This window comes from Comamonas sp. SY3, from assembly GCF_041730275.1.
Taxonomy (GTDB): Bacteria; Pseudomonadota; Gammaproteobacteria; order Burkholderiales; family Burkholderiaceae_C; genus Comamonas; species Comamonas sediminis.
On the sequence record NZ_JBGTYN010000030.1, the window covers coordinates 1 to 50766 of the forward strand.

The 50766-nt window shown below is 64.1% G+C and carries 43 protein-coding genes; 28 read left to right on the forward strand and 15 right to left on the reverse strand.

The features are described 5' to 3' along the window. From ACCQ08_RS23820 to ACCQ08_RS23905, 18 genes are all read left to right on the forward strand, one after another. The coding region (locus ACCQ08_RS23820) for an RHS repeat-associated core domain-containing protein (RefSeq protein ID WP_373451182.1) at positions 1–2999 on the forward strand (2999 nt) is incomplete at its 5' end. Between the two features lie 2 nt (positions 3000–3001). Continuing rightward, positions 3002–3409 carry a hypothetical protein gene (locus tag ACCQ08_RS23825; protein WP_373451183.1) on the forward strand — a complete coding sequence of 136 codons (408 nt, stop codon included), beginning with the start codon at positions 3002–3004 and terminating at the stop codon, positions 3407–3409. Positions 3410–4502: 1093 nt separating this feature from the next. Then, positions 4503–5315 carry a MetQ/NlpA family ABC transporter substrate-binding protein gene (locus tag ACCQ08_RS23830; protein WP_021026289.1) on the forward strand — a complete coding sequence of 271 codons (813 nt, stop codon included), beginning with the start codon at positions 4503–4505 and terminating at the stop codon, positions 5313–5315. A gap of 40 nt (positions 5316–5355) precedes the next feature. Further along, positions 5356–6174 (forward strand): MetQ/NlpA family ABC transporter substrate-binding protein, encoded by an 819-nt coding sequence (locus tag ACCQ08_RS23835; RefSeq protein ID WP_312835216.1) that lies wholly within the window; start codon positions 5356–5358, stop codon positions 6172–6174. A gap of 24 nt (positions 6175–6198) precedes the next feature. Further along, positions 6199–7389 carry an ATP-binding cassette domain-containing protein gene (locus ACCQ08_RS23840; protein ID WP_312411698.1) on the forward strand — a complete coding sequence of 397 codons (1191 nt, stop codon included), beginning with the start codon at positions 6199–6201 and terminating at the stop codon, positions 7387–7389. Next, a complete protein-coding gene (locus ACCQ08_RS23845) occupies positions 7379–8041 on the forward strand; it encodes a methionine ABC transporter permease (protein WP_239809753.1) in 663 nt (220 codons plus the stop codon). The genes ACCQ08_RS23840 and ACCQ08_RS23845 overlap by 11 nt, the downstream gene beginning before the upstream one ends. Positions 8042–8146: 105 nt before the next feature. Then, positions 8147–9409 (forward strand): SfnB family sulfur acquisition oxidoreductase, encoded by a 1263-nt coding sequence (locus ACCQ08_RS23850; protein ID WP_373451184.1) that lies wholly within the window; start codon positions 8147–8149, stop codon positions 9407–9409. A 72-nt stretch (positions 9410–9481) separates the two neighbouring features. Further along, the gene (locus tag ACCQ08_RS23855; protein WP_373451185.1) at positions 9482–10738 is read left to right on the forward strand and encodes an SfnB family sulfur acquisition oxidoreductase; all 1257 of its coding nucleotides are present in this window, start codon (positions 9482–9484) and stop codon (positions 10736–10738) included. Then, complete coding sequence (locus ACCQ08_RS23860; protein ID WP_373451186.1) at positions 10738–12186, forward strand: LLM class flavin-dependent oxidoreductase; 1449 nt, start codon at positions 10738–10740, stop codon at positions 12184–12186. The genes ACCQ08_RS23855 and ACCQ08_RS23860 overlap by 1 nt, the downstream gene beginning before the upstream one ends. A 21-nt stretch (positions 12187–12207) precedes the next feature. Further along, positions 12208–13071 (forward strand): MetQ/NlpA family ABC transporter substrate-binding protein, encoded by an 864-nt coding sequence (locus ACCQ08_RS23865; protein ID WP_373451187.1) that lies wholly within the window; start codon positions 12208–12210, stop codon positions 13069–13071. Positions 13072–13121: 50 nt separating this feature from the next. Continuing rightward, positions 13122–14480 (forward strand): LLM class flavin-dependent oxidoreductase, encoded by a 1359-nt coding sequence (locus ACCQ08_RS23870; protein WP_239809748.1) that lies wholly within the window; start codon positions 13122–13124, stop codon positions 14478–14480. Positions 14481–14504: 24 nt separating this feature from the next. Beyond that, positions 14505–15311, forward strand: a complete 807-nt coding sequence (locus ACCQ08_RS23875) for a MetQ/NlpA family ABC transporter substrate-binding protein (RefSeq protein ID WP_312411682.1) — start codon at positions 14505–14507, stop codon at positions 15309–15311. A 26-nt stretch (positions 15312–15337) separates the two neighbouring features. Continuing rightward, the gene (locus ACCQ08_RS23880) at positions 15338–16171 is read left to right on the forward strand and encodes a MetQ/NlpA family ABC transporter substrate-binding protein (protein ID WP_373451188.1); all 834 of its coding nucleotides are present in this window, start codon (positions 15338–15340) and stop codon (positions 16169–16171) included. After that, positions 16168–17442 (forward strand): acyl-CoA dehydrogenase family protein, encoded by a 1275-nt coding sequence (locus ACCQ08_RS23885; protein WP_373451189.1) that lies wholly within the window; start codon positions 16168–16170, stop codon positions 17440–17442. The genes ACCQ08_RS23880 and ACCQ08_RS23885 overlap by 4 nt, the downstream gene beginning before the upstream one ends. 184 nt (positions 17443–17626) lie before the next feature. After that, a complete protein-coding gene (locus ACCQ08_RS23890; protein WP_373451190.1) occupies positions 17627–18244 on the forward strand; it encodes an NAD(P)H-dependent oxidoreductase in 618 nt (205 codons plus the stop codon). 249 nt (positions 18245–18493) lie between these two features. Then, complete coding sequence (ssuD, locus tag ACCQ08_RS23895; protein WP_312411676.1) at positions 18494–19645, forward strand: FMNH2-dependent alkanesulfonate monooxygenase; 1152 nt, start codon at positions 18494–18496, stop codon at positions 19643–19645. After that, on the forward strand, positions 19642–20493 hold the full coding sequence (locus ACCQ08_RS23900; protein ID WP_373451191.1) for an amidohydrolase family protein: 852 nt from the start codon (positions 19642–19644) through the stop codon (positions 20491–20493). Before ssuD ends, ACCQ08_RS23900 begins: the two co-directional genes overlap by 4 nt. A 372-nt stretch (positions 20494–20865) precedes the next feature. Then, positions 20866–23931, forward strand: a complete 3066-nt coding sequence (locus ACCQ08_RS23905) for a DUF5979 domain-containing protein (protein ID WP_373451192.1) — start codon at positions 20866–20868, stop codon at positions 23929–23931. A gap of 60 nt (positions 23932–23991) precedes the next feature. Here ACCQ08_RS23905 and ACCQ08_RS23910 read toward each other — a convergent pair whose 3' ends face one another. Beyond that, complete coding sequence (locus ACCQ08_RS23910) at positions 23992–24903, reverse strand: LysR family transcriptional regulator (RefSeq protein ID WP_239809740.1); 912 nt, start codon at positions 24901–24903, stop codon at positions 23992–23994. A gap of 143 nt (positions 24904–25046) precedes the next feature. Here ACCQ08_RS23910 and ACCQ08_RS23915 point away from each other — a divergent pair, with 143 nt between their 5' ends. Beyond that, complete coding sequence (locus ACCQ08_RS23915; protein WP_312450734.1) at positions 25047–25910, forward strand: pirin family protein; 864 nt, start codon at positions 25047–25049, stop codon at positions 25908–25910. Between the two features lie 228 nt (positions 25911–26138). On the opposite strand, the gene ACCQ08_RS23920 is transcribed toward ACCQ08_RS23915, so the two are convergent. The 4 genes from ACCQ08_RS23920 to purE all read right to left on the reverse strand — a co-directional run bounded on the left by ACCQ08_RS23920 (position 26139) and on the right by purE (position 29914). Continuing rightward, the gene (locus ACCQ08_RS23920; protein ID WP_312411661.1) at positions 26139–27131 is read right to left on the reverse strand and encodes an SGNH/GDSL hydrolase family protein; all 993 of its coding nucleotides are present in this window, start codon (positions 27129–27131) and stop codon (positions 26139–26141) included. Between the two features lie 85 nt (positions 27132–27216). After that, positions 27217–28215: an L-threonylcarbamoyladenylate synthase gene (locus tag ACCQ08_RS23925; protein WP_373451193.1), complete on the reverse strand. Its 999-nt coding sequence runs from the start codon at positions 28213–28215 to the stop codon at positions 27217–27219. An 11-nt stretch (positions 28216–28226) separates the two neighbouring features. Next, positions 28227–29423: a 5-(carboxyamino)imidazole ribonucleotide synthase gene (locus ACCQ08_RS23930; protein ID WP_373451194.1), complete on the reverse strand. Its 1197-nt coding sequence runs from the start codon at positions 29421–29423 to the stop codon at positions 28227–28229. Further along, complete coding sequence (gene purE / locus ACCQ08_RS23935) at positions 29420–29914, reverse strand: 5-(carboxyamino)imidazole ribonucleotide mutase (RefSeq protein WP_021027607.1); 495 nt, start codon at positions 29912–29914, stop codon at positions 29420–29422. Before purE ends, ACCQ08_RS23930 begins: the two co-directional genes overlap by 4 nt. A gap of 112 nt (positions 29915–30026) precedes the next feature. Here purE and trxA point away from each other — a divergent pair, with 112 nt between their 5' ends. Both trxA and ACCQ08_RS23945 read left to right on the forward strand, forming a co-directional pair. Beyond that, on the forward strand, positions 30027–30983 hold the full coding sequence (gene trxA, locus ACCQ08_RS23940) for a thioredoxin (RefSeq protein ID WP_312411648.1): 957 nt from the start codon (positions 30027–30029) through the stop codon (positions 30981–30983). 217 nt (positions 30984–31200) lie between these two features. Further along, complete coding sequence (locus ACCQ08_RS23945) at positions 31201–32175, forward strand: DUF6882 domain-containing protein (protein WP_373451195.1); 975 nt, start codon at positions 31201–31203, stop codon at positions 32173–32175. On the opposite strand, the gene ACCQ08_RS23950 is transcribed toward ACCQ08_RS23945, so the two are convergent. The 3 genes from ACCQ08_RS23950 to purU all read right to left on the reverse strand — a co-directional run bounded on the left by ACCQ08_RS23950 (position 32176) and on the right by purU (position 35143). Then, positions 32176–32592: a carboxypeptidase regulatory-like domain-containing protein gene (locus ACCQ08_RS23950; RefSeq protein WP_230770833.1), complete on the reverse strand. Its 417-nt coding sequence runs from the start codon at positions 32590–32592 to the stop codon at positions 32176–32178. Between the two features lie 124 nt (positions 32593–32716). Continuing rightward, complete coding sequence (locus ACCQ08_RS23955) at positions 32717–34222, reverse strand: FAD-linked oxidase C-terminal domain-containing protein (protein WP_312411640.1); 1506 nt, start codon at positions 34220–34222, stop codon at positions 32717–32719. 75 nt (positions 34223–34297) lie between these two features. Beyond that, complete coding sequence (gene purU / locus ACCQ08_RS23960) at positions 34298–35143, reverse strand: formyltetrahydrofolate deformylase (protein ID WP_373451196.1); 846 nt, start codon at positions 35141–35143, stop codon at positions 34298–34300. A gap of 542 nt (positions 35144–35685) precedes the next feature. Between purU and ACCQ08_RS23965 the strand changes: the two genes are divergently transcribed. Next, on the forward strand, positions 35686–38151 hold the full coding sequence (locus ACCQ08_RS23965) for an adenosylcobalamin-dependent ribonucleoside-diphosphate reductase (RefSeq protein WP_373451197.1): 2466 nt from the start codon (positions 35686–35688) through the stop codon (positions 38149–38151). A gap of 101 nt (positions 38152–38252) precedes the next feature. Here ACCQ08_RS23965 and ACCQ08_RS23970 read toward each other — a convergent pair whose 3' ends face one another. Beyond that, the gene (locus tag ACCQ08_RS23970) at positions 38253–39458 is read right to left on the reverse strand and encodes an MFS transporter (RefSeq protein ID WP_373451198.1); all 1206 of its coding nucleotides are present in this window, start codon (positions 39456–39458) and stop codon (positions 38253–38255) included. Positions 39459–39563: 105 nt separating this feature from the next. Between ACCQ08_RS23970 and ACCQ08_RS23975 the strand changes: the two genes are divergently transcribed. Further along, a complete protein-coding gene (locus ACCQ08_RS23975) occupies positions 39564–40337 on the forward strand; it encodes a helix-turn-helix domain-containing protein (RefSeq protein WP_373451199.1) in 774 nt (257 codons plus the stop codon). Here ACCQ08_RS23975 and ACCQ08_RS23980 read toward each other — a convergent pair whose 3' ends face one another. The 5 genes from ACCQ08_RS23980 to ACCQ08_RS24000 all read right to left on the reverse strand — a co-directional run bounded on the left by ACCQ08_RS23980 (position 40338) and on the right by ACCQ08_RS24000 (position 43900). Continuing rightward, complete coding sequence (locus ACCQ08_RS23980) at positions 40338–40727, reverse strand: carboxymuconolactone decarboxylase family protein (protein ID WP_373451200.1); 390 nt, start codon at positions 40725–40727, stop codon at positions 40338–40340. Further along, positions 40720–41142, reverse strand: a complete 423-nt coding sequence (locus ACCQ08_RS23985; RefSeq protein WP_373451201.1) for a MerR family transcriptional regulator — start codon at positions 41140–41142, stop codon at positions 40720–40722. The genes ACCQ08_RS23980 and ACCQ08_RS23985 overlap by 8 nt, the downstream gene beginning before the upstream one ends. Positions 41143–41268: 126 nt before the next feature. Next, positions 41269–41574: a DUF3567 domain-containing protein gene (locus ACCQ08_RS23990; protein ID WP_239809727.1), complete on the reverse strand. Its 306-nt coding sequence runs from the start codon at positions 41572–41574 to the stop codon at positions 41269–41271. Between the two features lie 181 nt (positions 41575–41755). Next, complete coding sequence (locus ACCQ08_RS23995; protein ID WP_373451202.1) at positions 41756–43051, reverse strand: DUF3108 domain-containing protein; 1296 nt, start codon at positions 43049–43051, stop codon at positions 41756–41758. A gap of 48 nt (positions 43052–43099) precedes the next feature. After that, a complete protein-coding gene (locus ACCQ08_RS24000) occupies positions 43100–43900 on the reverse strand; it encodes an IclR family transcriptional regulator (protein WP_312450707.1) in 801 nt (266 codons plus the stop codon). A gap of 158 nt (positions 43901–44058) precedes the next feature. On the opposite strand from ACCQ08_RS24000, the gene ACCQ08_RS24005 reads away from it, so the two are divergent. Continuing rightward, entirely contained in the window at positions 44059–45108 is a 1050-nt protein-coding gene (locus ACCQ08_RS24005) for a fumarylacetoacetate hydrolase family protein (RefSeq protein ID WP_373451203.1), read from the forward strand. Positions 45109–45191: 83 nt separating this feature from the next. Here the strand turns inward: ACCQ08_RS24005 and ACCQ08_RS24010 are convergent, their stop codons facing one another. Then, positions 45192–45638 (reverse strand): MarR family winged helix-turn-helix transcriptional regulator, encoded by a 447-nt coding sequence (locus tag ACCQ08_RS24010; RefSeq protein ID WP_239809723.1) that lies wholly within the window; start codon positions 45636–45638, stop codon positions 45192–45194. Between the two features lie 213 nt (positions 45639–45851). Here ACCQ08_RS24010 and hmgA point away from each other — a divergent pair, with 213 nt between their 5' ends. The 4 genes from hmgA to ACCQ08_RS24030 all read left to right on the forward strand — a co-directional run bounded on the left by hmgA (position 45852) and on the right by ACCQ08_RS24030 (position 50555). Then, positions 45852–47162: a homogentisate 1,2-dioxygenase gene (gene hmgA / locus ACCQ08_RS24015; protein ID WP_373451204.1), complete on the forward strand. Its 1311-nt coding sequence runs from the start codon at positions 45852–45854 to the stop codon at positions 47160–47162. 102 nt (positions 47163–47264) lie between these two features. Then, complete coding sequence (fahA, locus tag ACCQ08_RS24020) at positions 47265–48584, forward strand: fumarylacetoacetase (RefSeq protein WP_373451205.1); 1320 nt, start codon at positions 47265–47267, stop codon at positions 48582–48584. An 89-nt stretch (positions 48585–48673) separates the two neighbouring features. Next, entirely contained in the window at positions 48674–49645 is a 972-nt protein-coding gene (locus tag ACCQ08_RS24025; protein ID WP_312450698.1) for a tripartite tricarboxylate transporter substrate binding protein, read from the forward strand. 208 nt (positions 49646–49853) lie between these two features. Then, positions 49854–50555, forward strand: coding sequence for a haloacid dehalogenase type II (locus ACCQ08_RS24030; RefSeq protein ID WP_373451206.1), 702 nt, complete (start codon positions 49854–49856; stop codon positions 50553–50555). The last annotated feature ends 211 nt before the right edge of the window (positions 50556–50766 follow it).

The window sequence follows — 50766 nt, forward strand, 5'->3', positions numbered from 1 at the left end:
GCTACAGTACCACCACGACCTACGACAGCAACTACCAGCCGCTGCAAATCACCCACCCCGATGGCAGCGTGGAGAAATACACGTATGAGCCCGTGTTTGGACGGCAGAGCAGCTACACCAACCAGCTGGGGGTTGTGAGTACCTGGCGCTATGACAGCAAAGGCAATGTCATCGAGTGGGTGGAAGCAAAAGGCCTGCCCGAGCAGCGCACCACCCTCTACACCTATGACCCATACAGCCAGCTCACCAGCAGCACCAAGGGCGCGGGCGATGCGACCCAGGCGGATGCGATTACCCAGAGCTGGCAGTACGACAGTGCGGGCAATGTCACCGCACAAACGGATGGCGAGGGGCATACCAGAAAGACGGCGTATGACCTGCGGGGAGCCTCAACCAGCCAGACAGATGCATTGAACCGCAAAACCAATTTGGAAGTTGATGCTGCTGGCAATGTGACCAAGGCCACCAATCCATTGGGCCACGCCACCCAAATCCGCTATGACGCGAGAGGCAGGCGCACCCATGTCATCAGTCCCATGGGAAACACTCAGGTGACCCTGTATGACGAAAGAGACCAAGTCAGAGAAGTCCTTGAGCCAGGCGAAGCCGAGGGAGCAGGTCGTAGGACCGTGTATGACGGCAACGGCTGGGCGATTCAGTCCATAAGTCCAAGCGGGCTGGTCACAGAAACTACCTATGACGAGAGGGGCCGCATCCAGGCTACCAAGGACCCTGCAGGCAATATCACTAGCTACGAATATGGAGCAGATGATACCGAGCAGGCAGGCCTGCTGTTAGCAACCCAGTACCCCACCTATAAAGAGACCTACCAGTATGACCAGCAAGGCAGGCAAACGGCGACCACCCAGCACCTAGGTGGCGGAGAAATGCTCACACAAAGCGAAACTTATGATGTGCTCGGCCAGTCTGTTGCCACCACCGATCCAGTGGGAAGAACCAGCATCATTAAGTACGACGCGCTAGGCAGAAATGTTCAGAGCAAAGACCCGGCGGGACATGTCACCGAACAGAGCTGGGATGCCTTTGATCTTCTTGTAAGCCTCACTGATGGGAATGACAACACTCATAAGTTCGAGTACGACAAGTCTGGGCTACAGATCAAGGAAACGCGTCCTATGGGCGGAGCCATTGCCTACACCTACGATGCTTCTCAACAACTGGTCTTGCGCACCGATGCGGGGGGAAACACCCGCCGCTACAGCTACGATGCAGCCGGCCGCATGACGCAAGCGCAACACCAGCTTGGAGGCACCACGCTCGATGAAAAAACCAGCTACCACTACGACAATGACGGGAGGCTTACTGCCTATGAACAGCAGGATGGTAACGGCCAACTTATCAGCAGCGCCAGTTACAGCCACGATGCGCAAGGGCGCACAGCACAAAGCCAAACAACGTATGGCAAGGTAGAAGGATCAGGGAGCTTGAGCTTCACCACCGGCCAAAGCTTTAACAGCGACGGCCAACTGGCAAGCCACACCTACCCCGACGGGAGCACGCAAACCTATGGCTACACCCAGGGGCAGCTCGCTCAAATCACGCTACCGAACAGCAGCGAGATTCGCTACCAAAACTACCAGTGGAACGTTCCTACCAGCATCCGAACCCCAGGCGCTGCCAAATCCTTGGAACTGGATGCCCTGCAACGCCCCACCCGCATCCAGGTCAAGAACGGCAGCAACCAGGTTCTGGCCAGCAAAGCCTACCAATACGACAAGGCTGGCAATATCACCCAGATCGACAGCGACCTGGGCACCACCCAATATGGCTATGACAACTTGGACCGCCTCACCCAGGCTGTCCCCGACCAAAGCCTGCAGGCCCTGGGCCTGCCCAGCGAACACTATGGCTACGACGCCATTGGCAACCGCACCAGCAGCGCGCACCAGCCGGGCGCCTGGAGCTATAACGCCGACAACCAAATGGTCCGCTACCCTAGCAAAACACCCTTTAGCCCAAGCCCTGCGGTAGACACCCAGGTAAGCTACACCCCGCAGGGACATACCCAGCAGGAAACGAGTGGGCAGGACAACAAGACCTACCGCTACAACGCCGCCGAGCGACTGATCACCTACGAGAGCAGTGACGGCACGCAAGCGCAGTACCGCTATGACCCGTTCGGCCGCAGAATCAGCAAGAGTGTGACCAGAGATGCGGAAACGCAAGTAACCTACTTCGTAAATAGCGAAAAGGCGTTATTAGAAGAGCTGGATAAGGATGGTAAGCGGAAGATTTTTTATGGGTTTAACCCCCATTCAAGTCATCAAAGTCTATGGAGTACCGATCCGATTTGGCAGGCTAATATCACGGATAATAATTTGACTGGTGCACGTAGCGACTATCAATACATACACACGGATCATCTTGGTGCACCTATCTTAGCCACGATTGGAGATAGTTCAGTAAGCTGGATGTCCATTGCAGAGTCGTTTGGTGCCAGAAGTGAAATTGTGTCTAATATTGCGAATGTGAATCTTGGATTCCCTGGGCAGTACTTTGACTTAGAGACTGGTACATATTACAACTTTCACCGTGATTATAATCCTGCAGCAGGAAGGTATAGTCAGCGTGATCCCATTGGCTTGCTGGGTGGCTTGAATACTTTTAATTATGCTGATGCCAATCCAATATCTAAATTTGATGCGGATGCCAAAAATCCATGGGTATTATTGTGGATATATTTGAGGCTTGTGGCTAGATGCGAGATTATCTACAATGGTTACAAAGCTCTCGAACCAAATTGTAGGCGCTGCAGCGGTGAATGCAATCCCACTGATGCATCAGCGAACTGCGCTTGTTGGTCTGGAGTGGCACAGGGTCGAAAAAGTTATCTTAGATCAAAGTGTGACTATATTCTTCCTGGATCTATTCGATATGGTTCTAGAAAAAAGGAAATGGGTCACAAAATTGAGTTGGTCAAGGCAATTCAGGCTCGCAATAAATGTTGCGGGAAAGCAATGTCAGATTTTATTAATTAGTTATGAAAGAAATTCCCACGTTGCTTGACATTAGTCCTACAAATCTTTTGGATTTGGATGAGAGAGATGCATATCGACATTTTTTTGGAAAATCGTTGTTAGAGGCTCAAGAGCTTTTTGATCAATCTGATTTTTATGTCAATGATTTAGGATGGATGGGTGAGAGTGCTTTTGAATTTTATATTGAAGCATATATTAAACATTTGGATGGGTGTGATGCAGGTGATCTCGATATTGCAGTGCCCATGTCTTTAGTGATAATGCGGTATTCGATGTTTGGGCAAGGTTTAAGTTTGATTGAATTGATAGAAAAAATCTCTGGCTTTCGTAATTCATCCATTCAGGGTGATAAAAGTCTTGAGAAAAAATATGATGACATAGTAAGGCAGCTGCTGATGGGGTCTGAGTGATTTGAGATTTTCTGGGCAAATGAATTTATTAATATATTCATGCCTTGCGGGTATAGTATTAAATTGTGAAAATGACACATTTTATTAAGGCAAGATAACATTATATAATAATGTCTTCAGTCTTTTTAAAGCGTCTCTTGTGAAGGTTTGAATATATTCCGTGTATTAAGTGTGCAAGATGTGTTTTGTGAGATTAAATTTAACCCAAAATATATTATCATTCTATTTTTATGAGGGGTAAAAGCGAAAGGCTTCTGCGCGAAAGGCTCGCTTAATGATTGGTATTGGGATTTGCTATTTTCAAAGTATGGGGTGTAAAAATTAATGTCTTGAGAGGCTGGATGGTATTGATTGAGAGTTGCGATTTTTTAAAAATTTTCACGCATTAGATGTATTGCGTGCGTGTTAATTTTTGCCAATTATTTAATACTCCAGGGATTTTGAATTGTGAGTTGATAGTTAGATGAATTGATTTCGATGGTGAGGGTTGAGTTAATTATTATTTTAGGATTTTGCTTTCAAAATAATTTAAAAGATGAATATGAAGGTGTAATGGGTGTAGGAGCTCTCGCACATGCCCGCGCATCCGCAGACAAGCCCAGCACCAATAATTTGTCTAACGGAAAGGCTGGCACTACCGGAAGGAAGCTCAGCAACCACAAGCTTGTGAGGCCCGTTTAGTGCGATGAATGGGCCAGATGAGACTGGACACCCAAACGCTGCGCTCAGTCAGCGGCCGCTAATGTGTCCTGGCGATTTCCTTTTCGCCCTAGTACGTGATGCACTGCCTCCCAGCTCCAGCCGAAACCTGTAGAGATCCAACACTGAGGGCAGTGAGCCCGCGTTCGAACCACCGCAGGGCGTTCCAAAGATCACCGCCCGAACAAGACCATCCTCGACTTCATCGGCTACCCCACCCATGTTTTCTGACGGAAGGCATCCCCGCCTGAACGCCTGAGCCCCCCAACACAGACTTCTCATATCCATATTTGAAATTCTTCGTGGTGCAAAGCCAGCCCGAAAGCTCCAATGGAGGCTTCGTTGCTGCTGCCGCCATGTGATGGCGCAGTCTTTACCTCCAGAAAGACGTCCCATGTTTCAGAGTTTCAAGCGTGTGCTGATCTCCGCTGCCATTGCTGTGGCCGTGCTGCCGGCTGTGGCGGCAGACAAGCTCAAGATCGCTGTCGTGCCCGGTGCCTATGCCGATTCCATCAATGCGGCGGCCAAGGATGCCAAGGCCCAGGGGATCGATGTGGAGGTGATCGAGTTCACCGACTGGACCACGCCGAATGTCGCGGTCAACAACGGCGATATCGATATCAACTACTTCCAGCACCAGCCGTTTCTGGACAACGCCGTGAAGAAGAATGGCTATGCGCTGGCCAGCGCCGGCACCGGCATTCTGGCGAATGTGGGCCTCTATTCGCTCAAGCACAAGAACGTGGCCGATGTGCCCAACAACGGCAAGGTGGGCATTGCCAGTGACCCGGTCAACCAGGGCCGGGGCCTGTTGCTGCTGCAGAAGGTGGGGCTGATCACGCTCAAGCCGGGTGTCGGTTATCTGGGCTCCATCAACGACATTGCCAGCAACCCCAAATCGCTGCGCTTTGTCGAGGTCGAAGGGCCGCAGCTGGTGCGCATCACCGGCGATGTGGATATCGCCCAGGGCTACCCGCACTTCATCGTGGCGGCCAAGGCCTTTGATCCATCGAGCGGCCTGGCGTACTCGGGCATCGAGGACCAACAGTTCGCCATTCAGTTCGTGGTCAAGAAGGACCGGGTCAACGACCCGGTGGTGCAGAAGTTCATCCGCATCTACCAGAACTCCGAGACCGTGCGCACGGTCAGCAAAAAGTCTTTCAGCAATGACGACCGGCTCTACACGCTGGCCTGGCTGAAGAAGTAAGCCGCGTACCAAGACCTTTCATCAAGCAAGCGAGAAAAACATGACGAACAAGATCAACAGACGCGTGGTGGCTGCAATTGCAGCAGCGGCCATGCTGGGAGGGTGGCAACTGGCGCAGGCAGCGGACAAGATCCGCATCGCCTCCACGCCGGGGGCCACGGCCGATGCCATCAAGGCAGTGGTTGCCGACGCCAAGAGCCAGGGGCTGGATGTGGAGCTGGTCGAGTTCACCGACTGGACGGTGCCCAACGAGGCCGTCAACAACGGCGATGTGGACCTGAACTTCTTCCAGCACCAGGCCTTTTTGAACAACGTCATCAAGGAGCGCGGTTATCAGCTCAAGTTTGTCGGCCTGGGCCTGCTGCAGAACATCGGCATCTATTCCGAGCGCTACCAGTCGCTGGCCGATGTGCCGGCCAAGGCCAAGGTCGCGATTGCCAATGACCCGGTCAACCAGGGCCGGGGCCTGGCGCTGCTGCAAAAGGCCGGCCTGATCCGTCTGCGCACCGGTGATGCGCCTGGCGCCACGGTGGCCGATGTCACCGACAACCCCAAGCAGCTGCGCTTCTACGAAGTCGAGGGCCCGCAACTGATCCGTTCGCTGCCCGATGTGGACCTGGCCGTGCTCTGGCCGAGCTACTTTGTCAGCGCCGGCAAGAAGGAACAGGCCAGCAAGGCCCTGGCCTATTCGGGCATTGCCGACCGCTTCTATGCGATGGGCTTTGTCTCGCAGGCCAGCCGCGCCGACGACCCCAAGCTGCGCAAGTTTGTCCAGGTGTTCCAGAACTCTGCGGCAGTCAAGCAGGCCATCAGCCAGCAGTTCAACAACGACCCCAAGCTGTACACCTTGCCCTGGTAAGGGCAGCGACCGCAGGAGAAGCACATGGCCCTTTCAGCCGTATCCAATGTATTGCGCAGGCAGTTCCGCGCCGAGGCTGAGCCTGCGGCAGACGGCCGCAGTGTGCGGGTGAATGCGCCTGTGTCGGCCGCCGCAGGCAGCCAGGGCCAGGCCCCAGCTGCGCCGCTGGGCACCGTGGTGTTCCGCGATCTGGGCAAGGTCTACCGCTCATCGGCGGGCGAGGTGCCTGCGCTGCAGAACATCACCCTGGATATTGCCGCCGGCAGCATCTTCGGCATCATCGGGCGCAGCGGCGCGGGCAAGTCCAGCCTGCTGCGCACCATCAACCGGCTGGAAGCGCCCAGCAGCGGCCAGGTGCTGGTCGATGGTGTGGACATCGGCACGCTGGATGAAGCCGGCCTGGTGCAGCTGCGCCGCCGTGTCGGCATGATCTTTCAGCACTTCAACCTGCTGTCGGCCAAAACAGTGTTTGAGAACGTGGCCCTGCCGCTCAAGGTGGCCGGTGTGCCTGCCGCGCAGATCCAGCAGCGGGTGACCGAGCTGCTCGACCTGGTGGGCCTGCAGGACAAGCACAAGACCTACCCCAGCCGCCTCTCCGGCGGGCAAAAGCAGCGTGTGGGCATTGCCCGCGCGCTGGCCACCCGGCCCGAGATCCTGCTCTGCGACGAGGCCACCTCGGCGCTGGACCCGGAAACCACGCAGGCCATCCTGGCCTTGCTGCGCGACATCAACCGCCGCCTGGGCATCACGGTGATCCTGATCACCCATGAGATGAGCGTGATCCGCGAGATTGCCGACCAGGTGCTGGTGCTCGAGAAGGGCGAGATTGCCGAGCTGGGCGAGGTCTGGCAGGTGTTTGGCAACCCGCGCCATGCCGCCACCCAGGCCTTGCTGGCACCGCTGCGCCACGGCGTGCCCGATGACCTGCAGCAGCGCCTGCAGCCGCAAGCCCCCAGCACCGGCCGTTTTGAGCAGGTGCTGCAGCTGGGCTACAGCGGGCATGACGGGCTGGAGCCGGACTTTCCCCGCATTGCCGAGGCACTGGGCGCCAAGGTGCGCCTGCTGCACGGCGGTGTGGACCGCATCCAGGGCCATGCCCAGGGCCAGCTCATCATCGCCATCGATGGTGCTGCCGCCCGCAACGACTGGGCCGCGCTGACGCAAGGCCCCGCCACCATTGCACATGAAATCAGGGTACTGGGCTATGTTGTTTGAACTGAGTATTTCCATCGACCGCTACTGGAAAGCGCTGGCCGACACCTTCATCATGGTGTCCACCTCGGCCGGTATCGCGCTGCTGGCGGGCATTCCGCTGGCCGTGCTGCTGATCGTGACGGCCCCGGGCGGTTTCCTGGAGTCGCCGCGCACCAACCGCATCGTCGGCAGCGTTGTCAACGGTTTCCGGGCCACGCCTTTTATCGTGCTGCTGGTCGCGTTGATTCCGTTCACCCGTCTTGTCACCGGCACGACGATTGGCGTCTGGGCGGCGATTGTGCCGCTGGCCATCAGCGCCACGCCGTTCTTCGCGCGCATTGCGGAGGTCAGCCTGCGTGAGGTCGATCCCGGCCTGATCGAGGCGGCGCAGGCGATTGGCTGCAAGAAGTGGGACATCGTGCGCCATGTCTACCTGCCCGAGGCCTTGCCCGGCATCATCGGCGGCTTCACCATCACCCTGGTGGCGCTGATCAGCTCGTCGGCCATGGCCGGCGCGGTGGGGGCCGGCGGCCTGGGCGACCTGGCGATCCGCTACGGCTACCAGCGCTTTGACACCCAGGTCATGCTGATCGTGATTGCGGTGCTGATTGCGCTGGTCACCATCGTGCAGGCCACCGGCGACCGCGTGGCGCACTGGCTGCGCAGCCGCTGAACGCCCACGCGTTCTGACAACGGCCCACCACGGCGCGGTGCCGTGGTCTGCAGGCCAGGGCGCGTCTCTGGCCTTTCTCTCTTCGAACCCTTCAGAAAGCACCGAATGACTTCAGCGGTTGCCCAGGGCGCAGCGTTGCCCGCCGACTCCCCATCCCGCCTGCCTTTGCCGCCCAGCCAGCCCGCGCTGATCCGCAGCGAGGCCGAGGCCTTGCAAGTGGCCGCTGCGCTGGCCGAGAGCTTTCGCGGCGGCGCGGCCCGGCGCGACAGCGAACGCCTGCTGCCCTGGGACGAGATCGAGCGCTACACCGCCAGCGGCCTGGGCGGCATCACCGTGCCGCGCAGCCATGGCGGCCTGCAGGCCAGCTGGCACACCGTCGTGGAGGTGTTTGCCAGCATCAGCGCGGCCGATGCTTCACTGGGCCAGATTCCGCAGAACCACTTTGCGCTGATGCAGAACCTGCGCGATACCGCCAGCCCCGAGCAGCAAAGCCGCTGGTTTGCCGATGTGCTGAGCGGCCACCGCCTGGGCAATGCCGGGCCGGAGCGCAAGGGCCGTGCTGCCCAGCTGAGCGATGCCACCGCCAGCCTGCGCCAGACAGCCGATGGCCGGCTGCTGGTCAACGGCACGCGTTACTACTCCACCGGCTCGCTGTTCGCCCACTGGGTGCCGTTCCGCGCCGAGGACGAGGCGCAGCGCCCGGTACAGGTCTGGGTGCGGCGCACGGCGCCGGGCCTGCAGATCATCGACAACTGGAACGCCTTTGGCCAGAAGACCACCGCCAGCGGCGGTGTGGTGCTCAAGGACGTCGAGGTCGAGCCACGCGATGTGATTGCGCTGCATGACCTGAAGGACCGGCCGACCCTGTCCGGCCCGGTGTCACAGATTCTGCAGGCCGCCATCGACATGGGCATTGCCCAGGGCGCGTTCGACGAGGCGCGCCAGTTCGTGCGCGACAAGACCCGTGCCTGGGTGCACTCGGGTGTCGAGCATGCCTGGCAGGACCCCTACATCATCCAGGAGTTTGGCCAGCTGCAGGTCGAGCTGGATGCCGCACGCGAGGTGCTGCTCGATGCCGCGCAGCAGCTCGATGCATGGGCTGCGCAACCCGTCACCGACGAGAGCAGCGCCCAGGCATCGGTGGCGGTGGCGCGCGCCAAAATATTGACCACCGAGGCCGCGCTGAACGCCAGCGAACGCCTGCTGGAGCTGGGCGGCACCTCGTCGGCCCGCGCCGGCTACAACCTGGACCGCTATTGGCGCAATGCCCGCGTGCATACCTTGCACGACCCGGTGCGCTGGAAATACCACCTGCTGGGCAACTACCTGCTCAATGGCCGCGCACCGCGCCGCCACCAGTGGAACTGAGCCACCGCACCGCCCAACGACTTTGATGCGCGCGCCGGCAGCCCGCTGCCGCCCCGCCGCCGAGCAAGCACCATGACTACCTCTCCCCCTGTGATCGCCGCTGCCAACCCGGTGGCACCCGCCCCCGCACCGCGCCAGCGCCCGCCCGTGTTTGTCAGTGAGCAGGCCGCACTGCAAAAAGCCCAGCAACTGGCCGATGCCTGGGCTGGCGATGCGGTGCTGCGTGACCGTGAGCGCCGCCTGCCCTGGGCGGAAATCGAGGCCTACAGCGACAGCGGCCTCTGGGCCATCACCGTGCCCCGCGCCTATGGCGGCCTGCAGGCCAGCGCCTGGACCGTTGCGCAGCTGATCGCCACCGTGGCGGCGGCCGATGGCTCCTTGGGCCATATTCCGCAGAACCATTTCTATGCGCTGGAGGTGCTGCGCGTGGGCGGCAGCGAGGCCCAGCAGCGCTTTTTCTACGAGCGGGTGCAGGCCGGCGAGCGCTTTGGCAACGCGCTGTCCGAGATCGGCCACCGCGACTACCGCCGCCGCTCGCGGCTGGAGCGGGGCGCATCGGGCTGGGTGCTCAATGGCCGCAAGTTCTACTGCACCGGTGCCATCTTTGCGCACTGGATTCCGGTACAGACCATGCAGGTCATCGATGCGGCCCAGGACCCCGTCAGCGTGATGGTGTTTGTGCCGCGCAGCGCGCCGGGCGTGACGGTGATCGACGACTGGGACGGCATGGGCCAGCGGGTCACCGGCAGTGGCTCGGTGCTGCTGGAGAACGTCGCCATCGATGAGGCCTGGATCGTGCCTTTCCAATCGAGCTTCGACAGCCCCAGCACCATCGGGCCGTTTGCGCAGATCATCCATGCCGCCATCGACTTGGGCATTGGCGAGGGCTCACTGCGTGCCACCTTGCCCTTTGTGCGCAACCAGTCGCGCGCCTGGGTGGATGCCGGCGTGGCGCAGGCCAGTGATGACCCCTTGACCCTGCAGGCGCTGGGCAATGTGGAGCTGCGCCTGCATGCCGCACGTGCGCTGCTGCGGCGCTCGGGCAGCCTGGTCGATGCCGCGCAGCATGAGCCCACGGCGCATACGGTGGCTGCCGCCTCGGTGGCCGTGGCGCAGGCGCGTGCGCTGGCGCATACGGCCGGCCTGCTGGCGGCCAACAAGCTGCTGGAGCTGGGTGGCACCTCGGCCACCTTTGCCGAGCATGGTTTTGACAGCTACTGGCGCAATGTGCGCACCCATACCCTGCATGACCCGGTGCGCTGGAAATACCATGCCATCGGCAACTATGCGCTGAGCGGCGTGCTGCCCCCACGCCACGGAGCACTGTGATGGCCAGCACCGCCGCCAGCGCGCGGGCGCCCATCATCCTCAATGCCTTCAACATGGCCAGTGTCGGCCATATCAACCATGGGCTGTGGGCGCATCCGCGCGACCAATCGAGCCACTACCACCGCCTGGACTACTGGACCGGCCTGGCCAAGGAGCTGGAGCGCGGCCTGTTCGACAGCCTCTTCATCGCCGACATCATCGGCGTCTATGACACCTACCAGCAGTCGGTCGATGTGACCCTGCGCGAGTCGGTGCAGCTGCCCATCAACGATCCCACCCTGGTGGTGCCCGCAATGGCGGCGGTGACCGAGCACCTGGGCTTTGGTGTCACCGTCAACCTCAGCTACGAGCAGCCCTATCTGCTGGCGCGGCGCTTTTCTACGTTGGACCACCTGACGCAAGGCCGCATTGGCTGGAACATCGTCACCGGCTACCTCGACTCGGCCGCGCGCGCGATGGGCCAGCGGCAACAGCTGGCGCACGATGCGCGCTATGACCGTGCCGATGAGTTCATGGACGTGCTCTACCAGCTCTGGGAAGGCAGCTGGAGCGACAGCGCCGTGCTGCGGGACCGCGCAGGCCGCATCTATGCCGACCCGCATCAGGTGCGGCGCGTGCAGCACAGCGGCCCGCATTTTCAGGTGGATGGTTATCACCTGAGCGAGCCATCGCCGCAGCGCACGCCTGTGCTGCTGCAGGCGGGCAGCTCCGGCCGCGGCCTGCAGTTTGCCGCACGCCATGCCGAATGCGTGTTCATGGCCATCCAGGACAAGGCCGCCACCGGCGCGCTGGTGCGCCAGCTGCGCGCCGAAGCCGTGCGTGCCGGCCGCCAGCCGGGCGACATCAAGGTGCTGGTGGGCATGACCCCCGTGGTGGGCGCCACCGCGCGCCAGGCCCAGGAAAAGTACCAGGAGTACTGCCGCTATGCCAGCCCCGAGGCTGCGCTGGCGCATTTGTCTGCCACGGCCGGTATTGATTTCTCGACCTACCAGCGCGACACGCCGCTGCTGCAGCAGCACCGCAGCAATGGCATCGAAAACTCCATCAAGCGCCTGGCCAATGGCCGCGAGGACTACCGCCTGGGCGATCTGGTCGATGAGCTGGCGCTGGGCGGGCGCTATGCCACCGTGGTGGGTGATGCCCAGCAGATCGCCGACGAGATGCAATCGTGGGTGGAGGAGGCCGGCGTCGATGGCTTCAACCTGGCCCGCACCGTGGTGCCCGAATGCTTTGGCGACTTTATCGACCTGGTCGTCCCCGAGCTGCAGTCGAGGGGCCTGCACAAGAGCGCCTATGCGCCCGGCAGCATGCGCCACAAGCTGTTTGGCCACGGCGACCGCCTGCCGGCCCACCACCATGCGCAGCAGTTTCGCCAGCAGCCTGTAGCCGTCGCCCATGCTGATGATTCCCCCGCTGCTTTCACTCCCAGCGCCCGGGCCTTGGCCTGAGTGCTACCCAGGAGCCTCCCCATGTCTCAAAACCCCTCTTCTCCGCTGCCGGGCCAACGCCGGCGTTTTCTGTCCTCGTCGCTGGCAGCGGGTGCCGCGCTCGCCACCGGCGCCTGGCGCAGCAGCGCCCAGGCAGCGGTACCGGCAACGACCAAGGTGCTGAAAGTGGGGGTCACCTCGGGCCCGCATGAGCAGGTGTTCGAGGCCGTCAAAAAAGTGGCCGAGCGTGACTACGGCCTCAAGATCGACATCGTCTCGTTCAGCGACTATGTGATGCCCAATGCGGCGCTGGATGCGGGTGACCTGGATGCCAACAGCTTTCAGCACGGACCGTTCCTGCAGGCGGCGATCCGTGCGCGCGGCTACAAGCTGGCCGGCTTTGGCCGCACCTGGGTGGGCCCGATTGCGCTGTTCTCCAAGCGCTACAAGCGGCTGGACGATGTGCCCGAGGGCGCGCAGATTGCACTGCCCAACGACCCGGCCAATGGCGGGCGTGTGCTGCTGCTGTTGGAGAAGGGCGGCCTCATCAAGCTCAAGCCCGGCATCGACCCGATCAAGGGCGTGTTTGCGTCCGCCCAGGACATCACCGACAACCCGCGCAAGCTGCGCTTTGTCGAGCTCGAATCGCCGATGCTGGTGCGCGCGATGGACGATGTGGAGCTGGCCGCCATCAATGCCGACTATGCCTACAAGGCGGGGCTCAATCCCACGAAGGACTCGCTGCTGGTCGAGGGCGGTGACAGCCCCTATGTCTGCCTGATCGCCGTGCAGGAGAAAAACCGCAATGCGCCCTGGGTGCCGCAGCTGGTCGCGGCCTACCGCACCGACGAGGTGCGCAGCTACATCCAGCAGGCCTTCAACGGCGTGGTCATCCCCTCGTGGTGATGGTGCGCCTGACCTTCCGCGTTCCCTGAGCTTTTTCACCGACACCGGCCATGACTGACAAGAAATACATGCATGTCAACGCGTTCAACATGAACTGCGTGGGACATATCCACCACGGGCTGTGGACGCATCCGCGCGACCAGTCCACCCAGTACCACACGCTCAAGTACTGGACCGACATCGCCCGGCTGCTGGAGAAAGGCCTGTTCGACGGCATCTTCATCGCCGACGTGGTGGGCTACTACGACGTCTACCAGCGTGGGGTGGACCTGACCTTGCGCGAGGCGATCCAGCTGCCGGTGAACAACCCCTGGCTGCTGGTGTCGGCGATGGCGGCGGTGACCGAGCACCTGGGCTTTGGCCTGACCGCCACCGTCAATGCGCACCAGCCCTACACCTTTGCCCGCGATGTGAGCACCCTGGACCAGCTGAGCAACGGCCGCATCGGTTGGAACATCGTCACCGGCTATGTGGACAGCGGCGCGCGCGGCCTGGGCCAGGACGGCCTGGCCGACCATGACAGCCGCTACGACCGTGCCGATGACTTTCTGGCACTGGCCTACAAGTTCTGGGAAGGCAGCTGGGAGGACGGCGCCGTGATCGCCGACAAGGCGCGCCGCATCCACACCCTGCCGGACAAGGTGCACCCCGTTGTGCATGACGGCCCGTTCTACCGCGCCAATGCCATCCACATGAGCGCCCCATCGCCGCAGCGCACGCCGGTGCTGTTCCAGGCCGGCACCTCGCAGCGCGGGCTGCAGTTTGCCGGCCAGCATGGCGAGGGCATCTTTATCGGCGCGCGCACGCCAGAGGCGGCAAGGGATGCCTCGCGCAAGCTGCGTGCCGCTGCCGTGGCCGCCGGGCGCAGGCCCGATGACATCAAGATCTATGTGGGCGCGGCCGTGGTGGTGGCACCCACCCAGGCCGAGGCCGAGGAGAAATATGCCGACTACCTGGCCTATGCCAGCGCCGAAGGGGGCCTGGCGCATTTTGCCGCCAGCACCGGCGTGGATTTTGCGCAGTACGACCTGGACGAGCCCATCGTCTACGGCCAGGGCAATGCCATTCAGTCCGCGGTGCAGGCTGCCCAGCAGCAGGGCCTGACCACGCGGCGCAAGCTGCTCGAACAGTTCAGCCTGGGCAGCCGCTACAACACCATCGTGGGCGACCCGCAGCAGGTGGCCGATGCGCTGGAGCGCTGGATCGATGTCGGCGAGATCGACGGCTTCAACCTGACCCGCATCGTCGTGCCCGAGACCTGGGAGGACTTTGTCAGCCTGGCCGTGCCCGAGTTGCAAAACCGGGGCCGCTACCGCACGCGCTACGAAGAAGGCAGCCTGCGCCACAAGCTGTTTGGCCGTGGCGATGGCCTACCCGCCAACCACCCCGGCGCGCAGCAGCGCCGATGAACACCGAGATTTTTGAAAGTCACCATGAAGTTGTTCCCCGCTTTGACAGCCCTGCTGCTGTCGCTCGCCACCTTGGGTGCCGCCCAGGCCCAGCCACTGCGCATCGGCGTCACGCCCGGCTCGCTCGCCGATTCGGCCCAGATTGCAGCGCGCGAGGCCAAGGCCCAGGGCCTGGATGTGCAGATCGTCGAGTTTACCGACTGGACCCTGCCCAATACCGCGCTGGTCAACCGCGATCTGGACCTGAACTACTACCAGCACCAGGCATTTCTGGACACCTTCAACCGCGAAAACCGCCAGGACCTGCGCGCCGTGGCCGTAGGCTCGCGGGGCAATATCGGCATTTTCTCCAAGCGCTACAAAAGCCTGGACAGCCTGCCCACGGGCGCCAGCGTGGCGCTGGCCAACGACACCTCCAACCAGGCGCGTGCCATCGCGACCTTGCGCGATGCGGGCCTGGTGACCCTGCGCGCCAATGCGCCGCAGCTGGCCCAGATCGACGACATCGCCAGCAACCCCAAGAAGCTCAAGTTCATCGAGGTGGCCGGGCCCCAGCTGGCGCGGGCGCTCGATGATGCCGACATCACCGTCGTCAGCCTGGGTGGCCTGCTGCAGGCCGGCCAGCTGGAGACCGCGCGCCAGGGTCTGTACTACAGCGTGGGGTCCGACGCGTTCTGGGCCATCCACTTTGTGACCCGGGCCGACAACGTCAAGGACGCACGGGTGCGCAAGTTCATCGACATCTACCAGCAATCCCCGGCGGTGCGCCAGCAGATCCATGCCTCGTATGCCAACGAAAGCCGCTTCTACAGCCTGCCCTGGCTGAAGTGATTCCGCTACCTACAGGAAGAAAGACGATGATGACGTTTGCGCTGAAAAAATACCTGCTGGCGCTGGGCGCCGGCGCCGTGGCGGTAGCCAGTGCCGTGGCTGCCCCGCTGAAGATCGGGGTCACGCCCGGCTCGCTGGCCGACTCGGTCCAGGTCGCCGCCAAGGAGGCCCGCCAGGCCGGGCTCGATGTGCAGGTGATCGAGTTCACCGACTGGACCACGCCCAACACCGCGCTGGATGCAGGCGATATCGATATCAACTACTTCCAGCACCAGGCCTTTTTGGACAACGCGATCCGCGACCGGGGCTACAAGATCGAAAGCGTGGGTGTGGGCCTGCTGCCCAATATCGGCCTCTATTCGAAGAAGCATGCGGCGCTGGCCGATATCCCGGCCGGCTCCTCGGTCGGTGTGGCCAACGACCCGGTCAACCAGGCACGGGGCCTGCTGCTGCTGCAAACGGCCGGGCTCATCAGCTTGCGCCCCGGTGTGGGCGCCAAGGCCAGCGTCAATGACATCGTCAGCAACCCACGCAAGCTCAAGCTGCTGGAGGTGGAGGGCCCGCAACTGGTGCGTGCGCTCGATGATGTGGCACTCGCCCAGGGCTATCCGGCCCACCTGGTCAATGCCGGCCAGCGTGAGCTGGCCAGCCGCGCGCTGCTGTACTCCACCGTCGACGACCTGTACTACGCGATCCGCTTTGTGGCCCGCAGTGACCGCAAGCAGGACCCGCGCATTGCGCAGTTCGTGCAGCTCTACCAGGCATCGCCTGCGGTCGCCAAGCAGATCAGCGCCTCGTTTGCCGATGACGCCAAGCTCTATTCGCTGCCCTGGAAGAACACCGCCAAGGCCGCGCCATGACTGCCGCCACATTGACACGCCAGGCGCCCGAGGCGAGCGATGCGAGCCCACCGAGCCTGGCTGAACTGCAGCAGCGCTTTGCGCCGGTGTTTGCACGCATTGCCGAAGGGGCGGCCGAGCGCGAGCACAGCCGCAGCCTGGCCCATGCACCGCTGCAATGGCTGCGGGACAGTGGCTTTACCGCCTTGCGCCTGCCCAGGGCCTGGGGGGGCGGCGGCGCGTCGCTGGAGCAGCTCGTGGCCTTGCTGGTGGACCTGGCTGAGGCTGACCCCAACCTGACCCAGATCCTGCGGCCGCACTTTTTGTTTGTGGACCGCGTGCTCTACCAAGGCACACCCGAGGCGCAGCGCCACTGGCTGCCCTTGGTGGCCCAGGGCGCCACCTTTGGCAATGCAACCACCGAGGTGGGGGAGGGAGCGGTAGGCAGCCTGCAGACCACCTTGCAACCCGACGCGGCGGCGCCCGGCCATTGGCGGCTCGATGGCCAGAAGTTCTACAGCACCGGCAGTCTCTATGCCGACTGGATCAGCGTACTGGCCCGCGCCGTGGTGCCCGGCCAGCCCGACCAGACGGTGCATGCGCTGGTGGCCGGCGATGCGCCTGGTGTGGAGCGGCTCGATGACTGGCGCGGCTTTGGCCAGCGGTTGACCGGATCGGGCACCACGGTGCTGCGCGATGTGCAAGTGCCCGCGCACGCGGTGCTGCAGTTCCGCGCCGGTGAGCCTTCGCCCATCGTGGCCTTTGCGCAGCTGTTCCACCTGGCGAGCCTGGCGGGCATTGCGCGTGCGCTTAGCCGCGACACCGTGGCCTATGTGCAGGCGCGCCGCCGCGTGTTCAGCCATGGCGCAGCGTCACTGCCCAAGGACGATCCGCTGGTGCAGCAGATTGTGGGCCAGCTGGCCAGTACCGCCTACATGAGCGAGCTGGTGGTGCGCGATGTGGCCCAGGCACTGGGCCCGATCCTGCGCAGTGCCGAGGCCGGCCAGCAGCGCGCTGACAAGGCCCGGCTCGATGCGCTGGAGCTGCGTGCCGCGCAGGCCCAGGTGGCCGTGGTGGATGCGGTGCTGCAGGCGGCCACCCGCATGTTCGATGTGGGCGGATCGAGCGCGCTGGCCGAGGGCCTGCGGCTGGACCGCCACTGGCGCAATGCGCGCACCCTGGCCTCGCACAACCCGGTCATCTACAAGGCCAAGTCGGTGGGCGACATGCTGCTCAACGGGGCCGAGCCGGTTTACTTCTGGCAGGTGGGCCTCGCAGCAAAAAACGCATAAGAACATGAGATTTCATTCCTTGGCGTGGCGCAGCGCACTGGTTGTAATGGTGGCCTTGGGACCCTTTGCCACGGCATGCCTTCTGAGGCGCCATCGCCAGCGCACAGGTGTCCTCGACGCTGGAGACAGCGACCCGGATAGGCCGGGCCCTGGCCTCTTGCGCGCCTGAACGACTGGAATGTACATGAGCCGCATCTTGAAAACCGTCATCGTCAATGGCAGCCTGGGCAAGCCTTCGCGCACCCGCAGCCTGCTCGACAGCCTGCATCTGCAACTGGGCCAGACCCTGGGCCAAACGGCCGAGCCAGTGCGTCTGGATGTACGCCATATCGATCTGGTCGATCTGGTGGCCGACATCGGCCCCGTGCTGTACAAGGATGCGCTGTCCGCCCCCGCCCGTGAGGCGCTGGAAGCGATCGAGACGGCGGACTTCCTGATCGTCGGCTCGCCGGTCTACCGAGGCAGCCTGCCGGGTCTGCTCAAGCACCTGTTTGACCTGGTCGACCAGCATGCGCTGCAGGGCACGCCGGTGCTGCTGGCCGCTACTGGCGGCAGCCCGCGCCATTCGCTGGTGCTGGACCACCAGCTGCGCCCGCTGTTCGGATTTTTCTCGGCACTGACCCTGCCGATCGGCGTCTACGCGACGCCCGAAGACATCCAGGGCGGCGTGGTGGTCAGCGAGGCGCTGCACAAGCACATTGCACTGGCCGTGGAGCTGGCCGTGCCGGTGCTCAGCGCCTTGGCGCACAGCCAGCGCAGCAGCCAGCCCGCCTTGCACGCGCTTGAGCGCCAGGCCGCCTAAGCGCCGTTAACCCAAGCCTTGGTACGTCGTTGCCCGCCTTGTCGTACTGCGGTACTGCCTGCGAGGCCTCGTCTTGACCGCCCACCTTGGGTTTGCCGGGCCATGTTGGCGGCGCTGAGAACCCGTTCCAAGCGCAGCCCCCGGCTTGCCCGCCATTGCCACTTGCATGCGTTGCTGGCGGGCTGGCGCGGCATGCCTTGCGGCGTCTGCTGCACGCCCCCTGCCTTGCAGCCTCCCTGAACCTTTGCCATGGCCTCTACTTCATCCCCCCCGGAGCTGTTCTGGTTCCTGCCCACATCCGGCGACACCCGCTACCTGGGTGCCTCGGATTTTGGCCGCCAGCCCACGCCCGAGTACCTGCGCAGCATTGCCACCACCAGTGAGAACCTGGGCTATGACGGGCTGCTGATTCCCACCGGCAGCTCTTGTCTGGACCCCTGGGTGGTGGCATCCAGCCTGGTGCCCGTCACCCAGCGCATCAAGCTGCTGGTGGCGCTGCGCACCTCGCTGGGCATGCCGGTGCCCAGCGCGCGCCAGGCCGCCACGTTGGACCAGGCGCTGGCCGGGCGCCTGCTGCTCAATGTGGTGCCTGGGGGCGATGCCACCGAGCTGGAGGCCGATGGCGTGTTTCTGGCCCATGACGAACGCTATGCCTATGCCGATGAGTTCCTGAGCATCTGGCGGCGCCTGCTGGCCGGCGAGACGGTGGACCACGAGGGCAAGTACTTCAAGGTCAAGCAGGGCAAGAACTTTTTCGAGCCGCTGCAAAAGCCCCATCCGCCTTTGTACTTTGGGGGCTCGTCTGACGCCGCCCATGACCTGGCGGCCAAGCATGTCGATGCCTACCTGACCTGGGGCGAGCCGCCGCAGGCGGTGGCGCGCAAGTTTGCCGATATCCGCGCCCGCGCCGCCGCTGCCGGCCGCCAGCTGCGCCTGGGCGTGCGCCTGCATGTGATCGTGCGCGAGACCAACGAGGAAGCCTGGGCCGATGCCGATCGCCTGATCAGCAAGCTGACCGACGAAGACATTGCGAAAGCGCAGCAGAACTATGCGCGCATGGATTCGGTCGGCCAGGCGCGCATGGCGGCCTTGCATGGCGGCAACCGCCAGAAGCTGGAGGTGGCACCCAACCTCTGGGCCGGTGTGGGCCTGGTGCGTGGCGGTGCCGGCACGGCGCTGGTGGGTGATGCGGCCACGGTGGCCGAGCGCCTGCGCGAATACATGGAGATTGGCGCCGATACCTTTGTGCTGTCGGGCTACCCCCACCTGGAGGAATCGATCCGCTTTGCCGAATTGGTGTTTCCGCTGCTGGGCAAGAAGAGCGTGACTACCGCGCGCTCGCAGACCGGCGGCGCGTTTGATGTTCGTGGTGTTCAACAATGGAAGGAGTCGGCTTCATGAGCCTGCCCGTGATCGATATGCGCTGCCGGCCAGCGTTCCTGCACAACTTTTTTGGCGCCACGCCCGGCTCGCCCGAGCATGACACTGCCCGCTGGCTGAACCGGCGCGTGGGAACGCGCGGCAGCGACAAGCATTTTGAGGAATCGCTGACGCAGGAAGGTTTCCTCCAGGCAGTACGCGATGCGGGCCTGAGCCAGGCCGTGGTGGTGGGGCGGCACACGCCTTCGCAGCACCTGCCCAATGACACCATCCACCAGATCGTGCAGGGCCACCCTGAATTGCTGGGCATTGCTGGGGTGGACCCGGTGCTGCAGGGCGAGCAGGCAGCGCTCGACGAGATCGAGCGCGCCATCAAGGTGCTGGGCCTGCGTGGCATTGACCTGGAGCCAGGCTTTGGTGACCCAGCCCGCCACCCCGATGACCGCGTGTACTGGCCGATCTACGAACGTGCGCAGGCGCTGGGTGTGCCGCTGTTCCTGATGAGCGGCCCCACCACGCCGGACCCGAGCTTCAACGACCCGGCACGCCTGGCCAAGGTGGCGCAGGCCTTTCCCGATCTGCCGCTGGTCGTCTACCACGGCTACTGGCCGCGCGTGCAGGAAGCCATTGGGCTGGCCTTCCGCTACGCCAATGTCTACCTGGTGCCGGACATGTATGTGTTCCAGCCCGGCAGCCAGGCCTATGTGCAGGCGGCCAACCAGTTTCTGGGTGACCAGCTGCTGTTCGGCTCGTCCTACCCCTTCCGCCCCATCCGCCAGAGCATTGACGACTTTCTGGCGCTGGGCTTTGACGAGGCCATGCTGCCCAAGCTGCTGCATGGCAATGCAGCGCGGATTCTGGGGCTCTAGCCGCCTGGCAGACGGCGGCGGTGCTGCCGTCTTTTCTTTGTCCGCACCTTCGCAAAGGCTCCTGGTTCAGGAGCCTTTTGTGCGCCTGGAAGTCCTGTTTTTCCCTGCGTGGATTGTCAACAAAATGTTAATGAATCTACAACAAATGTTTCTTAATGTTTTGTTAACTAAGGCATCGATACATTTTTTAACGTCGTGAAGATAATAACGCCTTTGGTTTTGTGCTGAAAAAATCTGTTCTTTGCTGGGTGGCAAACGCGGTGTCACGTCTCCCAGCAAAGACATTTTTTTCCCAAGCCAATCGATTTTGTCTATTGCTGATAGTTTTTATATTGGTAGATGGGAAAAACAATGACGTATGAAAAATGGTGGATGCGTGCACTTGCTGGTGGCGCCAGGGCCAAGGCAGCCGTGCTGCTGATGGCTGCTTCTCCGCTGTATGCGCTTGCGCAGTCGGCAGACGTCCAGATCACCAAATCCGGCCCTTCCTCGGCCGTGGGTGGTACGCCGGTGACCTATGTGCTGGAGATGGACAACAACGGCCCCAACGCAGCCGATGGTGCCCAGTTCCAGGATGTGCTGCCCGCCGGGCTGACGAATGTCACGGCGCTGTGCACGTTGGCATCGGGCTCTGCGACCTGCCCGACCGATCTGGCAGTGGCCAACGGCGTGGTATCCGGCAGCCTGGGCAGCTTTCCGAACCAGGGCAAGGTGCGCGTGGAGATCCAGGCCCGCTTTGGCGTGACGGGGCCCAGCACCCTGACCAACACAGCCACCATTGCCCCGCCCGCAGCGGTGACGGACCCGGTGCCAGGCTCCAACAGCAGCTCCATCAGCACGGCGATGCGCTATGAGGTGGACCTGGCGGTATCCAAAAAGCAAAGCACCGATACGTACCAGAACGGCGTGCCGCTGACCTACACCATCAGCTTGCGCAACAATGGCGTGGGATCGGCCGATGGCGTAACGCTGTACGACCGGTTGAGCAACAGCTTTATCAGCCACATTGGCGCCAATCTGGTGTTCAACCAATGTACGGCGAGCGGCGGAGCGCAGTGTCCACCCGATGCCAGTTTTCCCAACCGCAGCGGCAGCAACGACTACAGCCCGGTGTTCGATGCCACCGTGCCGGTGTTGCCGCCCGGCGGCGAGGTGGTGGTCACCTACACGATGACCCCCTACCTGGTGCCCAACGCCGCCTGCGGCCGCCGCGCCGGCCAGCTGTTCAACCAGGCTTCGATCCAGCTGCTGGATGGCATGGTGGACACTTCACCGCAGAACAACCAGGAGACGGCCATCTTGCAGGTGCCGGGAACGCCTGACTGCGTGCAGACGGACCTGCAGGTGAGCAAGAGCCAGGATCCGCCGGTGCCGGCCATGGGCGATATGGTCACCTACACCATGGTCCTGACCAATGCCGGTCCGAATGCGGCAGACGGTGCCACGATGGCGGACATCATCCGCACCCATGGAGGTTCGGCCAATTACTTCGACATTGCTGCCCAGTTCGACAGCTGCTTTGCCGAGGGCGGCGCGGTCTGCCCAGCCGATGCGGCCTTTCTGAACCCGACCGGCAATGCCTCGTCCGCGACGCTGTTCAACACCACCGTGCCGGTCTTGCCTGTCAATGGCCGGCTGACCATCATCTACCACGTGCAGACCCGCTTCAACGGCAGCATTCCCTGTGGCCGTAACTTGGGTGGTTTGAACAATGAGTTCTCGGCAAACCCGCCCGACACCATGACCGACCCCAATTACAGTAACAACATGGCGTCGGTGGGCATCCTTGTGCCTGCCACACCTGCCTGCCCCAGTACCGACCTGGCAGTGACCAAGACCCAGAGCTCGCAGGAATACCAGCCCGGTGTGCCGGTGAACTACACGATGACGGTGACCAACAACGGCCCGTCTGCAGTCGATGGTGCGTATATGGCCGATCGCCTGATCCGGTTCGAGCTGGCCAACAGCCTGGACGTGCAGTCTTCGGCCATCAGCTGCACGGCATCCGGTGGCGCCGTGTGCCCGGCGGCTTCGGCCTTTCCTGCGCCGTATTCGGGCAGCCTCAACAGCTATGTCGGCCCCTTCCAGGCGGCGGTGCCGCTGCTGCCCGTGGGTGGGTCGTTGACCATCAGCTACAGCCTGACCTACAACTTCTCGCGGGGCAGCTGCGACTGGCCCTCGGGCTACCTGGTCAATGAGTTTTCTGCCAATCCTGGTGATGGGGTCGAGGAGCGCACGTCTTCGGACAACGTGGCCACCACCACGATGCAGCGGTTCAGCTGCTCGAATGTGTCGGTCAACAAGGCGGTCAACCCGGTGACGGCCACCAGTGGCGCGGCAGTGACCTATACGGTGGACATGCACAATGCCGGCCCCTCGGACACCAGCAATGTGCTGTTCTCTGACCCGCTGCCCGCGGGCGTGGTGTTCAGCGATGCCAGTTGCAGCGTGCTGGTGGCTCCTGCACAATGCGGCGCGTCGGTGAACTATGACCCCGCCACCCGCACGGTCAGCAGCGTGGTGGCATCGCTGGGCAATGGCGGTGCGGTGCAGTTTGTCATCCACACCTCGGCCGGTGACACGCCCGGAACCTATACCAACACCGCCTATGCCGAACTGCCCGCAGGCGTCATCGATCCCATCCTGGCGTCCAACCAGAGCTATGTGAACCTGCAGATTTTTGCACCTACCACGACCAAGACGGTGACCAAGGAGATCGCGGGCCTGCCCGCTGGTCTGCCCCAGGCGATGCGCTTCAGTGGCCGCCTGACCTGCGGCACCCAGCCTGCGCAGACCTGGACCGCGACCGTCGCCGCCGGTGCCACGAGCGGCAGCAGCCCCGCGCTGACGGTGTTCCAGGGGGATAGCTGTACCGCCACCGAGGATACGCCACCGGCAGCGCCTGCCGGCTATGGCTGGAGCGGCGCGCCAGAGATTGCAGAACAGGCTCAGGGCTTTACCGTGACCAACCGCCTGCAGCGCCTGAGTGGCGGTGTGCAGCTGACCAAGCGCATCAGCGGCCCGGCAGCAGGCGCCGCGGCGGTCAATGGCAGCTTTGACTTCTCGCTCGACTGCGGTGCCGACGGTGTGCATACCGCCAGCGTGACCGTGGCCAATGGCCAGGAGGCCAGTGTCCATCTGGCCGATCTGCCTGCCAATGCGGTCTGCACGGTCAGCGAGACGGGCAAGGCCCCAGCACCTGCGGCCTACCAGTGGGGCAACCCGGTATACAGCGCCAACTCGGTCGTGGTGCCCGCAGGTCGTGATGTGGCGCTCAGCGTCACCAACCCGCTGGCGAGCGATGGCAGTGTGGTTGATCCCATCGACGGCAATATCGGCAAACCCCGTGCCGTGCCGGTGGGCAGCCCCTGGGCCTACCTGCTGTTGACCGGCCTGATCGCCGGCCTGGCCATGGCGCGCAGAAAGCGCATGCGCTAAGACGGGACGAGGGCCTGCGCGCCCCGCCGCTGACGCCCAGAAGACCCGTGCCCGGCTGCGTCAGCAGCTGGGCACTCTCGCAAAGGCATCGGCCAAATGGTCGATCAGCGCCCGCACCGCCGGCAGCATGCCCCGGCGGGAGGCAAATACCGCGTGCACTGCCTCCTTGCGTGGCCCCCATTCGGGCAGCACCTTGACGAGGGTGCCTTTCTCCAGCTGCTCGTGCACCATGATCATCGGCAACTGCACGACACCCAGGCCGGCCATGGCCGCGCTGCGCAGTGCCACCATGTCGGTGGTGATCAGGCGCGGCGCATGGGTCACCTGGATGCTGGGCAGGCTGTCGTGTTCGAGCTTCCACACAAACTGCTGCTCGGGCGAGCCCAGCCACAGGCTGGGCCATTGCGACAGATCGGCGGGGCTGCGCACCATGCCCTGGCGTGCGGTCAGGATGGGGCTGGCGACCAGATGCTGGGCATGCACCGACAGCATGCGCACCGACAGGTCGCTGTCTTCCAGCGGCATGGTGCGCACGCGGATCGCCAGGTCAAAGCCCTCGCCAATCACATCGACCGGGCGGTTGGTGGCATCGAGCTGTATCGTCACTTCGGGGTACATGACCATGAAGTCGGTCAGCATGCGCTCGACCAGCTCATGGAGCAAGGTGATGGGGCAGCTCAGCCGCACAACGCCCCGTGGCTGCGACTGCACGGCTTCGATGCTCAGCTGCGCGGCCTCGGCCTCGACCAGCATGGCCTTGCAGTGCTGGTAGTAGGTCTGGCCCAGCTCGGTTACCGCAAACTTGCGCGTGGAGCGCAGCAGCAGGCGCACGCCCAGGCGCTCTTCCAGCAGTGCAATACGGCGGCTGAGCTTGGATTTGGGCATGCCCAGCGCACGCCCGGCGGGCGCAAAGCCGCCGTGGTCGACGACTTGGACGAAATAAAACAGGTCGTTGAGGTCGAATGGCTGCATGGTGCGCTTTGCTGGATGGTCTTTATCGTTCAAGAAATAGAACTATCAAGGCGAATTATGCCGTCTACCGCTTCCAGTGTTTCAACCCCACAATAACAGTACAGCCTTCCGACACCTAGCTCGGAGGCCAGACAGGAATCCCCATGAAAAACGTACTGCATGTCCAAGACGCACCCCGCCAGCACTGGGTTGGCGACGGCTTTCCTGTGCGTTCACTGTTTTCCTACCAAAGCCACGGCAAGGTGCTGAGCCCGTTTTTGCTGCTCGATTTTGCCGGCCCGGCCGACTTTGCGCCGGCCAGCGCACCGCGCGGTGTGGGCCAGCATCCGCACCGGGGCTTTGAGACCGTGACCATCGTCTATGACGGTGAGGTGGCACACCGGGACTCTACCGGCCAGGGCGGCGAGATCGGCCCCGGCGATGTGCAGTGGATGACCGCTGGCGCCGGCATCCTGCACGAGGAGTTCCATTCGCCCGCGTTCACCGCCAAAGGTGGCAAGCTGCGCATGCTGCAGCTGTGGGTCAACCTGCCTGCCAAGGACAAGGGTGCAGCCGCTGGCTACCAGGCCATTGTGCAATCGCAGATCCCTGCGGTGGCCTTGCCCGGTGGCGGCCAGGTACGGGTGATTGCCGGCGACTACCAAGGCCAGCAAGGCCCCGCCAGGACCTTTACGCCGATGCATGTCTGGGATGTGCGTCTGGTGGCCGGTGAAAAGCTGGAGCTGGAGCTGCCCGAGGGCTGGAGCACCGCGCTGGCCATTGTGCAAGGCACCGTGCTGGTCAACGGCAACGATGTGGCGCGCGAGGCGCAGCTGGTGGTGATGGCCCAGGAAGGCCGCAAGCTGACCTTGGAGGCCAATGGCGATGTCGCCTTGCTGCTGATGAGCGGCGAGCCCATCGACGAGCCCATCGTCGGCTACGGCCCGTTTGTGATGAACAGCCAGCAGGAGATCGTGCAGGCAGTCAACGACTTCAACAGCGGCAAGTTTGGCAGCATGCAGGCTTGACCGGCGCGGTTGGCGCTGCCTCGGCCGCGTTGCAGCGGCCATAAAAAATGGACACCTTGGTGTCCATTTTTCGTTGAGCTAGCTAAGAGTCTGGAGGCGCTAGCACGGCCCAGCAAACCGAAGGTTTGCGATTGAGACGAGGCGCGAAGCCGCAGGCAGTACGAACGTACGACAAGGCTAGGCGCCCCCGGCAAAGCAACGACGTATCAAGGGTCGTGGTAGTGACTCTTACCAGTTGGCCTTCATGCGGTCATAGACCCAGTCGCCAAAGCGGCGGTGTGCCTGGGGCGTGTAGTTCACCAGGTCGGAGAACAGGTACTGGTCCACCTTGGACGCATCTGCCAACGTGTCACCGGTGCACAGCGACGAATTGATCTGGTTGACGCCAATGTTCAGGCCATTGGTGGCATCTGCGGTGGTACAGGCTGGCTCGGTGTAGTTGGTGAAGCTGTAGCTGCCGGGGTTGCCGGTCATCGAGTTGAAGTAGTACTGCACGTCGGCGTACAGCACTTGCGTGCCCGACAGGCCATACAAGGCGTTCAGCAGGCCGTTGTTGAAGGCGGTGGTAGCGGCTTCCAGCGTGTTGGATGGTTTGGGGTCGGCGCTGGGCTGCGCGTTGTCCAACGTGGTGGCCCACAGGGTGCGGCCCAGGTTGGGCGTGCCCACGGTCAGCACGCGGGGGGCGCCAGCGGTGTTGAGGCGGCGCACCTGCGCGGCCATCTGCTGGCCCGCAGTGGTCATGTCGGCCAGGTACTGGTCGCGGGTCTTGGTACCGGCGGCGTACTCGTTGTAGCCGGCAATCACGTCGCTCATGCCGCCGCTCATCAGCACAAACTGCTTGCTGGAGAAGGTCGGGTTAGCAGCGAGGTAGCTGTCGATCTGGGCGGTGATGGAGGGGGCATTGGTCACGCCGGTGGCATCGGCCTGGGACACGCGGGCATTGCCATAGGCGTAGGCGGTGCCGCCGTCCTTGGCTGCAGTCAGCGTCAGGTCATAGCGGTAGGCGATTTCACGCGTCCAGTTGTTGTAGCTGCCGTTGCTGACCGAGTAGGGACGGCCATTGGGGTTTTGACCCAGGTCGGACATTGCATCGCCAAAGGTGACGATGCTGTCGGGACGAATCGAGTCCGCGGTTGAGCTAGATCCGCAGGCCGCCAGCATGGCCACCGAGGCACCAGCCACGGCGGTCAACACGGTACGGCGCATCCAATTTGCTGCCATGTGAGTTCTCCAGTAAGTAGAGCGTAGTGTAGCGAGGCTGATCCAGGCCACCAAGGTGATGAGGTAAAGAGAGGTAAAACGCCGTTCAGCCAGCCGCCGCAGCGCGCTGCAGACGGTCGCTGACGCCTTCCCAATCTGCCGAGCCCGGCGGGGTCTCGATCCAGATGAGCTTGGCGCCCCAGTCGTCAAAGTCGCGCAGCAGGCCAAACAGCTCGCGGGCGGCCGCCAGCGGTGCACCGGGCATGGGCTGCAGGCGCAGATGCCGGCTGTCGCTGCGCAGCGGGCTGCGGTGGTAGACGGCGATATGCCGCGCATCCGCGCCCAGCACGTCGAGCGCCGACTGCAGCTGCTTGGCATCCATCAGCCTGACCTTGGCGCTGGGCGCGTAGTGCGCGAGCAAGGTGCCCGAGGCGCGTGGCGTGTCGGCCGTCAGCTCCTGCATCGACAGGGGGCGGGTGCCGCAGGCCCGTTCTATATCGTCGCGCGTGATGGCGCCGGGGCGCAGCAGCACGGGCACGCCACGCGTGCAGTCGACAATGGTCGACTCGATGCCGATGTCGCAGGCGCCGCCATCGAGTACCAGCAGACCATCGCCCAGCTCCGCCGCCACATGGGCGGCCGTAGTGGGGCTGACGCGACCAAAGCGGTTGGCGCTGGGCGCCGAGACGCCCCAGACCGGTGGCTGGAGCTGCTGGCAGGCCCGCAGCACGGCTTGTGCCACCGGGTGCGAGGGGCAGCGCAGACCCACGCTGTCCTGCCCCGCCGTCGAGGCCACGGCTGCACCGGGCAGGCGCGGCAGGATCAAGGTGAGCGGCCCGGGCCAGAACGCATCGATCAGTTGCTGGGCAAACACCGGCACGGCCTTGGCGTAGCGCTGCACACCGGCGGCATCGGCCACATGCACGATCAGCGGGTGATCGGCAGGCCGGCCCTTGGCGCTGAAGATCTGTGCCACGGCTGCATCGTTGTCGCTGTCAGCGGCCAGGCCGTAGACCGTCTCGGTCGGCAGGCCGATCAACTGCCCTGCCTGCAGCGCCAGGGCTGCGGCGCGCACCGAGGCATCGAGCTTTCCATCCAGAATCACGTGTGGTCCTCTTAGAACGCGGCAATGCCGAGGATGGCGGCGGCTTTCAGGGCCGTCTCGCGCACCTGCTCGGGCGTAGCGGCCGTGATGTTCAGGTGGCCCATCTTGCGGCCGCGCTTGGCGTCGACCTTGCCGTACAGGTGCAGGTGGCAGCCGGGCAGGGCCAGCACCTGGTCCCAGGCGGGGGTCTGCGCTTTCTCGCTGTCCTTGAACCACAGGTCGCCCAGCAGGTTCAGCATGATGGCGGCGCTGTGCTGGCGCGGTTGCACCAGCGGCAGGTTGGCCATGCAGCGCACCTGCAGCTCGAACTGGGATACATCCAGCGCGTTCTGGCTGTAATGGCCGCTGTTGTGCGGGCGCGGAGCGATCTCGTTGACGACCAGCTGGCCGCTTTCGAGCACAAAGAACTCCACGCAGAGCACGCCGACATAGTCCAGGCCCTGGGCCACCGACTGGGCGGCGGCAATGGCCTGCTCGGCCTGCGCGGCGGGCAGGTTGCCGGCATAGACCTCGGTCACCGCCAGAATGCCTTCGCGGTGCAGGTTGCGCTGCACCGGCAGGTGCACGATATCGCCGTGGCGGCTGCGCGCGACGATGACCGAGCACTCATGCGCCAGCGGCAGCATCTTCTCGAGCACGCAGGCCACCTGCTTGAGCTCATTCCAGGCTGCGCTCAGTTCTTCGCGGGTCTTGACGCGGATCTGGCCCTTGCCGTCATAGCCCATGCGCGCGGTTTTCAGAATGCCGGGCAGTAGCGCGTCATTGACGGCGGCCAGTTGCTCGGCTGTCTCGATGACGGCGTAGGGCGCGCAGGGCACGCCGCATTGGACGAAATGGGCTTTTTCAGCGGCGCGGTCCTGCGCGATGGCTACGGACGCGCCTGCCGGCGAGACCGGCAGGCTCTGGGCCAGCTGGTTCAGCGCGGCGGCGGGCACGTTCTCGAATTCGGTGGTGACCGCAGCGCACAGGCGCGCCAGCTCGGCCAGGCCTTGTGGGTCTTCATAGCCGCTGCGCACATGGTGGTGGCTGACCAGGCCGGCCGGGCTGGTGGCATCGGCATCGAGCACAGCGGTGAAGTAACCCATCGACTGGGCAGCATGGGCAAACATGCGGCCCAGTTGGCCGCCGCCCAGCACGCCCAGGGTGGCGCCGGGCAAAATCGCTTGGGCCGGGTTGTGCGCCTCGGCGCTGTGGCTGCCGGTGATCATTCGTTCACCGGCAAGGTCATGTTGCGGGCCGCCTCGGTCTGCTCGGCACGGAAGGCATCGAGCTTGGCGCGCAGCGCAGGGTCTTCATTGGCCAGCATGGCCACCGCAAACAGCGCGGCATTGGCAGCGCCGGCCTGGCCAATGGCAAAGGTGGCGACGGGCACGCCCTTGGGCATTTGCACGATGGAGTGCAGCGAATCAACGCCTTGCAGGTGGCGGCTGGCCACCGGCACGCCCAGCACGGGCACCGGGGTTTTAGCGGCTATCATCCCAGGCAGGTGGGCTGCGCCCCCAGCGCCGGCGATGATGGCTTTGAGGCCCCGTTCTACGGCGCTCTCGGCAAAGCGGAACATGTCGTCGGGCATCCGGTGGGCCGAGACCACCTGGGCCTCAAAGGCAATACCGAATTGCTGGAGAATGGCAACTGCGTGCTGCATGGTCTCCCAGTCGCTGCTGGAGCCCATGACCACGCCAACTTGGATGGGTGTCATAGTGTGGGTTGGCGGGTGTCAAAGGGCAAGAATGCCGGCCCCGCGCCAGGATGGAACCCGCCATTTTACTTTTTGCAGTGAAGCTGCCTGATCAACACGGATTTTTAGCGACATGATCGACGTCACCATTGAGAATTTTGAAGCCGAAGTCATCCAGGCCTCCATGCAGGTGCCGGTCCTGGTGGACTTCTGGGCACCTTGGTGCGGTCCCTGCAAAACCCTGGGCCCCTTGCTGGACAAGCTCGAAGCCGATTACGGCGGCCGCTTCAAGCTGGCCAAGATCGATTCCGACCAGGAGCAGCAGCTGGCGGGCATGTTCGGCATCCGCTCGATCCCCACCTGCGTGCTGATGATTGGCGGCAAGCCGGTGGACGGCTTCATGGGCGCCCAGCCGGAGAGCAAGCTGCGCGAGTTTCTGGATAAGCACCTGCCCTCCGAGGCCGCGATGGCGGCCGAAGCGGGCGCCGACGAAGCCCAGCAATTGCTCGACAGCGGCGATGTGCAGGCCGCGCTGCAGATGCTGCAGGAATCGCTGGCGGCCGACCCCAGCAATGACGATGCCCGGTTTGACTACGCGCGGCTGCTAATCCAGACCGGCGCCGTGTCCGAGGCAGAGGCCCAGATCGAAGAGCCGCTCAAGCGCATCCAGCAGCCGCTGCGCTTTGTGGCGCTCAAGGCCTGGGCCCAGGCGATCCGCTTTGTGCACGAGGACGACCGGGGCGATTGGCCGCTGGAGCAGTTCGACGCAGCCATTGCCGCCAACAAGCGCGATTTCGACACCCGCTTTGCGAAGGCGCAAGCACTGATGGCCGAAGGCCAGTGGACTGCCAGCATGGACGAGCTGCTGGAGATCATCATGCGCGACAAAACCTGGAACGACCAGGCGGCGCGCAAGCTGTTTGTCGCCATCCTGGAGCTGCTGACCCCGCCCAAGCCCAAGGCCAACGATGCCGTGCCCGGCACCACCGCTGGCGGCATTGCGCTGACTGGCAAGGCCAGCAAGCAGGAAGACGAAGTGGGCGCGCTGCTGAGCAGCTACCGCCGCCGCCTGAGCATGGCGCTGAACTGAGTAGGGGCTACCTGGACGCCGCGCTTCCTGTACAGTGGAGGTCTACACCCCGTTGCAACTGCAAAACAGGGGTATCGTGGTTTGCACCTATACTGATAGCAGCAAAGCGGCGATGGGTGCGCGCAGGTGCCCATTTTGAGCGTCAATAGGCCCAATATCCTGGCCTTTGACGCTTGGGGCGCATCGGGCGTGCCGCTACCGCAGGAGAATCAACACCATGGGATTGTGGCAAAAACTGTTTGGCTGGCTGAACCCCTCCGCGCCAACGGCTGCCCCCGCTGAAACCCCGAGCCCGCACCCCGCTGCGGCCACAGGCGCCGCGCCGCAGGAGCCGGTGCGTGGCACGCGCGAACCGGCGTTTGACCCGTCTGCGGAACTGGCCGCACCGGTGACCAGTATCCCCAGCGCTGGCGAGGCCCCCGCCGCCGCTGTACCCCACACTGCTGCCGAGGCCGCGCCCAGTCCCCAGGCCGATCTGTTCGAGGCCGCAGCCGCCCGTGAAGCGGAAGTTCCCCCCGCCATTGCCGATCCCGCATTGCGCGACGCACTGTCGGCCTATGCCGGCATGGCCTGGGACCGCCAGCTTGATTTTGCCGAGAAGGTCGGCGACCGCCCCTGGTCGGCCGACACCGCCCAAGGCCTGATTGCCTTTGGCGATGACCTGCGTTTTCGCATGCAGGTGCTGGGCTCTTACTCCATCCAATCGGGGACCTGGCTGTGGATCTGGGCCCATACCCAGGCCGAGGTGGCACCCGCCTTTACCGAAGTCGCTCGCCAGCTGCAAGGCTTTGGCGCTGCCAAGAACCTGGAGCTGTTCACCCAGCCGCGCACTGCGCTGCGCCAGGAAGACCTGCATGTGATCGGCCTGATCGCTGCCGGTGCGGATGACAGCGCCGGCTATTACCTGGGCAACTATGGCGAAGGCATCTTGCTGGCGCTGATCGACCCTGACCATGGCCTGCCGACCACTGCACCCAAGCCGGAGCGGGTGCCGACGGTGGTGTCGCAATTGATCAGCGATTTTGAATTGAACCACCGCGTGCTGCTGCAGCACTACCTGCCGGCCAAAGGCTTCAGCGTGCAGGAGACCGGCTCACGCATCACCGGCCAGCACGGCGCAAACCGCATCGTCGCCGATCTGGACAGCCTGGGCCGCATCAGCGCCATCTCCGGCAGCCTCGGGCCGGTTTGATCAGAAGCGGTAGTCCAGCGTCTTGCCTGGAGTGCCAGCTGGCGCCACCTCGACACTCTGGCTGACCGCCTTGCCGCCATCGGCGCTGGCCTTGACGGTGTAGCGTCCGCTGTCCAGACGCAGCAGGCACACGGGGCCCTGGGCCTGGAACTGCGCGACTTCCGTGCCCTTTTCCGACTCGATCACGACCTGGATCTTTGCCAGGTAGTCGCCTGTCTTGGTCGCAAACAGCAGAGACAGCGGATAGTCCTTCATCGCCGCGCGCATGGCTGTCGATTCGTCAATGCCAATGCCGCCGCAGACATACTGGACATCGCCAGCCTTCTGCAGCGCCGGTTGCTGGGCCTGCACCGCAGTGGCAGACAGCAGGGCGGCGCAAAGCAGGGCAGCGTTCAGTGTGGTGATGGGGTTTTTCAAGGCAATCCTTTGCAGTAGTGGCTCTGCCTTGACTGTGCGCCTGCGCCGCTGGGTTGCCTGTCAGCCAACGGCGGACATCGCAGTACGCAGCCGACGCGGTCTGCACCAAGCCCAGCCACCCAGCCTAGAACCTGGGCAGATCCGGATGCGCCAGCTTGCCAGCGCGCACCAGCATCTTGCCGTACTCGGCACAGCGGTTCAGGGTCGGAATCACCTTGCCCGGGTTGAGCGTTCCCTGCGGATCAAACGCCGCTTTCAGCGCCAGCATCTGCGCATTCTCCTCGGCGGAGAACTGCACGCACATGCTGTTGAGCTTTTCCACACCCACGCCATGCTCGCCGGTCACCGTGCCGCCCATGGCGACGCTGGTCTCCAGAATGTCGGCGCCAAACAGCTCGCAGCGGTGCAGCTGGTCGGGGTCGTTGGCATCGAACAGGATCAGCGGGTGCAGATTGCCGTCGCCCGCATGGAACACATTGGCGCAGCGCAGCTGGTACTTTTTCTCCATCTGCTGGATGGCGAGCAGGATATCGGCCAGGCGCTTGCGCGGAATGGTCGAGTCCATGCACATGTAGTCCGGACTCATCCGGCCGCTGGCGGGGAAGGCGTTCTTGCGGCCGCTCCAGAAGCGCAGGCGCTCTTCTTCATCCTGGCTGATGCTGATTGCAGTGGCGCCGGCTGCGCGCAGCACCTGGCTCATGTGGGCGATCTCCTCGGCCACTTCTTCGGGCGTGCCATCGCTCTCGCAGAGCAGGATGGCCTCGGCGCTCAGGTCATAGCCGGCATGCACAAAGTCCTCGACGGCGGCGGTCATCGGCTTGTCCATCATCTCCAGCCCGGCCGGGATGATGCCGGCGGCAATCACCGCTGCCACCGCATCACCGGCTTTGCGCACATCGTCAAAGCTGGCCATGATGCAGCGCGCCAGCTGGGGTTTGGGCACCAGCTTGACGGTGATTTCGGTTGCCACGGCCAGCATGCCTTCGCTGCCGATCACGGCGGCCAGCAGGTCGTAACCCGGCACATCGAGCGCCTGGCTGCCAAACTCGATGGGCTCGCCTTCCACGGTGAAGCCCTTGATCTGCAGCACGTTGTGCACCGTCAAGCCGTATTTGAGGCAGTGCACCCCGCCCGAATTCTCGGCAATATTGCCGCCAATGGTGCAGGCGATCTGGCTCGATGGGTCGGGCGCGTAATAGAGGCCGTAGGGCGCCGCTGCATCGCTGATGGCCAGGTTGCGCACGCCGCATTGCACCACCGCCGTGCAGGCGGCCGGGTCAATGTGCAGGATCTGGTTGAAGCGGGCCATCGACAGGGTTACGCCCAGCGCAATCGGCAGCGCGCTGCCGGACAGGCCAGTACCGGCACCGCGCGCCACCACGGGTACCTGCAGCGCATGGCAGGCCTGCAGCACTGCCTGCACCTGGGCATAGGTCTCGGGCAGCGCCACCACCAGCGGGCGCTGGCGGTAGGCGGTCAGGCCATCGCATTCATAGGGGGTGGTGTCCTCGTCGTGCCATAGCAGGCAGTCGTCGGGCAGCAGCTTGCGCAGGGCGGCCACGACGTCGCGCTGGCGTTCTGCGCGCTCGGTCGAGGCCGGAGGGGGCGTGGGGAGGTCAACCTGGCTCATGCCCACACTGTAGCAAGTTGGCAAGCCTTCCGAGGTCACCGGGGCAACCGCCTGCAGGCAGCAACCCGGGCTGGATCAGCGGAAGATGACGGTCTTGTGGCCGTTCATCAGCACGCGGTGCTCGCTGTGCCACTTCACCGCGCGGGCCAGCACCTGGCTCTCGGTGTCCTGGCCACGGGCGGTCAGGTCTTCCACGGTGTCGGTGTGGTAGGCGCGGGCCACGTCCTGCTCGATGATCGGGCCTTCGTCGAGGTCGGCCGTCACATAGTGGGCGGTGGCGCCGATCAGCTTCACGCCGCGGTCATGGGCCTGGTAGTAGGGCTTGGCACCCTTGAAGCTCGGCAGAAAACTGTGGTGGATGTTGATCGCACGGCCCGACAGCTTGCTGCACAGGTCGTTCGACAGCACCTGCATATAGCGCGCCAGCACGACCAGCTCGGCGCCTTCGGCCTCGATGATCTCGAACTGCTTGGCCTCGGCCTGGGCCTTGGTCGCCGCCGTCACCGGGATGTGGTGGAAGGGGATGTTGTAGCTGGCCGCCAGCTGGTAGAAATCGCGGTGGTTGCTGACGATGGCGCGGATGTCGATCGGCAGCAGGCCTTCCTTCCAGCGGAACAGCAGGTCGTTGAGGCAGTGGCCCTGGCGGCTGACCATGATGACGGTCTTGATCTTTTCTTCGGCCGCATGCAGGCGCCAGTGCATCTCGAAAGGCTTGGCAAAAGCATTCAGATCCTCCCGCAGCTGGCTGGGGTCTCCTTCGCTGGCAAAGCGCACGCGCATGAAAAACAGGCCAGTGGCCGGATCGTTGAACTGGGCGGCTTCTTCAATATTGCTGCCGTGCTCCAGCAGGAATCCGGATACCGCGTGGACCAGCCCCCGGCGATCAGGGCACGAGAGAGTGAGGATGTAAGCGTTGGTCATAACCTGCCATTGTCGCAGTGTTGGCTAAGGGAGTTCCCCAGTCGGGGTTTGGTATTTTGACTGGGTAGAATTGAGCTGCGACTTTGTAAATAAACGTCAAGATTATAAATTTATTGTTCTGTCATTCAGCCGTCATCCAGGGTTGCAGAGCCCCCGGAAAACCGCTGCAAATCAAAGACATCGACCAGAACCCGTGCTGTTTGCGATGCGCCGATGAATAAGCGCTTCCTCGCTCTCCAAGCATTGGCAGCGCGGCATTTCAGCGTTCGGGCCGAGCGGGTATGCAGCCACACCACAAGGGTGGTTTCGTGGTTTCCAGGATCGGCGATTGGGGGTAGATTGGCACATGGTCTCCGAACTGAAGTGCGTTTGGATTAGCCTATCGATTTCACCAAACTGCCGCCCTGACCCTGGGCATGCCCGAGCCACCATGCCCCGCTGCATGGCGCCGGGGTGCGGGTCGTCTGGCGCCAGTGCTGCCCCTGCGGCAGCCCATCGCCGCGATCTGCTTGCATACGACCGTTTTTTTGAGGATTTAACAGATGAAACGCGACCACATCACCCCGTCTCCCCAGGCCCTGGCTGCCCAGGCACCGCAGGCCATCAGCCTGGATGTGCTCAAGGAGAAATACTTCAAGGGTGATGAGTCCAGTATCGAGGACCTGTACCGCCGCGTCGCACGCGCGCTGGCTGCGGTGGAAAAGGCCGAACTGCAGGCCGAATGGGAAGCCAGGTTCTACGCCAACCTGCATGCCGGCGCGATTGGCGCAGGCCGCATCATGTCAGCGGCTGGCACCGACATCCAGGCTACCTTGATCAACTGCTTTGTGCAGCCGGTGGGCGACTGCATCCAGGGCTTTGACGACGAGGGCTACCCCGGCATTTACGAGGCACTGCGCGAGGCGGCGGAGACCATGCGGCGCGGCGGCGGCGTAGGCTATGACTTCTCGCGCATCCGCCCCCGGGGCGCCGAGGTCAAGGGCACGGCCTCGATGGCCTCGGGCCCTTGCAGCTATATCAATGTGTTTGACCAGAGCTGCTCCACCGTGGAATCGGCCGGCGCACGCCGTGGCGCGCAAATGGGCGTGCTGCGCATCGACCACCCCGATGTGATGGAGTTCATCACCGCCAAGCGCACGCCAGGCCGCTGGAACAACTTCAATGTGTCGGTGGGCGTGCCCGATGCCTTCATGCAGGCGGTGGTGGACGATGCCGACTGGCAGCTGGTGCACAGCGGCAAGCCCAATGCCAAGCTGCGCGCCGAAGGCGCCGTGCAGCGCGAGGACGGCAAGTGGATCTACAAGACCGTGCGTGCCCGGGCGATGTGGGACACGATCATGACCTCGACCTATGATTTCGCCGAGCCGGGCATCCTGTTCCTCGACCATATCAACGACGACAACAACCTGCGCTACTGCGAGCGCATCGCTGCCACCAACCCCTGCGGTGAGCAACCGCTGCCGTCGTATGGCTGCTGCGATCTGGGCCCCATCATCCTGACCCGCTTCGTGCGCAATCCCTTTGGCTTTGGCGGCCTGCCGAGCTTTGATTTCGACAGCTTCGAGCAGGTGGTGGCCACCCAGGTGCGCGCGCTCGACAACGTGCTCGACGCCACCTTCTGGCCGCTGGAGCAGCAGCGCGAGGAGTCGGCTGCCAAGCGCCGCATCGGCGTGGGCTTTACCGGCATGGGCAATGCCTTGACGATGCTGACCCTGCGCTACTCCGACCAGGAAGGCCGCGACATGGCCAGGCGCATCGCCGAATGCATGCGCGATGCCTCCTACCGCGCCTCGGTCGCGCTGGCCCAGGAGAAGGGCGCCTTCCCCAAGTTTGATGCCAAGGGCTATCTGGCCAAGGGCACCTTTGCCAGCCGCCTGCCCCAGGACATCCAGGACGACATCAAAAAGCACGGTATCCGCAACAGCCACCTGCTGTCGATTGCGCCTACCGGCACCGTCTCGCTGGCCTTTGCCGACAATGCCTCCAACGGCATCGAGCCGGCGTTCTCCTGGACCTACACCCGCAACAAGCGCGAGGCCGATGGCAGCAAGAGCCAGTACCAGGTCGAAGACCACAGCTGGCGCCTGTACCGCGAGCTGGGCGGCGATGTGGAGCAGCTGCCGCCCTATTTTGTCTCGGCGCTGGAGATGTCGGCCACCGAACACCTGGCGATGATGGAAACCGTGCAGCCCTATGTGGACACCGCCATCTCCAAAACGGTGAACATCCCCGCCGACTACCCCTATGAGGACTTCAAGAATCTCTACCTGCAGGCCTGGCGCGGCAACCTGAAGGGCCTGGCCACCTACCGCCCCAACAGCATTCTGGGTGCGGTGCTGGAGACCACACCGGCTGCCAAGCCCGAGGCAGCCGTTGCGGACAAGGCCCCCGCAGCCGCCGTGGTGGACCCGATGAAACTGGTGATCGAGCGCCGCCCCGAGGGCGAGCTCAGCGCCGTGGCCGACAAGGTCGAGTACTGGACCCAGGAAGGCCAGCAGCGCCTCTACATCATCGTCTCCTTCCTGCCGGTGCCCAGCGCCGATGGCAAGAGCATGGTGGACCGCGCGGTGGAGTTCTTCATGCCCGTGGGCCAGAGCGGCGAGTCGCAGCAGTGGATCACCTCCAGCATGCGCCTGCTGTCGCTGGCCGCGCGCGGTGGGTTCCTGGAGCGTGCGCTGGCCGATATGCGCAAGGTCGCCTGGGACCGGGGCCCCGTGCGGCTGGGCACCTACCAGCGCGCCGATGGCACCCATGTGCCGATGTGGCATGACTCGGAAGTGGCCGCCATCGCCTACGCGGTGCAGCAGATCCTCGAGCGCCGCCGCCAGCAGAACCTGCCGGGCATCAGCAGCCCCACCCTGACCCCTGCGGTGGCCGCACCGGTGGTGAGCCAGGGCCTGCAGACCATGGCCGGCAAAAAGTGCCATGAATGCGGCGCCCATGCGGTGATCCGCAAGGATGGCTGCGAGTACTGCACCGCCTGCGGCGCCGTGGGAGCCTGCGGCTAATGCCGCGCTGGGGCTGAACCCGGCCTTCAGCCGCTGAGAAAAACAAACGCCCGTGTCGCAAGACCGGGCGTTGGTGTTTTTCAGGGCCTCTCAGACCGGCATCAGCGCTTTGGCACCTTGGGCAGCAGGATGGCCACCATGCCCAGCAGTGGCAGGTAGGCGGCCATCGCATAGACATACTCGATGCCGCTGCGGTCAGCGATCATGCCCAGCACCGCCGCGCCCAGGCCGCCCATGCCGAAGGCCAGGCCAAAGAACAGGCCCGAGACCATGCCGATCTTGCCGGGAATCAGCTCCTGCGCGTAGACCAGGATGGCCGAGAACGCGGAAGACAGCACCAGGCCGATGATGATGGTGAGCACCACCGTCCAGGCCAGGTTGGCATGGGGGAGGACCAGTGCGAACGGCGCCACACCCAGGATCGAGGCCCAGATGACGGGCTTGCGGCCAATGCGGTCGCCAATCGGGCCGCCCACCACGGTGCCCACCGCCGAGGCCAGCAGGAAGACAAACAGCAGCAGCTGCGCGTTTTGCACGCCCACGCCAAAGTGCTCCATCAGGTAGAAGGTGTAGTAGCTCGACAGGCTGGCAATGTAGAAGTATTTGGAGAAGATCAGCACCAGCAGCACGGCGATCGCGCCCAGCACCTGCGAGCGTGGCAGGCCATTGGCAACCGGGGTGCGCATGCCCTTGGCCGCATGGTGCTGCACGGCATACCAGCGGCTCACCCAGGTCAGCAGCGCAATGCCGCCGAGCGCCGCCAGGCCAAACCAGGCAATGCTTTTCTGGCCAAAGGGCACGATCACCGCGGCGGCCAGCAGCGGGCCCAGCGCCGTGCCGGTGTTGCCACCCACCTGGAACAGCGACTGCGCCATGCCATGCTTGCCGCCCGAGGCCATGCGGGCCACGCGCGAGGATTCGGGGTGGAAGATCGACGAGCCGGTGCCCACCAGGGCAGCGGCGACCAGCACCGTGCTGTAGTTGGGCGCAAAGGCCAGCAGCAGCAGGCCGCCCAAGGTAAAGCACATGCCCAGCGGCAGCGAATAGGGCGTGCTGCGCTTGTCGGTGTAGAGGCCCACCAGCGGCTGCAGCAGCGAGGCGGTGACCTGGTAGACCAAGGTGATGAAGCCGATCTGGCTGAAGCTGAGCTGGAAGTTGCCCTGCAGGATGGGGTAGAGCGCCAGGATCAGCGACTGCATCATGTCGTTGACCATGTGGGCGGTGCTGATGGCGCCCAACACGCCAAAGGCGGTGCGGGGCGTTGCAGCAGGGCGCTGCGCGGGACGGGCGGCGAGGGTGGAGTTCATGGCGGCATGGGCCTGTGCGGTTCAACAGAAAGCAGCCATGCTAGGGCCGTACCATTTGCCTGTCTTGCGTATTTTGGGATAAAGTCTCCGCAAAAAGGACATTTGATGCCTTATTACTTCCAGACCCTGGAGGAGATGGAGCGCAGCCCTGTGCCCATTGCCTGCCATGCCACCGACTATGCGCCGGGCAGCAGCACCGGCACGCACCGCCACCCTTTCCACCACCAACTGATCTATGCCGTGCACGGCGTGATGCTGGTCGCCTCCGACGGGGGGCAGTGGATCGTGCCGCCCACACGGGGCATCTGGATGCCGGCGGGCACCGAGCACCAGGTGCGCCATATCGGCGAGGTGCGCATGCGCAGTCTGTTCGTGCGTCCCCATGCCGCGCCTGGACTGGCTGAACAGGCGCAGGTGGTGGGCATCTCGCCGCTGCTGCGCGAGCTGATCCGCGCGGCGATGCAGATCGACATTCCCTACGCAGCCGATTCACGCGATGGCCGGCTGATGCGTCTGCTGCTCGATGAGCTGCAGGCGCTGCCGGTGCTGCCGATGCACCTGCCCAGCCCTGCCGACCCGCGCCTGCAGCGCATTTGCGGGCATATCCAGCGCAAGCCCGAAGACCAGGCCACCTTGGCCGACTGGGCACGGTATTTCGAGGTGGATCCGAAGACCTTGCAGCGCCTTTTTCTGCGCGATACCGGCATGGGCTTTGCGCGCTGGCGCCAGCAGGCCCGGCTGTTGCTCGCGCTGGAGCGGCTGGCCCAGGGCCAGAAGGTGATCGATGTGGCGCTGGCCTTGGGCTATGACAGCCCGGGCGCCTTTGCCACGATGTTCAAGCGCCAGTTCGGCCAGACGCCGTCGGGGTTCTTCCGCTGATCAGGCGCCAGATGCCGGGCGATGCGTAAACACCTCCTTGGCCACAAACAGCCCATTGAGCGCAGCCGGAAACCCGGCATAGACGGCCATCTGCATGATGGTCTCGACCACTTCCTGCTGGCTGCAGCCCACATTCAGTGCCGCCTGGATATGTACCTTCAGCTGCGGCGCCGCATGGCCCATCGCGGTGAGGGCGGCCACCGTCGCAATCTCGCGGCTTTTGAGGTCCAGCCCGGGGCGGCTGTAGATGTCGCCAAAGGGGAATTCGATCAGGTAATCCGCAAATTCAGGCGCGATGGCGGCCAGGCTGGCCACCACCTGTTCGCCGGCGTGGCCATCGATCTCGCGCAGCTTGTCCAGGCCACGTTGGTAGCGGGTGGTGTCAGCCATGGTTCGGCTCCTTCTTGGGCGTGGCGTTTTTGCGGGGCGGCGCAGAGGCCGCGTTTTCCAGCGCCTGGTAGTGGGCAATCTTGTCTTGCAGCGCCTGGGCGGCTTGCTGCATGGCGCTGATGTCGGCCTGCACCTCGGCCAGATGCGTTTGCAGCATCTGGCGGCGGGCTGGCACGGTAGCATCGCCCGCACTGCGCAGCTGGGCGAACAGGCGCATCTTCTGGATGGGCATGCGGGTGGTGCGCAGGCGCGTCAGAAAGGCGAGCCAGGCCAGGTCGACTGCGGCATAGCGGCGCTGGCCGCCCGCTGCGCGCGTCACCGCGCCTATCAGGCCGATGCGTTCGTAATAGCGCAGCGTATGGGCGCTCAGCCCGGTGCGTTGCGCTGCTTCTTCAATGCTGAGGGGTGGTTCCATGCAGGCATTGTCAAAGTTAGAGCGCACTCCAAGTCAAGCGTAAATGCCGCTTTTGGGCGAAAAAAAACTGTTTGCGCCTGGAGGGCACGCAAACAGCTGGGATGGGCTGGGGGAGAGGTGCAGCGTTTAATGCACGATCACCGGTTGTTGGGCCAGGCCGGTATAGCGGTCCAGCGTGGCCTCGACTTCTTCTTCCGTCGGTGCATTGGCTTGCCAGGCCTGGATTTGCTGGTGGAACATCTCTGCCCAGGCGCCATCCAGGTACAGCTCCTTGCCGCTGCGCTTGTCCACAATCTCAAAACCCTGGCGCTGCAGATGGCGCAGCGGCTCGGTCACGGTGGGGTTGGTGACGGATGCACCGTCATCGGACAGGGGCAGTTCTGGCGTCAGGTGCAACACCACAAATGAGTCCGAGTCGTAAATCATTTGCATGATGTTCCTCCTTGTGAAGTGCAGGTGGTGGCAGTTTGCCGATTTGCAAGCCTGCGTCCACAACCCCGTTGTAGCAGGTTTTGGTGGCATTCCCGGCCATTGGCGGTGTTTTTACAGACAAACGTCGCAAATCAGGGACGTATGGCAAAGGCTTTGTCGTACAGGGCCGGGGAGGGCGTGCTCAGGGCGGGGTGGCCGGCTGGCCATCCACCGTGGCTGCCTGCAGCTGCAGATCGGCGAAATCGCCATTGGACTGGGACAGGCGGATCCGCACCGGCAGGTACTGCAGCGAAGGGGCCAGCCACAGGTGGGCGGTCTGGTCCTGGCCTTTGCGCGGCTGGCGTGTCAGGCGCAATGCCGGGGTGGCACCCGCGGGCAAATCCAGGGTTTCGGGGCCATCGACGACAAAGGTCCAGACCTCCGTGCTGCGTGCGCTGGTGACATTGATCGCGACCGTGCTGCCCGGCGCATAGCGCTCGGGGTTGGCCGCCACCATGCTCGACAGCTGCAGAAAGATCGACAGCCGGTCCTGCACACCCGCGCTGACTGCCTGGGGGTCATCGCCATCGCTGTAGCGGACACGGCCAGTGGCGGCGTCGAGATCGGCGCTGCGCTCCTTGCGCGCCTTGTCGACAAAACGCTGGGGTGCGAGGCCATGGGGGGTGATCTGGCCGCTGCTGGTCTGGCTGCGGCTGCCCATCAGGAAGGCCGACACCTCCTGCTCGGCCTGGTAACGCTGGCCATCGGTCTTGAAGAGCAGTTGCGCCTTGGCCGAGTACTGGAAGCCCTTGGCCGAGCCCTTGGCCTGGAACTGCAGCCGCGCAGAAGGCGGCAGCTTGATCGCCGGCATGGGGCCGGCATAGCCAGGGCTGCCAATGCCTGGGGCGGGTGCGGGTTCGGCCACGGCAGGTGCAGCGGCGTTGGGGGCATCCGCGCCGGGCGGGGAGGGGACCGGGTCGGGGGCAGGGCTGGAGGAATCCTGGCTTGTAACGGCATCGGACGATGGACGCTCGGCAGCGGAGCCGGAGAGGCTGTCGGAGGTGGGCGCCGCGCTGGGCTCTGAAGGTGCGAGCAACTGGTCCAGCGCCGAGGGGGCGGCGGGCGGCGCCTCTGCGTTAACGGGAGGAGCCGTTTCGGCGCTGGCGGCTGCCAGCGTATCGGCAGGGATTTCGGGGGTTTTGGGCCCGACGCTGGCGCGGCTGGTGGGCGCTTGCTGCGGTGGCGCTTTCTGGAGCTGGGGGCGGGGGGCCACAGGGGCCGTTGGGGCAACGCGGGGCCGGGAGGCGGGCGCCGGAGCGGGCGGCGTGGCAACGGGAGGCGGTGGGCTTATCTGCCGCACCTCAAAGCGCAGCTCGTTGGGCGTGCTGCCGGTGATGCGCGCCTTTCTCAGTGCCTCCTCCATCCCGGGCCAGGCCAGCAGCAGCCCGTGGGCGGCCAGCACGGCAAAGGTCAGCAGGATCAGGGGGCGTTGGCGCATGAGACGCTCAGTGTAGTACCAGCTGCGCAGGCCCACAGCGCAGCTGGATTAGGTCTGGCTGCCCCGTTCTGCGGCGTTGTAGCCCAGTTCGTGCGAGAGCTGGGCAGCGATGGCCTGCAGGCCCTGGGCCATCGCACCTTGGGGGGCAGGGTCAAAGGTGGCTTGCGTGCCCAGGCTGGTGATGCCCAGCACCAATTGGCCGCGCGCATCGAAGACGGGGGCGCACAGCGCAGCGACGCTGGGCAGCAAGGTATCGACCACGGAGGCGATGCCTTGGCTGCGCACCTGGGCAAACAGCTGGTGCGCATCGGCAGCGGTCTGCGGCAGGTCGCCGCGCCCGGCCAGGCGGGCCTGCGCCAGTTCACGCTCCAGCGCAGGTTCGGTGCGGGCGGCAGGCAGCCAGGCGCCAAAGCAGCGCCCGGTCGCTGACGAGAGCAGGGGCATCACATCGCCCAGCCGCAGATGGCCGGTGGTGCCATGGGGCGGCTCCTCCCAATGCACGATCGTGGCGCCATGGTTGCCCCAGACCGCCAGCGCCACGGTATGGCCCAGGCCGTCAAGCCAATCGGGCATGCGCTCGCGCGCCAGCCGCACCGCGTCGCTGCGGCGCAGCGCCGCCAGCCCCAGCTGCAAAGCCATCGGGCCCAGGTCATAGCGGGAGGTAGCCGCATCCTGCTTGACCAGACCGCTGCGCTGGTAGCTGACCAGGTAGCGGTGGGCCTTGGCTGCCGGCATTGCAGCGGCATGCGCCAGGTCTTTGAGCGCCAGCGGGCCACGGGCATCCACCAGCGCCTGCAACAGCGCAAACCCCACCTCGACCGACTGAATGCCTGCACGATCCTTGTCCATGGCGCTAGTTTAAGGTATTCTAAATAAAGGAATGCGTTTCACTAATCGTAATTACGCGCATCATTGCAGCAGCGGCGGCGCGCGCAAGCACCATGGCAAGCACCCAGCGCGGAACCAATCTGGCACGATAGAGGCATGTTTGACTGTGAGAAACCGGTATGAAGCTTGCAAGCTATAAAGACGGATCGCGGGACGGCCAGTTGGTCGTCGTCTCGCGCGATCTGCGCACGGCCCATTACGCCTCCGGCATTGCCCATCGCCTGCAACAAGCGCTCGATGACTGGGATTTCTATGCGCCCCAGCTGCAGGATCTGTATGACGCGCTCAATGCCGACCGTGCGCGCCACAGCTTTGACTTCAACCCCGCCCAGTGCATGGCACCGCTGCCACGCGCCTACCAGTGGTTGAGCGGGGCCGCCTATCTGAGCCATGTGGCCTTGCTGCGCCTGGCACCGGGCGAGGAGTTGCCCGCTGCGCTGAAGACCGATCCCTTGGTGTTCCAAGGCGCCAGCGATGCCTTCATCGGCCCGAACGATGACATCGTGGTGGCAAGCGAGGCCATGGGCATCGATTTCTCGGCCGAGCTGGCCATCATCACCGGCGATGTGAAACAGGACACCAACCCGGAAGATGCACTCGACAGCGTGCGCCTGCTGATGCTGGCCAACCCGGTCAGCCTGCGCCAGCTGGAAGCGGCCGAGCGGGACAAGGGCGCCGGACTGGTGCAGAGCAAGCCGGTGACCGCTTTCAGCCCGGTGGCGATTACGCCCGATGAACTGGGCGATGCCTGGCGGGGCGGCAAGGTCCATCTGGCCTTGCAGACCAGCTGGAACGGCCGCAAGGTCGGCATGTGCGATGCAGGCCCGGAAATGGGCTTTCACTTTGGCCAGCTGATCGCCCATGCCGCCAAGACGCGCCACCTGCGCGCCGGCACCGTGCTGGGCAGCGGCACCGTCAGCAACAGCGGCGCCGAAAAGCATGGCCGCATGGACTGGCCCAAGGGCTATGGCTGCATCGCTGAAAAGCGCAGCATGGAAGCGCTGCAAAAAAGCAAGAGCCAGACCGGCTTCATGCAGTTTGGCGACACGGTGCGTATCGAGATGAAGGGCAAGGACGGCAACAGCCTGTTTGGTGCGATCGACCAGAATGTGGCGTCGCTCTACCAGGTGCAGGCCGATGCCGAGGCTGCGCCGGAGGCCACTGCATGACGACCCGGCTGCATGCTCGCGGGCAGCGGCGGCCACGGCCGCTGCAGCGCCGCGCTTGCAGCCATGCAGGCAGCGCGACGGCCTTATTCGGGCAGGCTGGTCTGGCGCGCGTGCTGCAGCAGGCGGTCCAGCAGCACGCTGAGCTGCTCACGCTCGTCAACGGTCAAGGCCGACAGGATCTCTTCGTTACGGCGGGCAATGACCACCATCACCTTGTCCCAGTATTCACAGCCCTTGGGCGTGAGGCTGAGCACCACACCGCGCCCATCGACTTCGCTGGCCTGCTTGAGCACCAGGCCCTGCTCGACCAGCGCCTGGGTGGAGCGGCTGGCCTGGGCCTTGTTCAGGTTGGCGCGCATCGCCAGGTCATTGACCGACAAGGGGTGGAACGCGCCAATCGCTGCCAGGCAGCGGGCCTCGCTGATAGGAATGCCCACCTCCTCCTCGTACACCATCTGGGTGGTGCGGTCGGTGATCTTGGCCAGCGCATGCAGGCGGTGGGTATAGGTACGGTCCAGCGGCGTGTTCAACGCGTCTCCTTGGTTGGCTATGGGTGCTGGCTGGGAAAACAGCTACCGCGACTATGTCACGGAGCCCCGCTTTGCGGAAGCGCCCAGCTTGCGCCCGTGTCTGGTGTTTTCCCTAGGAATTCGCCCCCGAGGATTCGCGCGGTCCCAGCGCGCCGCCGGCAAGGTCTGCACCGGGATCGCCCTCAACCCAACAATGACTGACAGGAGATACGCATGCGCAGTGTGAATGCCGAGCCCCGGCACTATATGACAGGTTTTGCCAATGAATGGGCGACCGAGGCCGAGCCGGGCGCCTTGCCGGTAGGGCGCAACTCGCCGCAGGTGGCGCCGCTGGGCCTGTATGCCGAGCAGCTGTCGGGCACGGCGTTCACCGCGCCGCGCCACAGCAACCGCCGCAGCTGGCTCTACCGCATCCGGCCCGGCGCCATGCACGAGCCCTTTGCGCCGCTGGACCTGCCGCGCTGGAAAAGCCATGCCACCGGCGGCTTTGACGAGGTGCCCACGCCCCCCAACCAGCTGCGCTGGGATCCGCTGCCGCCGCCCGATGCGCCCTGCGATTTTCTGCAGGGCATCGTCAGCATGGCCGGCAATGCCGCCTGCGGCATCCACCTGTATGCGGCCAACCGCAGCATGGAAGGCCGCTACTTCTACAACGCCGATGGCGAGCTGCTGATCGTGCCCCAGCAAGGGCGCCTGCAGATTGCCACCGAGCTGGGCACCCTGGAGGTGGAGCCGCAGGAGATCTGCGTGGTACCCCGGGGCGTGCGCTTTGCGGTGCAGCTGCTTGACGGCACAGCGCGCGGCTATGTCTGTGAAAACTACGGCGAGCTGCTCAAGCTGCCCGACCTGGGCGTGATCGGCTCCAACGGCCTGGCCAACCCGCGTGATTTCCAGACGCCGGTGGCCGCCTATGAGGACAAGGAAGGTGATTTCGAGCTGGTGGCCAAGCTGCGCGGCCACTTCTGGTCGGCGCGCATCGGCCATTCGCCGCTCGATGTGGTGGCCTGGCATGGCAACTATGCGCCCTACAAATACGACCTGCGCCGCTTCAACACGATCGGCTCGATCAGCTACGACCATCCCGATCCGTCGATCTTTCTGGTGCTGCAGTCGCCTACCGCGCTGCCGGGCGTGGATGCGCTGGACTTTGTCATCTTCCCGCCGCGCGTGCTGGTGGCGCAGGACACCTTCCGTCCGCCCTGGTTCCACCGCAATTTCGCCAGCGAGTTCATGGGCCTGATCGAGGGCGCCTACGACGCCAAGGCCGAGGGCTTTGTGCCCGGCGGCGCGTCGCTGCACAACTGCATGAGTGGCCACGGCCCCGATGCCGAGACCTTCGACAAGGCCAGCAAGGCCGACACGCACAAGCCGCACTATATCGACAACACGATGGCGTTCATGTTCGAGACCCCGGCTGTCATCCAGCCCACCGCCTATGCGCTGCAGACGGTCCAGCTCCAGCATGAGTACTACCGTTGCTGGCAAGGGCTGCAAAAGCACTTCAAACCGCAAGGCAAGGCCTGAGACCGTCGACATGTTCCACCGCCGCCAAGGCCACCGAAACCGATCCGCAGCGGGCGCAGACCGCATGTTCGCCCGCTGCCACCCCACAGGAGACACCCACGCATGACCCGACTCAACGAAACCCACGACCCCGCACTGCAAAGCTGGGTCAGCACTGCCCAGGCCGCTGGCAGTGATTTTCCGCTGCAGAACCTGCCGTTTGCCAGCTTCCGCCGCCAAGGCAGCCAGGAAGCCTGGCGCGGCGGCGTCGCCATTGGCGACCAGATTGTCGACCTGCAGGCGCTGGCCGCCAGCGGCAGCCTGAGCGGCGATGCGCAGCGCGCCGCTGAGGCGGGCGCGCAGGAATCGCTGAACGCCTTGATGGCGCTGGGCCCTCAGGCCTGGAGCGCGCTGCGCCTGGCGCTGTCGCGCGGCCTGCGCGTGGGCGCGGCCGAGCAGGCGCAGTGGCAGGGCTTGCTGGTGCCGCAGGCGCAGGCGGCCTACCAGCTGCCCGCGCGGATCGGCGATTACACCGATTTCTACACCTCCATCCACCACGCCACCAATATCGGCAAGCAGTTCCGCCCGGACAACCCCCTGCTGCCCAACTACCAATGGGTGCCCATCGGCTACCACGGCCGCTCGTCGAGCATCGTGGTCTCGGGCACCTCGTTCAAGCGCCCGGTGGGCCAGACCAAGGCGCCCGATGCAGCGGTGCCGGCGGTCAAGGCCAGCGCCCGCATGGATATCGAGCTGGAAATGGGCATCTTCGTAGGCCCGTCCAATGCACTGGGCGAGCCCGTCAGCATCGGCGAAGCCGAGGACCATGTGTTTGGCCTGTGCCTGCTCAATGACTGGTCGGCGCGCGACATCCAGCCCTGGGAATACCAGCCGCTGGGCCCGTTTCTGTCGAAGAACTTTGCCTCCACCCTCTCCCCCTGGGTGGTGACCCTGGAGGCGCTGGCACCCTACCGCGTGGCCTTTGCCCGCCCCGAAGGCGATCCGCAGCCGCTGCCCTACATGGACAGTGCGCACAACCGCGAGGCCGGCGCCTTCGACATCGCGCTGGCGGTGGACCTGCAGACCTCCAAGATGCGCGCCGCCGGTGAAAAGGCCGTGCAGATCACCCAGTCCAACTACCGCCACGCGTACTGGACGGTGGCGCAGCTGGTGGCCCACCACACCGTCAACGGCTGCAACCTGCAGCCCGGTGACCTGCTGGGCACCGGCACCCTGTCGGGCCCGAGCCTGGACCAGGCGGCCGCGCTGATCGAGCTGACCGTTGGCGGCAAGCAGCCGCTGACCCTGCCCAATGGCGAGACCCGCACCTGGCTGGAAGATGGCGACGCCGTGGTGCTGCGCGGCTGGTGCGAGCGGCCCGGCGCTGCCCGCATCGGCTTTGGCATCTGCGAAGGCCAGATGCTGCCGGCGCGCACGCTCTAAGCGACAGCTGCCTGGCTGGGGGCCGGTGGACAATGCACCAGGCCCCGGCACCACAGAGACAACAACGATTACCAACAGGAGACAACACCATGCCCACCCCTTTTTCCCTGCGCCAGCTGCTGGCTGCCGCTGCGCTGGCCTTGCCGGCGCTGAGCCAGGCTGCCTACCCCGAGCGTCCCATTGAATGGGTCGTGCCCTATGCGGCCGGCGGCGGCTCCGATGTGGTCGCCCGCGTCGTGGCCGAGCCGATGGCCAAGGCCCTGGGCCAGTCCATCATCATCCTCAACAAGCCCGGCGCGGCCACCAATATCGGTGCCGACTACGCGGCGCGCGCCAAACCCGATGGCTACACCCTTCTGACGGGCGACACCGGCACCCTGGCGGCCAACGCCTTTCTGTACCAAAAGCTCAGCTACAGCGCCGAGAAGGACTTTGCGCCGGTCGGCATGCTGGTGCGCTTTCCGCTGATCCTGGTCGTCAACCCCAAGCTGCCGGTCAAGAACCTGGCCGAGTTCAGCGCCTGGGCCAAGGCCCAGCAGGGCGGCGTCAGCTATGCCACGCCGGGTGCGGGCTCCCCCCACCACCTGGCGACCGAGATTTTCAAGGAACAGGCCAAACTGAGCCTGGTGCATGTGCCCTACAAGGGCGCAGCGCCTGCGGTGCAGGATGTGCTGGGCGGCCAGGTGCCCTTCATGTTTGTCGACTCGGTGGCGGGCTTTCAGAACATCCAGGCTGGCAAGCTGCGCCCCATCGGCATTGCGACACCGCAGCGCTCCAAGGTGTTTCCGGACGTGCCCACCCTCGATGAGCAGGGCCTGAAAGGCTTTGAAGCCTATGCCTGGCAGGGCCTGGTGGTCCCCAAGGCCACGCCGCAAGACCGTGTCAACCGCTTGAGCGAGCAATTGCAGGCCACGTTGAAGGACCCGGCCGTGGTCAAGCGCCTCGAAGACATGGGGCTGGAGGTGACGCCAACGAGCCGCAGCGAGATGGATAAATTCCTCGTCACAGAGCGTAATAAGCTGGGTCCAGTGATAAAAACCAACAATATTCAATTAGATTAGTTAAAAATTGTGGAATTGCGTTAAAATCGAAGCGCCAGTTGGTTAACCATTCGGGTTAAAAAAGTTAAGTCACCAAGCGCGATGTCCTAGACATCGCGCTTTTTTTGTGCCCGCGCTCTTTCGGCCCTGGGGCTGACGCCTGCGCGATAGGGCAGCCGCCCGCACTGGCGCATGCTGGGCCGTGTTTGACTTCGATGGAACCCCTCCCATGGCCGTAGCCCTCCCCCAGATTCTGGCGTTTGACGTCTTTGGCACGGTCGTCGACTGGCACGGCAGCATCCAGCGCGAGATGGCCGAGCGCCATCCGCAGGTGGATGGCGACGCCTTTGCACTGGCCTGGCGCAAGGGCTACCAGCCGGCGATGGACCTGGTGCGCCAGGGCCAGCTGGGCTGGACCCGTATGGATGCGTTGCACCGCCGCATTCTGGACGGCATCCTGCCGCAGTTTGGGCTGGACGGCATGCCCGAGGCCGAGCGCGCCGCGCTCAACCGGGTCTGGCACCGATTGGCGCCCTGGCCCGATGCCGTCGCCGGCCTGCAGCGGCTCAAAAGCCGGTTTGTCATCACGCCGCTGTCCAACGGCAATATTGCGTTGCTGACCCACATGGCCAAGAACGCAGGGCTGCCGTGGGATTGTGTTTTGTCGGCGGAGGTGTTCCAGGCGTACAAGCCGGATCCCCGGGCGTACCTCGGCGTGGCGGATGTTTTTGGGGTGGAGCCTGCTTCGGTCATGCTGGTCGCCGCGCACCACAGTGATTTGGCGGCGGCGCGGGGGTGTGGGTTGCAGACGGCTTATGTCCAAAGGCCCCATGAATATGGGGCCAACCAGCCCAAAGATGTGACCCCCCAACCCGACAACACCTATCACTGTCGTGATTTGTTGGATCTGGCGGATCAGTTGGGGTGTTGAGGTCTTGTGCTGTTTTGGGGTCGGGTCCGTTAGTCGTGCTGAGGCGCCGATATAGGGCCTGATCCTTCGTTGCGCAGGCTTGCCATACAGGCGTACTGTCTGCGCCTGCTACGCCTTTTCAGGTTGTTTTATGGGGTGGCATTGGGCTGCTAATCGTGCGGGGGCGCCGATATAGGGCCTGATCCTTCGTTGCGCAGGCTTGCCGTACAGG

Bases quoted from the DNA above. Each gene is read 5' to 3' on its own strand.
- purE (WP_021027607.1), bottom strand. From the start codon at position 29,914: ATGACACCCATCCAAGTTGGCGTGGTCATGGGCTCCAGCAGCGACTGG.
- purU (WP_373451196.1), bottom strand. From the start codon at position 35,143: ATGACCAACGCTTACATCCTCACTCTCTCGTGCCCTGATCGCCGGGGG.
- ACCQ08_RS23965 (WP_373451197.1), top strand. From the start codon at position 35,686: ATGAAACGCGACCACATCACCCCGTCTCCCCAGGCCCTGGCTGCCCAG.
- ACCQ08_RS23975 (WP_373451199.1), top strand. From the start codon at position 39,564: ATGCCTTATTACTTCCAGACCCTGGAGGAGATGGAGCGCAGCCCTGTG.
- fahA (WP_373451205.1), top strand. From the start codon at position 47,265: ATGACCCGACTCAACGAAACCCACGACCCCGCACTGCAAAGCTGGGTC.
- ACCQ08_RS23910 (WP_239809740.1), bottom strand. From the start codon at position 24,903: ATGCAGCCATTCGACCTCAACGACCTGTTTTATTTCGTCCAAGTCGTC.
- ACCQ08_RS24025 (WP_312450698.1), top strand. From the start codon at position 48,674: ATGCCCACCCCTTTTTCCCTGCGCCAGCTGCTGGCTGCCGCTGCGCTG.
- ACCQ08_RS23955 (WP_312411640.1), bottom strand. From the start codon at position 34,222: ATGAGCCAGGTTGACCTCCCCACGCCCCCTCCGGCCTCGACCGAGCGC.
- ACCQ08_RS23850 (WP_373451184.1), top strand. From the start codon at position 8,147: ATGACTTCAGCGGTTGCCCAGGGCGCAGCGTTGCCCGCCGACTCCCCA.
- trxA (WP_312411648.1), top strand. From the start codon at position 30,027: ATGATCGACGTCACCATTGAGAATTTTGAAGCCGAAGTCATCCAGGCC.
- ACCQ08_RS23845 (WP_239809753.1), top strand. From the start codon at position 7,379: ATGTTGTTTGAACTGAGTATTTCCATCGACCGCTACTGGAAAGCGCTG.
- ssuD (WP_312411676.1), top strand. From the start codon at position 18,494: ATGGCCTCTACTTCATCCCCCCCGGAGCTGTTCTGGTTCCTGCCCACA.
- ACCQ08_RS23860 (WP_373451186.1), top strand. From the start codon at position 10,738: ATGGCCAGCACCGCCGCCAGCGCGCGGGCGCCCATCATCCTCAATGCC.
- ACCQ08_RS23865 (WP_373451187.1), top strand. From the start codon at position 12,208: ATGTCTCAAAACCCCTCTTCTCCGCTGCCGGGCCAACGCCGGCGTTTT.
- ACCQ08_RS23890 (WP_373451190.1), top strand. From the start codon at position 17,627: ATGAGCCGCATCTTGAAAACCGTCATCGTCAATGGCAGCCTGGGCAAG.
- ACCQ08_RS23900 (WP_373451191.1), top strand. From the start codon at position 19,642: ATGAGCCTGCCCGTGATCGATATGCGCTGCCGGCCAGCGTTCCTGCAC.
- ACCQ08_RS23945 (WP_373451195.1), top strand. From the start codon at position 31,201: ATGGGATTGTGGCAAAAACTGTTTGGCTGGCTGAACCCCTCCGCGCCA.
- ACCQ08_RS23825 (WP_373451183.1), top strand. From the start codon at position 3,002: ATGAAAGAAATTCCCACGTTGCTTGACATTAGTCCTACAAATCTTTTG.
- ACCQ08_RS23995 (WP_373451202.1), bottom strand. From the start codon at position 43,051: ATGCGCCAACGCCCCCTGATCCTGCTGACCTTTGCCGTGCTGGCCGCC.
- ACCQ08_RS24030 (WP_373451206.1), top strand. From the start codon at position 49,854: ATGGCCGTAGCCCTCCCCCAGATTCTGGCGTTTGACGTCTTTGGCACG.
- ACCQ08_RS23870 (WP_239809748.1), top strand. From the start codon at position 13,122: ATGACTGACAAGAAATACATGCATGTCAACGCGTTCAACATGAACTGC.
- ACCQ08_RS23920 (WP_312411661.1), bottom strand. From the start codon at position 27,131: ATGGCAGCAAATTGGATGCGCCGTACCGTGTTGACCGCCGTGGCTGGT.
- hmgA (WP_373451204.1), top strand. From the start codon at position 45,852: ATGCGCAGTGTGAATGCCGAGCCCCGGCACTATATGACAGGTTTTGCC.
- ACCQ08_RS24005 (WP_373451203.1), top strand. From the start codon at position 44,059: ATGAAGCTTGCAAGCTATAAAGACGGATCGCGGGACGGCCAGTTGGTC.
- ACCQ08_RS23985 (WP_373451201.1), bottom strand. From the start codon at position 41,142: ATGGAACCACCCCTCAGCATTGAAGAAGCAGCGCAACGCACCGGGCTG.
- ACCQ08_RS23930 (WP_373451194.1), bottom strand. From the start codon at position 29,423: ATGATCACCGGCAGCCACAGCGCCGAGGCGCACAACCCGGCCCAAGCG.
- ACCQ08_RS24000 (WP_312450707.1), bottom strand. From the start codon at position 43,900: ATGGACAAGGATCGTGCAGGCATTCAGTCGGTCGAGGTGGGGTTTGCG.
- ACCQ08_RS23970 (WP_373451198.1), bottom strand. From the start codon at position 39,458: ATGAACTCCACCCTCGCCGCCCGTCCCGCGCAGCGCCCTGCTGCAACG.
- ACCQ08_RS23990 (WP_239809727.1), bottom strand. From the start codon at position 41,574: ATGCAAATGATTTACGACTCGGACTCATTTGTGGTGTTGCACCTGACG.
- ACCQ08_RS23905 (WP_373451192.1), top strand. From the start codon at position 20,866: ATGCGTGCACTTGCTGGTGGCGCCAGGGCCAAGGCAGCCGTGCTGCTG.
- ACCQ08_RS23980 (WP_373451200.1), bottom strand. From the start codon at position 40,727: ATGGCTGACACCACCCGCTACCAACGTGGCCTGGACAAGCTGCGCGAG.
- ACCQ08_RS23880 (WP_373451188.1), top strand. From the start codon at position 15,338: ATGATGACGTTTGCGCTGAAAAAATACCTGCTGGCGCTGGGCGCCGGC.
- ACCQ08_RS23840 (WP_312411698.1), top strand. From the start codon at position 6,199: ATGGCCCTTTCAGCCGTATCCAATGTATTGCGCAGGCAGTTCCGCGCC.
- ACCQ08_RS23835 (WP_312835216.1), top strand. From the start codon at position 5,356: ATGACGAACAAGATCAACAGACGCGTGGTGGCTGCAATTGCAGCAGCG.
- ACCQ08_RS23855 (WP_373451185.1), top strand. From the start codon at position 9,482: ATGACTACCTCTCCCCCTGTGATCGCCGCTGCCAACCCGGTGGCACCC.
- ACCQ08_RS23885 (WP_373451189.1), top strand. From the start codon at position 16,168: ATGACTGCCGCCACATTGACACGCCAGGCGCCCGAGGCGAGCGATGCG.
- ACCQ08_RS23915 (WP_312450734.1), top strand. From the start codon at position 25,047: ATGAAAAACGTACTGCATGTCCAAGACGCACCCCGCCAGCACTGGGTT.
- ACCQ08_RS23875 (WP_312411682.1), top strand. From the start codon at position 14,505: ATGAAGTTGTTCCCCGCTTTGACAGCCCTGCTGCTGTCGCTCGCCACC.
- ACCQ08_RS23830 (WP_021026289.1), top strand. From the start codon at position 4,503: ATGTTTCAGAGTTTCAAGCGTGTGCTGATCTCCGCTGCCATTGCTGTG.